Below are 57,671 nucleotides of genomic sequence, written 5' to 3'. Positions count from 1 at the left end.
GTATCACAAGCTGTAAATTCGGACGATGCATTTTTTTCTTGCTCAGTCAGGGATACTTCCCCTTCTTTTGCTTCCCCGATAATATAAACTGTCACTTTATCTAGATTTTCTACATGTTCCAGTTGATCGGTGAACGCGTCAAATGCAATAATTGCTTTTGCGTTACTGTGCTCAATTCGATATTCAATTTCGGAGGAACGAAGCATTTCAGAACTAGGGATCACAACAAGTCCTGCCTTTAGTGCAGCAATATATGTCACATACGCTTCAATCATACGCGGTACCATGACTAGCACTACATCCCCTTTTTTCAAGCCAGTCGATGTCAGCACGTTCGCTGTACGGTTAGCGGCTAGGATGAGTTCATCGTATGTTACTTCGTGTTCTTGATTTTGCGCATCTACATAAATTAATGCTTTTCTACCATCACCCGTTGCATACTTTTCGAATTCCGAAACAATATTGTAACGAGCTGGCGCAAGTAGTTCTTCTCGGTTCATTTCCATTCCCCCTTTTATGTAATACTACAAGTATACAAATAGAATGGCGAAATTTCAAAACATTATATACTTTTTTCCATTTTACTCTTTGGAAAGGTATAGTATGAGTTCTTTTAACATGGTGAAGGAATGAAGGAAGAGGAAAGGCTTAACGGGAAAACCCGAGGGTATTTATGCTCCGGAGGGGACACTTTCCTGCGTATAAATCCCTGCAATGTAAGCAGGTAATACTTTTCATTGTGCATTGAAGTTGGGATTGTGGTTACTTGAATTTGATCTTGTAACAAAAAAGTTTAAAACACAACAACCGATCACATACTAACGCCAATACGCGATCCATATCCATCCCCTCGTACTCACTTTAAACTTACAAAATCTGTCCCACTTTGACCTTGAACTTAAAGCAGTTAAAAAAGATGCCCCAAGAAGCGCTATGGCTTCTGAGGCATCCCGTGTCTTACGATTTACTTAGTATAACCGTTCATTTGTGACTGAGCCTGACGCACTAATCGCTTTGTAATTTCTCCGCCGACGGATCCGTTGGCACGCGATGTTGAGTCTGGTCCAAGTTGTACTCCAAATTCAGAAGCAATTTCTTCCTTCATCTGGTTAAGAGCTTGTTGTACTCCGGGAACTAACAATTGGTTCGAGTTGTTGTTGTTTGGCATGTCGTTCACCTCCTTGTGACATTAGAATGGTCATTTTTCAAAATATCATGCAAGGAAGGTGATAGGTAATTTTTTCTTACAACAAGTCTTCGAAATCTTCTTCTGTTTGTTTGCTCGGGATCGTCGTAACCCGTTGACTAGCTACTTCTGCTACCATGTCGTCAAACTCCTGGAAGCTTTCGTAGTACGCAACTTTTTCCACTTGCGGCTTCGTTTTATTGCTCGGTGGTGTGAATACGGTACAGCAATCGTCGTATGGACGTATGGAAATATCGTATGTACCAATTTTTTGCGCGATCTCAATGATTTCTAATTTGTCCATTGCGATCAGCGGACGCAAAATCGGTGTATTCGTCACTTCGTTAATAGTTGTTAAACTCTCGAGTGTCTGACTCGCTACTTGTCCAAGGCTGTCACCTGTGATCAAACCAAGAGTATTCGTGTCTTTACGTACTTGTTCGGCAACTTTCATCATCATTCTTCTTGTAGTCGTCATGGACAAATTGCTTGGAACTTGTTTCACAATCGTTTGCTGCAACTCGGTAAACGGAATGACGTGCAAGCGAATAACTGCCCCGAATTTTGTTAGCTGTCTGACAATGTCTTCTACTTTCTCTATCGCTAAATCACTTGTGAACGGTGGACTAGCAAAGTGAATGGCATCAAAAGACACACCGCGTTTCATCATCATATAGCCTGCAACTGGACTGTCTATTCCTCCCGATAACAACAGTAACGAGTGGCCATTAGAGCCAACTGGCATGCCACCTGCACCTTTATAGGTGTGTGAAGAGATATAAGCTGCTTCGTGCTGGATCTCTACATATAATAAAATTTCAGGCTTCTTCATTTGAACAATTAAATCAGGGAACACTCTTAATACGTGACCGCCTAATTCTTGTTGCAATTCTCCTGTATTGAGTGGGAAACGTTTGTCTGCACGTTTAACATCTACTTTAAACGTCTTGCCAGCAGTCTCCGTTTTACCAAGAACTTTTAATGAAGTTTCTTTGATGTCTTCTAATGTAGGTTCACAAATCACAATCGGACTGAATGATTGAATGCCAAAAATCGACGGTAATATTTCCACTGCACGATCCAGTTCTTCAGGTTTTTCTGTATAAATGAACATCCGGTCACGTTCTGCACGCATCGTAACTGTTCCTAAATCGGACAAAGCTGCCTTTATATTCGCTTTCAGTTTACGGATAAATTTACTCTTATTTTTCCCTTTAAGCGACATTTCACCATATCGAATTAAAATGGTATTCCAGTTCATTTCCCCACTCCTTTTCTAATCAGCTCGACTAATTGTCGAACCGCTACTTTCAATTGTTCGATTTCTTCTATTGTTTGACTCTTACCTAAGCTAATTCTGATAACACCTTTTTCGAACTCTTGAGGTACATGAATCGCTTCAATCACATGGCTTACATCCGAATTCTTTGACGAACACGCACTGGAAGTCGAGACGATCAATCCTTGTTGTTGTAGGAAATTAATCGCAATTTCTCCTGTAATATGTGCAAATGCGACGGATAGTATATACGGGGCACTTGCGTTTGGCGCCAATACTTTGCATTCATCTATTTCCGAGAAGAACTCGACCAGATCATTCCGCCATTGTTGGAACTCCTGCATATCCACTTCTTCGACGAGTAAACGAGCAGCTTTCGCAAGTGCTGCCGCATGCGGTACCGAAACGGTTCCACTGCGCAATTTATGTTCTTGCCCGCCTCCAAAGACCATTGGTTGCAGTCGAATATTTTTACGATAAGCTAAAAACCCACTATTTTTAATTCCATAAATTTTATGAGCGGATAATGAAACAAGATCAGGTCCCTCCGTGAAATCAGTAAGCGGAAATTTCCCAAAGCTCTGCACACAATCAGAATGGAACATGGCGCGTGAAGAAGAATGGATGATTTTTGCACATTCTTCAATCGGCTGAAGTGTCCCTATTTCATTGTTAACATGCATGATACTAACTAAAATCGTATCTCTTTGCAACTTTTCTTGGAGTTCGTCCAATGAAATTCTTCCTTCTTCATCTACAGCTAAATAATCCACAGTGAAGTTCTGCTTTTCCAGTTCTTGAAAAACATTCAATACAGAAGGATGTTCAATACTTGTCGTGAGTAGATGACGACCTTTATGTTGATTGGCGTATACATAACCTAGTATGGCAAGATTATTGGATTCTGTTCCGCCTGAAGTGAAAATTCCTTCTGTCAGGCCTAGTCCGATCGTTGCCAGCAGTTGAGTGCGCGCACGTTCTAATAACTTCTCTGTACGTTTTCCTTCCGCATGAAGAGATGCGGGATTGGCAAAATACGACGTAGATGCATCCATAAAGGTGCGAAGAACTCTTTCATCTGGCTTAGTTGTGGCGCTATGATCAAAATACATAAGTAATCCTCTCCTTTCTATATGAATGAGCGAAACAAAGCCACCGGAAAACCGGTGGCTTTGTCGGAATATAGTTATACTTTCACTTGAATCATGCCTTGAATTTTTTTCAAAGCTCCTGGTTCCACTTCTTCAACCGCAGTACCTGCTTCTTCCAATGCTCTCAAGTAGCGACATTGCATGAAGGACTCTTCAGCTTTCAACAATTTAGTGTGAACTTCCGGATGAGACGCACGGTAACGGTTACCGTATTGGATGATTCGTTCAACAAGCAACGCGTTTTCAATCATGTCTGCAGCTTTCGCACAAACATCTGTAACTACTGTATCTGCTTTTTGAACATATGATTCAACCAATGCCATATTAAGTGGCACTTCTTCCAAACTTTGTTTCACAATAAATATTTGTTCGTCCGCTTCTTCAAGCTGTACTTCCATATCATCCGGAATTCCCGGGATATTGGCACGGTGTAAATTACGATCCGCAATTTGAAGTTGTTGTGCAAGTGTCACAATACGGGAGCGTACCAGATTTTCGTCAATGCGAAGATTTTTGATACGGTTACTGAACTTAGCATGTGCTTCAGAAATTGAATCCAATTCTTCCACTAGCTCTTGCAACTCAATTTGTTGAGCGGAGTAAGCCAAGTTTTTGGCATCTTGACGTTCGATGAATATTTCAATTCGTTTCGCCAATGCGTTCAACTTTTGCAATGCCATTTGTGGAATAACGACTTCATTTTCATCAAGACGGTAACTTTGTTGAACGAATTTCACTTCTTCGATCGTATCTGGAATCGCATATTGAAGTTCTTCAAACAGATCCAACATTTGATCCAAATGCTCATCTACGTAATGACGGGAACTAACTTCCTCTTCCAATACGTCGTAGAACGATTCGATTTCATCATGAATTTCATTCACTTCCGCTGCTACTTCTTCCACATCCAAACGCGCTAATAACTGTCGAAGATCCGCAATTTGCTGTTCGATCTTGTCGAAACGTGAAGGCATTTTCAAGTGTCCTAAGTAATACTCTTGACCTTCCATTTCGATAATTCCTTTACGCAATTCTCGCAAAGCCGCTGGGATTTTCGTCTGCAGCTCATTAAGTAATGCAGGAATCTCATCAAGTAAAAACGAAAAGTGTTCTTCTTTTGCACCTAGTACAATGACAATTTCACGCGCTTGTAAGTAGTTACCATTTTCAATAAGAGCATCGTATTCTTCAAATCTTGGATTGAAGGATTCCCACTCTTTTTCTAAAGGCTCCACTGCTGGTCCAAATGCGTACTGATGAGCTAAGATCTTTTTGCGCGCGGCACGGTGGTGTTCTTTTACCGTTTCTATTTCGAACCGATTTCTTTCTTCACTGCCAATCAGTTCGTTTAGTTCCTGCAAGATCGTTCGCATTTCTTTTTCACATTCGTTCAAGATTTCGCGGATTTGTTTTTCTGTTTCCGTTGCTTTCTTAAAGCGGAAACGATCCACTTGCCCTTCAGCATCCAGTAAAAGCATATCTACATTATGAAGGCGATCATCTACTACTTCTGTCCAATTATTGCGCCATCTCTCGAACATTTCTTCTGTTTCGCCGGTCATGTTCAACTGCTTTACTTTCGTCATTTCTTCGAATATTGGCTCGTTTTGAATTTGTAATTTTTCTTGTTCCATTTCACTGATTTCTTGTATATGCTTTCGCCTAGACAGAAATGCCATCACTGTTAAAACAATGATGATAACTAATGGAATGATGACGTATATCATCTCACTATGATCCCCCTATCCCACACTTCGCGCATAAAGTGACTACTTTAGATATTATAGTATATCGTAACATGTTTAAAGCATTTTCGTCTTCTATTCACATCTTTTTTAAAAAACAACGAACTTTTTATCACATCCTAGGATATTTCAAGAGAAATTCTTGTATTTTCATATTCTTTTCTTACAAATTCTGCGAACAATTCATTTATAAAATGGATAAAAGACCATCCTCATTTAATTTTGCTGTGACTTGCTGACGAATCTGCAAGAATTCATGACGTTGCAAACCGATTTGAATCAATGTCCCAGGATGCGCTTTTGTAATTTGTATGATCCCTTCTTCATTCGTCTGAATGAATGTCTTCACGCCAGCACTTGAGCCGGTTTCATCCAATTCAATATTCCTACCTGCAATGACTTCGCCGCCACGACACACTCCTTTAATCGTAATATCATGGAGCGCCGTGATGGAACAATTATAGACACCTTTCGAGCGGATATGGATATCTCCATTACTATATAAAATACTATTTAATGCGAAGGCAGCTTGTAATACGGATTCTGGACGAATGTCTTCGCTATACATTTCTATTAATTGATTGGCTTCCTTAATCAATTTACGTAAATACAAAATATTCGTTTGTTCTTCTCTCAGCGGGTCGACAAATAACTGATACAAACGGTCAGCCAGATCTAGCCACTCTTGATCCAGTCGTTTCGTTTGATTTTTCACTAATTGGATAAAGTGTCGATTCATTTCTGTGAACTCCGCATACTTTTGCTCCAATAATAAATGAATGACTTGTTTCAATATAAAGGGCGCTACTTCTTCAGGTTTCTCGCCACGTAATGCAAAGATTTGAACAAGTGCTGAATCGATATTGCGTAAGTAAGCGAGAACTTCTTTCAAATCATTGACCATCATCGTAATAACCTTTTCCTCTACACCTACTGTGACAGTGGATGAAAAAATACTACCTTGAATGCATACAGACTTGGTTCCGCGAATGGAGGCCTTTGTGCAATTCCTCATAATCGTGATCAACCCTGAAGCTGCAATAGACATCGATGGATGAACACTCCCACCAACCCATACATCTCCCTCGAAATGAATATTGCCACTTTCCAAGCTCATATCTGCAGCATGCCGATATTCCCGATTCACATAAATCTTAGCCAGCTTCCCCCGCCACTCAATAACTGGCCTTCCATCAATTTTCGCATATAGCTTATGCAGTACACTATCTACAGTAGTACCAGGACGGATAATAATATCTTTGGGCGGTTTCACTTTATACGTTTTCCCTAGAACATTCATGCCGCTGACCCCTTGCACCGCTGGGATATATGTAGCAATCAGCTGACCGGCTTTCACAGTCGGAATAAAGTTATGTTCGCGGAAATCAATGGGTGCTTCATGATCATCATCTTCTTGTTTTTTGAAATTCAAATGAATGTCGAGCCGAGCATCCTGGCTTTCAATAGGAGAAACTCCTTGGGCGACAACAAACTCTGCGTACTCCTGCGTATTCACGGCTTGCAGAATACCATTCATAGACATATACGAAGTATCAACCCCTATTGCATGCAGTTCTTCTACTAATAAATCGGTTGTCAACTCATTGCTTACATCTACTTTTTCGGTTGCCTGGATTTTGAGAACTTGTTCCCAAGACGTATTCTCCAATGTACGTGTGATTCTTTTCCCAGGAGTCACTATGGCAGTCGCAATCATCTGGTCGTCATTCAGTTGTATGACGAGTTGAGCACTCACTTCTTCGGTAACTGCCTCACACTCCATGCTATCTGTCGGTAATAAGACGGTCCGATCTGTACATTGGATTCCGTTGATCAGCAGTTCGACTCCAAGTGAAGGCACAATAATCGGGTAGGTTTGTTTACCGAATCGGGCTTCTAAACGTCCATTGCGAATACGGACACCCGCAGGAATTTCTTCTGGCTCTTGCTGTTTACTATTTGATTTTTCCTTTTCACTAATTGTTACTTCTGCTAAGATTCTTTTCAGTCCAAACATCGATGTGCCCGCAGGCCGTTTTACATGGATGTGAACTTCGTCCATCGTCAATTGCAGAATTTCAAGCGCTTCATTAATCGCCTCTCCTACCGTTTCAGCTTGCGTTGTAATGGATCTGGTCATATTTCCACCTCCATCTATGTAGTTCTTTATCTTCATATATAGTATAGCATAGAATAGATTCTTTTTAACTATATTTTCTGACTTCTTAAACCTCGTATAAGTCTTCTTATAACGAAAACTCGGTTAGCTTTCTTTGCATTCATTATCTGGTAAACTATGTACGAGAAAGAGGTGGGACCAGTGGATAGCAAAGATCCGTATCAAGAAGATTTGGATGATGATGAACTACAAGATCTCGTACTCGAAGCACAGCGGGAAGCATTAGAAAAAGCAGCTGCTGAAAAAAATGTCCGACGCACCTATCGTCCTTTCCCTAAGTGGATGTTCTGGATCATGGCAACTACTTTAGCTCTTAGCACGTTCGCCATTGTCTTTCAGATATACTCCATTCCAGCATTGGAGTTTCTAAAAGCATCGTCAGAGTTATCTTCAGATCCACAAATAGCCGAATATAAAGAAGCAGTAGTTGTCGTAGCTACAGAAAATACTAAAGGTACAGGTTTTTCTATTAATGAACAAGGTACGATTATTACGAATTATCATGTAGTAGAAGGAAATGAATCCATGATCGTCTCTTTCCCTAAAGGCGAACGATTTACCGCAGATGTCACAAAAGTGTTTCCAGACATCGATCTTGCGGTACTTGAAGTGAACGGAACGAATCTTCCTCACTTAACTTTAGCGGAAGAAACGACCTTTTATGATCACGAGCCCATTACGTTTATCGGAAATCCTTTGAGCTTTTCAGGAATAGCAAATAAAGGTCACACAATTGACTACAAACAGCTAGCCGATTGGGATATTCCGGTCGTCATGATCAAGGCACCTGTTTATAGAGGTAATAGTGGGAGTCCAGTTATTAATGAAAAAGGTAAAGTGATTGGCATTGTGTTTGCTACGTTAGATGAGGAGACGCACGGGAAAGTCGGGTTGTTCATTCCTGTAGATGCTTATTACGCGGCCATTGCTACTGAAGAGAAGTAAGTGATAGAGAAACTGTTCTACTCGTTATGTATACAAAAATAAAACCGGTCAAAGGAACGGAATCCTTTGACCGGTTTGTTGACTATCTTATTTTTTTGCAACTAATAATAGTCTACCTTTGTCTAGTTCGCTTTCGCCTTCTTCAGCTTCTGCCTTTGAAAGACCTACAGCTTCCATCTGCGCGCGCAATGTATCACCGCGAGATGTGAACATGTTCTTCATTGTTTCAAGGAAGCCCATCTCCGCCATACCTACTTGCTCTGAATCTAATGCGTCTGAAATTTTGTCTTCACGATCTTCACTATGTGCGAAAACATAAATCTCATCATGCGTATAGCCTTGTGTCACCAATTCTTCAATCTTCTTTTTAGCTTGCACTGCGTTCTCTAGGAAAAACTTATCCATTTTATCATAACCTCCACATATACTTGTTTTGTTTTTTTGTTCTATTCATCTATACCTATTCTCGACACTCCTTAAACAATAATGTTGAATTTCACATCCTTAGAACCATTATTCTGTTTTAAACTGATAAGAACTACGTAATTTTTAGAAAGAAAAACAACGTAATAGTCGGAATATGCTATACTTTCTTTATATTTAAATAAAAAATAGGGGGCTATTTCATTGTCAACAGAACGTATTGAAGCAGGTTTAGTCAAAATCAGGGAATATGTGAGTGAAGAAGAAGCCGAACGCATGATGACAGCTGATGCATTAAAAGAACTGGCTCCGGATTTACGGAAGTACATAGTGGAGTTCGCGTATGGTGAGATTTATTCACGTCCAGGACTCGACAGTAAACAAAGACAATTGGTAACTCTCGCTTCACTCGTCACACAAGGAGCAACTACACAAATTCAAACGCATGTAAAGCGTGGATTGACGGTGGGTTTAACTACAACGGAAATCGTAGAAAGTATGATGCAACTCATTCCGTATGTTGGATTTCCACGTGTACAAACTGCGTTGACTGCAGCTAAAGAAATACTGGAACAAGAAAAATGACAGCAAAATCCGGCCTAGAGAATTCTCTAGGCCGGATTTTTTCTTACCATCTATAAATTGCAGCTGCACCCGTTTCAACAGGCATCCGTTCTTTCGGAAGAACTACGACTTCTCCTCCCGTTTTAAAGACGGTTTCTGCTAAGTCGTCCAGTACATCATCCACTGTGGATTCTTCCAGATTGTTCGTCTGAATTTCTCCCGTTTCTAGATTGATTTTACCTGGGTACTGAAAACCGTCTTCCAATACAAGTCGTCTAATACGGTCCTCACTAGCCGCTTTAGCAATTTCTTCGATGTTTCCAGAACCTTGATCGCTCGCTTTGGCATTTTCAAAGTTCTCTACTAAATCTTTTGTTTTCTGCAAATACGTCGGCTCTACTAATTCCCATGCTTGTTTACGTAATTGTTCTAAACTCAAAGCATCGAAATCGGACTTAATTCCCTCCGCTTGCAAGTGTGGATTATGGCTAAGCTCTTTGAACTGCGTCTGATATTCAGAAAGTGTTACTAAATATAAAGGAAGATCCATCGGTTTAGAGTAATGTTCTGCCACCGTTCGATCGACGTATCGGAAATAACGTTCAATATCGATATCGATTTCATCTTTTTTACCGCCATGTCCATGCATCATCGCAGTTCCAGAAGCTCCACCCGCGTTACCAGTACCTAAATAGGACTCCGTCACTTGATCGCCAATTGCTTCGTCCTTCGTTTTCGCCAATTCCTCAGGGATCTCTACTTCCTCTATACCATAGCGATTCCCTTCAAAAAGTTTGAACTCTTGTCTATTGACGCCAAGTAAATGATAGCGGTCTGCAGATTGGAATACGCGAATAAGCGGTTTAATATGGAAACTATCTGACACAATCGCCAATTCAGGGACAGGACGTTGCAGTCGATAGGCTATGATGCGATCTTTCGTCGCAAATAAGGCCAGTCCATCTCCTGCGTGTGCCCAGAATGGACGCTCGCCTTCTAGTTTCTCTAGCGGAGCCAATAGACTCTTCACTTCATTCGCCGAGTGTTTTTTAGATAACTCTTCATGCACTTTCTGTAATAAGTTTTTAAATCTGATCGGGTCTTGTTGATTTTCAGGTCGATACCGGTGGGTCGGCTGATAAATGGAAATACATGTCTCCGCTTGCTCCATCAAAAACTCATGGGGAAATTCGTTTACAATCTCTACGTTCATCCTAATCCCTCCAATAATAATTTCCTGTATACAACAACAGGCTCTATTTTACTTGTTCCCTCTTCACTTGTTTGTAAACTATACGATTTCGGTAGTGTAGAATGTCCTTGACAAACAATTACATTTCCTGTATAGTTATTGTTTGGGATTGATAACAGATCTGACATTAAGAAAAGGCGTTCTGCAGATGTTTATTCGGAACACTTATTCATCACTGGCGCGACTATAGGGTCGCAAGGACGCAAAAGTAGGTAGGGTTTGCGTTGCTTAAGGGAAACAACCAGTAGAACACGACCGCGGCAAAAGAGGTCCAATCAGAATCTACATGCTATATAAATCAACACATATAATCGTTGTCAAACGTAACATTAGAGATCCTATTACAAAAAGCGAGCTCCCCGATATGGGACGCTCGCTTTTTTCAATTCAAATGGCTTCAAACGCTTGATCTAAGTCTGCCATGATGTCATCCATATGCTCTAAACCTACAGATAAGCGTAATAACGTATCCGACACGCCCATCTTCTCCCGATCTTCTTTCGGCACAGCTGAGTGTGTCATCGTCGCTGGGTGCTGCATGAGCGTCTCTGCGTCCCCTAGACTAACCGCCAACTTGATGAGCGATAAATGATTCAACAACTTCTGCGCATCCTCTTTTCCACCTTTAATCGTAAAGGAAATCAATCCTCCACCCGTTTTCATCTGCTTCTTCGCAATCGCATACTGCGGATGCTGATCGTCAAACGGATAAAATACTTCTTCTACTTTCGGATGCTTCTGTAAATAGTCAAAAATAATCTTAGCATTGGCCGAATGTCGATCCATTCGAATAGGCAATGTTTTAATCCCACGCAACAACAGCCACGCATCGAATGGTGAAATGATACCACCGAAATCTTTTTGCACTGTACCACGAAGTTTGGCCATGTCGTCTGCATCTTTACCTACGAGCAGCCCTGCGATCACGTCACCGTGCCCATTAATGTATTTCGTCGCGCTATGCAACACATAATCTACGCCAAATGTTAAGGGTGTTTGGATGTAGGGCGAGCAAAATGTATTGTCCACTACCACTTTCAAATTATGACGCTTCGCTACATTGACTACAGCTTCGAGATCAACTAGCTCCATTGTCGGATTGATTGGCGTTTCTACATATATACATGTAGTCTCAGGCTTCACCGCTTTTTCAATCTCTTGTTCTGTCTTCATGGAAATTAAATCATGCGTAATATTATACTTCTCTTCTAATATTTTTAAGAATCCGAATGTGCAACCATAAATTCCGCGAGAGCAAATCACATGATCATTGGCTTTTGTTAAATGAACGAGCACTGCACTGACCGCTGCCATACCGGATGCAAATGCAAGTCCCGCAGCGCCCTCTTCCATCTTGGCAATACGTTCTTCAAGCACAGCGACCGTCGGATTTCCTAAACGAGAATAAATATTCCCCGCTTCTTCACCAGCAAAACGCCGCTCTCCTTGTTCAGCCGAATCAAATACATACGTTGAGGTTTGATACAGTGGCACAGCCAGACTTCCTTGATGATCTTTGCTGTCATATCCTTCATGAATCATGGCCGTCTCTTTATGCCAGTTGTTATTCTTTTTCATGCTGATTCCTCCTTGTTATAACGTATTCAAATTATTATGAAAGCGCTTTAGTCTAGTGTACATCGATTGTTTGAAAAACGAAAGAGCTATATCTTCTGCCTTTTTGTAAAGTGAAGTGAAATCCTCTAATTCAACTTCCAAAAATGAAATGCTTGACCAATAGTCAATAAATTGGTATGCTATGCTTTGTGTAAAATATTCGCAGCAGTTATGTGTTCTATTTTGTCCAGTCTATTCCTTTTTAAAGGTGCACCACGTAACCTCGAGGCTGCAGGGGCGAAGTTGCAAGATTATAGAATGGCAGATGGATTGAACATATCTGGTCTTATTTTACAACAAAATAAAACCAACAGAGGAGGAGTCTCTCATGGCTCGATATACAGGTCCATCTTGGAAACTGTCACGCCGTTTAGGTATCTCACTAACAGGCACTGGTAAAGAAATTGAAAAGCGTCCATACGCACCAGGACAACACGGTCCAAACCAACGTAAAAAACTTTCCGAATACGGAATGCAATTACAAGAAAAACAAAAACTACGCTTTATGTACGGAGTGAACGAACGTCAATTCCGCACACTTTTCAACAAAGCTGGTAAAATGCAAGGTATTCACGGTGAAAACTTCATGATCCTTCTTGAAGCTCGCTTGGATAACGTTGTGTACCGCATGGGTCTTGCACGCACTCGTCGTGCAGCTCGTCAGCTAGTCAACCACGGTCACATCTTGGTAGACGGCAAGCGCGTTGACATCCCTTCATTCGCAGTAAAAACTGGTTCTGAAATCTCTCTTCGTGAGAAATCTCAAAACTTGACTGCTATCGAAGAAGCACTAGAAGTGAACAACTTCGTTCCAGATTTCGTAACTTTCGATAAAGATACGAAAAAAGGTACATTCGTACGCCTTCCAGAGCGCGGCGAATTAGCTGCTGAAATCAACGAAGCATTGATCGTTGAATTCTACTCTCGTTAATAAGTTTGCATTGCAAACAGTAGTATTAAAAGCCTTAGAAACCTTGTTAATTCAGGGTTTCGGGCTTTTTTTCCATTTATTCATGTAAGTATAATAATGCACGTTAAAGTATATAGTTCCGGCTAGTTTGGGGCTAAGTTAGGACTAATAAAAAAAACAACATAGGCGGCTAATATACCGATTATTTATGGATCACTCTATTTTTTAGTGGTCTTTTTATTTACCACAATAACCAATCCTCAATTAATGGTTTAGTCTTAATAGAATGAACACAATTTCCCTCACGCTCAATCAACTAATTATAGAACGGTACTAGCTTTACTTTTGGCGCATTGTCTTCCACAGCTGAAGATTTATATGACGTCTTTTCCAGTCGCTCATTTGCCTTTTGATGCGCTCCCACAAACACGGCGCGTAACGTGCTGGATAACTGTAAGCACTCCACTGTTAATATCCTTTATGATATTAAACAAAACATCCTTAGCACGAACAAAATCTTTCACATTATTTATTTCAGTTGCCAATACAAATTTATGCAGCTGAGCCTTCAATTCATTTTTCAATGGTAGTGAATAGAATAAGTCGTACAACATTACTTGCCACTCATTCATGAATGCTTTTTTGTTTTCAGATTCTAATGCTAATTGCTCGCCACCTCTTATAATATTATTTGCTTGTTTAGAACTTAAAAGATTAAAAGAATTAAAAGATTGAGTTTCAGATTGTGGAAGTCTAACAGCGTCGTTACTAACTTCATCGTCTGTCCCTCGTTGAGACACTTCCGACGGGACAGATGGGAGTATTATATAAATGCTGGCACCTTTTATCCTGTTAAGTTTCGCGCCTGGTACCTTTTCGATGATACCTAATTCAGCCAACTTCTTAACGCCGCGGTAGACTGTCTTCGTGCTGATCTCCAATGATTCTGCAATTGTGGAAGCTTTTAAGTGTGATGCTCCTGGATACATTAAGGAACGTGTAGCGATAGCAAAAACGATGGCACGCTCTGATTCAGTTAGATAAAAATAGTGTGCAGAAATATGGTCTTCAACACTCTTGTCCATTTCTGTTACTGATACAAATGTTTTGTACTGTGCTAAATATTCGAACGCCATTGTCTTCACCTTGTTTTTTCACTTTTTATTGAAATTAATTCACTTTTTAATAAAAATATACAACTAAAAAGCGAACAAGTAAATGTAAATATACTTAAAAGTGAATAATTATTTAATTTAGGTGAATATATAAGTTATAATAGTAATAATAAATAATAAAAAGGTGGGGTTACGATTATGGGAATGGCGAAGAAAATCAAATTATTAATGGTTGAGCGGGATGTGACTGCTGCAAAACTCGCTGAAATGCTTGGTACCTCGCAGTCGAACATATCCAACAAATTAAAACGAGATAATTTTAGTGAGAATGAACTTGTGGAAATTGCGGAATCATTAGGGGCTAAATATGAAGCGCATTTTGTTTTGGTAGACGGACGTAAGTTTTAAAGTAGATGACTAATTTAAGTTATTTATGTTTTTCGTCTTAGTATAGCCAAAGTGCAAAGAATGCAGTACCATAGAACTAACATAAAGGAGGTATTTACTATGTATGTTGGGAAAGTAAAGTGGTACGAGTCATTTTGGTTAATTTTAACTTGCTTCATATTAGCGTCGTTAACAGGATATCTTTCTTTATTTCCAGCCTTGATATTTTGTATATTAAGAATACGAAAAGAAATCAAGAGAATGATTATCAATAAAAAAAATAATTTACCGCTAAACCACAAGCTTCCTTACGAGGAACAAATATCACAAAAAGAGGAACCAATATTACAAAAAAATGTGGAGATTTCTAAATCGCCTAAAATAGTTGAACAGAATTCTGTTGATATTAATTATGAGTACACAAAAGCGAGGAAACTGGTGAAAGACTACACGGTTTTAGATTTTGAGACAACAGGTCTTTCTGCTGAAAACGATAGTATTATACAAGTAGCAGCCGTGAGGTATCGAGATTTAGAGAAAACAGATGAGTTTGTTACATTTGTAAACCCATTAATTCCGATTCCTGACTTTATTACAAAAATAAACGGAATTAAAAATGTTGACGTAATCGACTCTCCAACGATAGAAAAAGTTTTGCCGAAGTTAATTAATTTTATCGGTGATGATGTAATTATTGCTCATAACGCAACGTTCGACATGAAATTTTTGTTAGCGCAAATGCAGATTAATCATATCGAATATCGTAAATTCCGAGCAATTGATACTCTTCCATTGTCGCGTAGACATATAGATTTTACTAAAAACCATAAATTGGAAACATTAAAAAGTTTTTTAAAACTGAATCATTTATCATCTCACGAAGCTTTGCATGATTGTTATGTAGCTGGGGAATTGTATAAATATTGTTACGAGGAAAGTTTGGTAGAGAATTAAGACACTTGCCATATTTGAACAACTAAAAAAGCGACTCCTTTATCAGTCAGGTTATCCGACTCAACAACAGGCTCTTTATCCTTCTTTTTCGGTTGCATCCTTTTCGACGGGGTTGCAACCTTTTTATTTATAGTTGCATCTTTCTTGGATGAACCTTTTACCCAAGCTTCACGACTTTTTCTACTTTTCAATGTTCCTAGTTTCACATCATGCTTTTCTGCTAATGCAGTCAGCGTAATCTTCGATGTTTCCCAATCTCTTTGAATCTCTTCCCAATTTGTCATTTACATCACTTCCGCCTCCTCGTAATCCATTAATTTTCAACACCCTATTATGTTAGTCACTTCGTTTGTTTGTAATAAAGAAGACACCCTCGCAAGGACGCCTGATAAGTTCAAACCTAAACTATACAACACTATTATTTCTCATGTATCGTAATTTCTAGACGCTTACCTTCCATCAACATGTCTTGTAGTTTACTGTATATCTCTGCATTGACTTCGTAATCTATAGTCATGCTAGAGTACGGATCACCTACGAATATATGCATATTAGTGATATGTGCGTTGAAAGTAACTTTTTCCATGATGTCATTCCTTTATTTTTAGGCATAGAAAAAGCACCTCCGAAGAGATGCCATTCATCGAACAACTTCAATTGTTAACTTATCAATATAATCCAAGTCATGATTATACCGCTCCAATATTGCATCAAAAACGTCAGCGTAAGTATAATTGTTTATTTCGATTTTCACTGGATGGTCTTGACCTTTGTGGTGTACCTTTACTGCAAAAGTTGAATTAGCCACTTTTTCCAATGAGTCTTCAGGATTTTTCATAATTGCTTTTCTCATCCACTCACCCCCCTATCGATATTCTTCGCCATGGAAGTTGGTAATCCTCTATTTCATTACACATTATGTACAGGGAAGGTCTTAAGGTTTATAGTTAGTGGATTGCAACCCCCACCCCACCTCAGACTATAAAAATTTTCTCTCCATATGCAAACTACTGAACTATATGCACTTTTGAACGTTTTGAACATCCTGAACCAATTGCTTCGCGATAGAAGAAAACAATCGTTTGATATGTGTATGTAATAATCCCATATGTCTAGCAATCCATGAGTACACTTTCCCCCTCTAAAAATCCAATGCAATACTTCCTTCTCTCGCACGTCTTGAATCCCGTGAATATGTTTCTGAATCAGTATGATTTTGTTTTCAAATCCCTCAATCGTTTTGAATTGTTTAGACTGTCTGACTACTTCTGTGTAAACAGTGTCACTAGATCCACCTTGAGCTTTCGGCATAGCCGCTTCAATTCCATATTGTGCAATTAATTTACCGCCTGCATCTTGTAGATTCTCAAGCATCACCTTTACCGAATTAATCATCCAGTGATAGTCCTTTAAAATCTGCTAGATTTGCTTTTCTGTCATGCCGATTCCCCCTTTTATTTTCTCCGAATTGCTCCACTTGATCCACGCCTGTATGTGTCTCGATTAACTCCCATTAAATCAGCCAGTTCCCTATCGTTAAATTTTCGTTTTCCCTCTTATTTGCACCGTTTTGTTGTTTTTTGAATTACTTTGAACAGAATTAGTATCACTTTAACTCAGCCTAGTACGACTTCGAACCATTTGAGTCCCTCTCTGTGTGCTAAAACATCATTTTTGTGTAAAATAATTGTAACGACGAGAAAAATTGATAATTATATTTGAAAAGGATGAATTCATTTGTTTACGTTTTTATTGGATGTAAAAGTTATTGCATTATTGATTTCTTGTGTATCATTATTCATTTCTTTTTTCACCCTATGGATAAACAGAAAAAGGTTAGATGTTACTATTGAAAATCTAGGGTTAATTGATAGAGTTGAAAACTTTGATAAAGAGCTCGTATTTCCGAATCAAACCACATCAGTGTTTATAGTCGTTAAGATAATAAATATGTCTCCGAAGGATATTGGTTTTTTTGATATTTCACTGTATGATGGACTCACAAAGGATCTACTTCCCGGATTTTATAAATATGCTATTCGTCCTGAATTTCAGAGTGATCAATTACTCGCAATAAACGAAATGGAAAATACAATATCTCATTTCAACCCTTTAGATTCGAATTACGGTCTTGTTCCAGCAAATAGTTTTAAGAGATTTGAAACGTTAGTTCATCCGGCCACAAAAACTTTTATTGTTGACATCAAATTTGCTATTAAGACTCTTAGAAAGAATCCATATGCTTCAACAAGGAAATACTTTAAGCATTACTCAAAAGTGATAACACTTAGCGATGAAGAGTGGATAGCAATACAAAGATCGAGGAAACAAGTGCAAGAATCGATAGAACAATAATGATGAAATCAAATTTTTTTCACCTCTTCTTTTTTAAAATAAAAAAGAGGACAACAAATGACGCAGCGCAGTGCTGCAATCAAATGTCGTCCTCGGGTTGGCCAAGGGGACTTATATTAATAGTTATCTATTCCTAATTCTCTTTTCAAATCTGTTAACCGGTTTTCCATGTCAGTTCTGGATTCATTTAATCTCTCGTAAACTTTTTCAAATGCTTCATCCGGAGATTCATCCGGTGAAACAAAGTAACTTTTAGAATCGATTTGTTTAACTAAAGAATTTAAATTATTTATACTAAACTCAAATTCCTTATAACTTTTTAAATAGGTTAACGGGATTATATTCAACTCTACAGTTTTGTAGTTACTATATACCTCCTTGAAACCCCATATAAAAAACTTTTCGTATTTGCTTTTCTTATTTACATATATACCGTTCGCTTGGCTTAAAAGCTCAGAATATATTTCTATATCGTCCATGATTATGGTTTTCTTAAACAATTCTGAACGATTGTTTTTTTCCTCGAATATTATTTTTTCTGCAGAGTCTATCGCATACTTACCAGCTACTTTGGCACCAAAGTAGGCACCGAACACTGTTCCGATTACTTGAAATATTGTTTTCACATCTAGGAAATCCGATAGACAATACCTCTTTTCGTAGAAAAAATAAACTAATATCAAAATGAATATGAGAGAAAAAATACTAAAATAAATATAAAAGTTATCTCTTTTCCTCAAAACTCCTACCCCTATTCCCTCCATATCCGCCATACTCCCCTCTGTTAGTTATAATTCGATATTCACCAATTGCATAATGGACAACAAATGACGCAGCGCAATGCTACAATCAAATGTTGTTCTTTGGTTGGTCAGTGCGAATTACTAACTATTCTTATAATATTTTTTATGGCTTGTTTTGTCATATGTTTGAAGTTGAAATTCAACATCCATCCCGTAAGGAAAGTCTATTAGCTGTGCTCCTACAGAACTAATGGGAAATATTACATCTATTTCCTTTGAATATTCGTTATCAAAGGAATCTCGGTAGGTTAATTCCAATTTAAATTTCGCATCAAAAATATTTCCTGCATCAAGAAAGTTAGCTGCGTTTAAAAATAAATGCATATTTAAAATCTCGAACATATATCTATCCAATAAAACTTCGAAATTGTTTTCTGGTCTAACATAATGATGAAATATACGTTGTTTTTCTTCGACATAATAACTTTTCATTGATACGCCTTTACGTTTGTCACCATGTTTGTACTGAAATAACATGGTTTCATTTTCCATTTCTATCATCTTCATATCAAAGACTTCGACATAATCAATTTGCATTATCCGATTAAAGTAGTCATCTTCGAAAAATAGTTTGATTTTTATATTTTTTGCTACCCCTTTACCTATATTGGATATTACTAAGCGTACTGCGTTTTTTTCATCAAATTCCAAATCATTACTTTTCCATGGTGCGTGAAATATAATATTTTGATTTTGATAATTCACCTCAAAAGATTTAGGTTCTAAAAACAGCTCAGGCTCTTGCGAATGGAATCTTTGTTTTCTCATTTCTTCTAGTTGATAAACACCTGATTCAAGACTCTTTTTAGCCAATACAATTGTTATAATTGTAAAAAACACTCCTAATATAACAACAAAGTCCGACGATACCTCTAACGTTTCTTTTAACGACAGTTTTTTAAAAGGATTGGTTATCCAAAATATTAGAAAGGTCTGTATGCCAACTAGTATAAAAATGGTTATGTAGAGCATTACTCTCTCTATATTCCATTCCTTCAAAGCTCTTCCTCCTCTTCCCTCCGCATCCCTCTGACATTCTCCTAGTGCGTCTATATTCTTATATTCACCATGCTCTCGTAATTCTCGTAACTTAGCAACCCCCTCCGAAATCACCACAACACAGGTCATTAGTAATGCCATTATATCAATTTCTAATCTTCCTTGCCCATCAATCGACAAATTTTCTATATTTACCAGGACCCCTCCACGTGATACAATAATGTCAGCCATGACGGGAGAGATCCTGTCTTTTTTTAAAAATCTCCTTTAATCTATTTTTCACGTATAAAAACACAGGGGTTTCATATAATAGTAAGACCAATCACCGACAATATGAATTGTCGGAGTGATGCAAATGAAGAAATTAGTTGAGTATATGTTAGATATATTGGTGTTAGATATGTTGGTGCTAGTTATCAGTGGCCTGCTTTCGAATTATTTAATTCGATTTTTCTGATAGTTGCAAAAAGGATATAAAGATAGGTGATTGCTGTAAGTTTGGGTGGAGTAACTTCCTCTCTCTCCTTACACCAAATTAGTAATAATAAAAAATATTAACAAGATAAAACTTGACCGATTTTTTCAGAGATGAATAACGGTCTTTTTATGCGTTTTTTTTTGGAATGTTCCTCAATCTTTCATGAAAACAAACCAGTATGTTTTGCTTCTTCTGTTTCCAAACAGCAGCTTATAATCTATCACTTTTAAATATCTCGGAGCTTTATCTGATCTTCATTCTGTTTGAAAATAAGTGTTCTGTTTGGTTTTAAAACTCTCATACATTCTTCGAAACTCTACCGAATGTAATTTGACTAAGTCTCTTCTAAAATTCCGTATTTCTTTTTCTTACCCAACCATGAATTCTCGTCCGCCTTAATCAAATGTGGAGGATCAAATATGACCATCTACCGTGATTCATCCGCAAATTTCACATCACGAAAATCTGCAATTATTTCTGGATTTACTTCTAGCTTTCTTCCATCGCATAGTTTTTTCTGAAACTACTCTTTTATCCATATCAATCGCATCGTCATTTTGATTGTCGAACCAAAACAAACGACAACCACAACTGACATCTAAAACACGTTCCAGTGCAATCTCTTCTCGATAGTTTGTGTCTACTGCTTACCTTTGATAAATCCAAATACATACGCGGTAATAAAAATCAAACCGTCAGCTACATACACTTCTGTCATCCCCTCATCCATTCCTTATGCTTGAAACATTTGAAGAAAATCACACCGCACGGATTACGTCATACATATGCCACGATTTTAATTAGTCAACGCCCCCCTTTGCAAACTATTGCAGACAGCTTAGGAAATACTCCTTAAATGGTTTTACTAGTTTATGGCCACTCATTCAAAGAACTGAAAGTCGCTTCTGATTATTGCATGTGAATTGAGCCACCTCTGCGGAGTTTTGAGCCCCCCAGTGCGGACGATTGAGCCGGTGAATGCGGACATGAGGGCCGCCCTACTAATTAAATCACCTTCTGTATAATTAAAATTGCATGCGTACAAGCATGACAATTTTATTAAACAGGAGGTTTTTTTGTGGTTAATTGTCGTAAAATACTCGAATTGTATTTTGACGGAATCAGTCAGCGCACCATTAGTTCTAGCACTGGCCATTCTCGAAATACGGTTTCTGAGGTCGTTCAGCGCGCCAAGGAACACGACTTAGCAAGCTTGAACGACACGACGACCAATCAATGGTTGGAGGAGCTTCTCTTTCCCGAGAAGCAGGCAAGTGAAAAGGGATACTTCCCTATTCAGTGGGAGAAGGTGCATAAAGAACTGCAAAAAAAGAATGTCACTCTGGCCTTATTGCATCATGAGTATGCGGTAGAGGCACGTGAGGTTGGGAAAATACCTTACGCTTATAGAACGTTTTGCGAACAGTATGGGAAATATGCGAGAAAGTATAAATTGACCATGCCTATCCGCAGAAAGCCAGGTAAAATCATGGAAGTAGATTGGGCAGGCACCACCTTGCATGTAACCGATCGTTTTACTGGGGAACGCATTCCTGCTTATGTATTTATAGCGACCTTGCCTTACAGCCAATTCAGCTACGCAGAGGCATTTCTGGATATGAAGTCGCCCAATTGGTTGTCTGCTCATATTCGAGCGTATGAATATTTTGATGGGGTGCCAGAAACTTTGGTGCCTGACAATTTAAAAACAGGAGTAATTAAAGCCCGACGAATAGAGCCTCTCCTAAATGAATCCTATCGTGAACTGGCAGATTACTATCGCACAATCATTGTGCCCAGTCGAGTTAGAAAGCCAAAAGATAAGGCTAGTGTAGAAGGAACAGTTGGATTCATTTCACGTCAAATCATTGCAATTTAGGTTCGTAAAATCTTTCATTCTTTACCTATTAATAAGCACTACCTATATGCGACAATGTCTTTAAAAAGCGAGATGAAGTCATGACTGATAAACTTACCGGACGGGAAAAGTTAGAGGTCACAGTTGAATCAGTCCTGCAGCTAATTCCTTACGTTGGTGGAGCATTAGCCACTTCTTATTTTTCCGTAAAGCAAACAAAGCGTTTTAAACGATTAGAATCATTTTATCAAGAAGTTTCCGATCAAATATCAAAATTTGACAATAAGATTCTATCTATTCAAGACCACGATGAAGACTGACTAATAGCTTTGATCGAAAGACTTAATGAGCAAGTTGAAAGAGAATCTTCTGAGAAAAAAAGAATTTATCTAAAAAACTTCTTCATAAGCCTATTGCAAAATTCCACCACGAAACAAAATTATGATAAACGACAGATACTTTTAGACACTTTATCTTCTATTACTATTCTAGAATTTCAGGTTTTACTTAGTAAATCCAAAGAGTATCCCGACTACGAAATAGATTATTCAGATACTAATTCTGCATATTCAATAGCAGCATTATCAAGATTGGAGATGCTAGGTTTATTACAGTCTTCTTATCTTGCAGAAACCAGAATTGGTAGTAGCCCTGTTAGCAAAATGATTTCAGTATCACGCTTTGGAGATGATTTTCTAAACTTTTGCCTTAATATATGAGCAGAATCCTGATTAATAAACTTACCCGGTCCCGACACAATTCAAAGTTTTTTAGAGTCTCATACTTTTACTTATGTTGAAGAACACAATAATCTCCATCGTGCTAAATGACCTTAACCATTCACATTTAACAAAGATACTAGGCTCCGAATCACTAATAGATACCTGTGTGTAAAACTCTCATATTCGTGAGAACATCCATATTTTTTCTTACACAAGTAACTTTTACGACACAAGTTCCTTATATGCTTCCGTCGTACCCCCCAACAATCGTACGTCTTTCATATTCTCTTATTCATTCAAATATAATCACTTAGGAGGTGTTTTATTTGGATGGTAATAAAAGGTTGGCAGTTGAACTTGCTAAGGCTTTAATCCAGAATAACCATGTAAAGCCGGTTTTCAATAAGAGATACGATAGCGATACAAACATCATTGTATACAACATCGAAGAAAACGAGTTTTCCTTTAACGATATCGTATTGCATTTTGAAGAGTGTCTAAAGAAATCTAAAGAATATCACTAGAGCCTTGAATGGCTCTTTTTCTTATAAAAACACATTTTACTTTGTAGATGCTTCTTTCGGTGTAGTATATGCAATTGTATCTTAATTCCCTTTTTCAGTAATATCTCCTTTGACCAAGGTGTTATCTATTTATATAGAGTACCTGCATATCAAACTTTCATAATTTGTTTAAAAAATCATGATTGCACTTCACCCTATTTTATATTTATCAATTTTCTTCAGTAATCATACTTATCCATCTCAGCCTCAAATATGTCTTTAATCGTTTGAGAAGCCACACCACCATAATGAACATAACCCGTCTCCGGCCAATAAAGCGATCGGGTCATAGTCCCGTCTACTAGCTCAATTCCAAAAAACACTCGCTTTCCTTCCGTCGCTCTTCTATCCGGTTCATACGGCATGATCAGCAACTCTTCAATCAGCTGCTCTGCATGCTCATCCGAAAATTCCCCAATGAACGATAAATCTTGCTCGCTTTGTAAAATGACTCGCTGTACCTTCCCTTCTATATCTAAAAAATCTCCAACTGTTTCAGCCGTATCCGATTCAGTGACTTCGTATACCTTACCGTCCGCTATAATTTGAAATGCCGGATCATATCCTTTCATTGCGAATAATTTCGTCCCTTTCGGCAAGTAAGCAGCATCTCCATTTTTCGACTGATGATTGGCACTTGCATGGCCATCCAACATATACTTCACTTCTCCTACTTCTTCAGCAGTTTCCCAGTCCTTTTCAAGCTCGTTCATTTCATAGTTCGCTTCATACGTCGCATCATTCCATTTCACAAAATCTACCCAGTCAATAATCGTGTTCTGCGAGGATGGGTTGATAGAGCAAGCTGTCAGCAATAATAAAACAGGAAGTAGCAGCATTCTTTTTGTCATAATTCTCCACTCCTTTTAAACGTAGACGTAGATTGTGACTTCAAGTTACAAAATACCACCAGGTTAGCTTTGCACACTATATAGAGCTGAGAAGCAAAAAGGATACTAGGTGTAAAAAGTTTTCTCAGCCGAAAAGGAATCGAGAAATACTCGACGTCGAGATGCTTCTCGACAATATCTTTATTCTTTAGTTCTTAAGTTCTTTGGTTATAGGCCGTACCAATATGATACGATGTGTCGTTTCACATTGATACGCACCTTCGTTTCAAAATGAAACATCCGTCGTACCATTTTGAAACGTGCTAAAAAGCTATATGTACATGTGGTTTTTTATTATATGATGCATGGAAGCAAATCTTCTTTATTAGGAATTAAAAAATATATAAAAAAGAACGTCCCAAGAAAGGACGCTCCGAATTACTATTTCACAAAAGTTTTATACTTCTGTTGTTTATGATCTGTCTTCTACAATTGAAACATATTTTACGTCTCTATAAAAGAAACAATATAACGTTCCTTTACTATCTGTAAAAACAATATCATTGCTTCGGGAACTTGTCGCCATCCCTAACGCATCTTCTTGATCTTCCGCTTCAACGATTCTGACAATACTTTCAGCACCTGCAAAGTGGTAATGTACTCTGTATTTTTTCAAACTTCTCACTTCCCTCTATCTACAGTATTCGACATAGAGAAGGAAAACCCTTTTAAGTTGAGGATGTGAGCGCTAAGTTTTTGTGCTTTCTTGAACGTTTAGGGTTGTCATCACTCAAATAACTCCGATAGAAATATACCAGACACGAATATACGTTCTGTACAAATTGTTTAAAACATGATATGATAGACATCAAATATACAATAAGCAAATTTAATTTAGATATCTATTAAAAAACACATACAAAAAAACTATGAGGAGGTATTATATGACGGATCGAGAACTTCTAGAACTTATGGTTAATAAAATGACGAACATGGAACAGGATTTATCCGTCTTTAAAAAAGATATTAAAGATGAGTTTTCTTCTTTAAAAACCGATTTCTCTTCTCTAAAACCTGATATTTCTTCATTAAAAACTGATGTCTCTTTACTAAAAACGGACGTCTCTTTACTCAAGTCGGATGTTGCTTCCATTAAAGAAGAACAAAGATTTATGAAACAGGCTATATTTGAACTTGATGCACGCTCCATTTCGACTGATGAGAAAATTGACGCTTTAACCGAAAACGTCTCACGGAATACAGAAAAATTAGATGAAATGCACATGACTCAACGCCTTGTTAATGATCACGATACAGACATTCGCATCATCAAAAAAATGTTAATACAATAAGCACACAATAAAGTAGAGTGCCTATGAGGTAATCAGTTATAGCTGTTTTACCACATAGGTACTTTTACTAAAATTCGTTATTTCACTTATATTCCCTTCCCTATATCAACAGAATTACTATTTCCAACATAAAAAGACACCTCCGAAGAGATGCCTTTTCATCCACTATTAATTACGTAACGTATCATAAATTCGATCCATGATACTCACTAGGAAACCTTCATGCTTATCTAAAGCGGCTGATGCAGCTTCCACGATGTTTTCAGATCGCATAGCGGTCGCTTGCTTGTTCGCTACATTCCACAGTGTAAAGGCTTCAACCAGTTCTTGATGCTCAATCGCGAAAATGTTTGGTGGCGTTTCTTCTTTAATGGTTGTCGTTACAGTAGTAAATCGCTTAGCGGCGCGTTTAACACCTTCTGGGCTATCCTCTTCCACCGCATCGATCATTTCATTAATCGCGTCGCCTATTAAACCTAACGTCATCGCGTACATCATATACTCTTTTTTCAATTTATGATCTCCCAGTTAAACAAACTTCACCATACTATATTTCTTTTTCCCACGTCTCACAATAGTGAATGCGTCTTCCAAGCGTTGCTCTGCCCCTACCGTGAATGCCGTATCTGTAATGCGCTCTCCATTGAAGGAAATGGCACCGTTAGTTACGTCTTCACGCGCTTGACGTTTCGATGGAGATACACCCGCTTGTACAATGAAATCGACGATATTTTGATCCACTTTTTCCATTTCTACAGTCGGTACGTCTTTAAACGCATCTTTCATTTCAGTAGCTGTTAATGCTTTTAAGTCACCGCTAAATAGTGCTGCAGAAATACGTAGTGCTTGATCTAGTGCGTCTTGACCGTGAACTAGGCGCGTCATTTCTTCTGCCAACGTCTTCTGTGCTTTACGTAAGTGTGGCTCTTCTTGTACGGATACTTCAAGTGCTTCAATTTCTTCACGGCTTAGGAATGTGAAGATTTTCAAATATTTCACAACGTCCGCGTCTGCTGCGTTAATCCAGAATTGGTAAAACTCATATGGAGAAGTTTTCTTCGCATCAAGCCATACTGCACCGCCAGCAGATTTACCGAATTTCGTGCCATCCGCTTTCGTTACTAACGGAATTGTAAATCCGTATGCTTGTACTTCTTCGTCATGCATTTTGCGGATGACTTCTAGACCTGTCGTAATATTCCCCCACTGATCGGATCCACCGATTTGCACACGGCAGTTGTGGTTATCAAATAAGTGATTAAAGTCTGCACCTTGCATCAACATGTACGAGAATTCCGTGAACGAAATCCCTTGATCTAGACGAGACGCCACATTATCTTTTGCTAGCATGTAATTGACGCTTAGCAATTTACCGTAGTCACGCAAGAATTCGATTAATGACATGGAACCGATCCAGTCATTATTATTTACAAGTTTCGCACCATTTTCTGTTTGGAAATCAAAGATCATTTCTAGTTGCTTTTTGATTCCGCGAACATTGTCGTCTACTTGATCTGTCGTCTGCAATTGGCGTTCTTCAGAGCGTCCAGATGGATCCCCGATCATCCCTGTAGCGCCACCGATCAATAGAATCGGTTGATGTCCGTGTAACTGGAAGCGACGCAGTGTCAGCAACGGTACGATATGACCGATGTGCATACTATCTGCTGTTGGGTCTACCCCACAGTATAGAGAAATTTTCTCGTCTGTTAGAAGCTTTTCAAGTCCTTCTTCATTCGTCTGCTGGTATAGCAAACCTCTCCAACGTAAATCATCCATTAATTCATTCGACATTTTTTATTTCCTCCTATTTTCAACATAAAAAGTCCCCACACGATCAATAAATGATCATGCAGGGACGTTAGTTGAGTAATTCATAACGCGGTACCACCCGGCTTGAGAGTAAACACTCTCCGGCTTTGAGGCGCTAGTAACGTTGCGCAAAACGTACACTCCAAAACTGTAATTCATGTATAGTGCACCGAACAGCTTCCACCAACCGCTGTCTCTCTAGGACGGAACTCACTACCACTACTTCGGTTTCTTCGACATGTAATTTCGTATGAGTTCAATTTTACCTATCTTCCAATGAAAGTCAACAATTAATGCATATTTCCTTTTGAATCTGTGATATAATGAGAAAGATTTTTGGGGGGAGAAAAACTTTGAATAACGAAAAGAATAATAGAATTAAGCAACTTGAAGATAAGTTTGAACAAGCGAAAAAAGAGCCTTGGGCCAAAAAACTTCGCATCGGTACCGGCGTACTTTGGAACTTGTTTATTTTACTCATTATCTTCGCCGTCATTGGGGCCGTATTTGCGAGTTCAGTTGGTGCAGGCTATTTCGCTTCTCTCGTTGCGAAAGAACCGTTACGTACGAAAGAAGAACTTCGAGACCAGGTGTTTAATTACGAAGAAACATCTGAAATGTTCTTTGCAGACAGTATTTATCTAGGCAAGATCAACTCGGACATCGAGCGCCGACAAATTACGCTAGATAAAGTTTCACAGTATGCACTGGACGCTGTGCTTGCTACTGAGGATGAATACTTTGAAGAACACAAAGGTGTCGTGCCAAAAGCGATATTCCGTGGCGTGTTCCAAGATGTTACAAACTCAGACAGTCAAACGGGTGGATCGACACTCACACAGCAGTTAGTCAAAAACCAGATTCTAACGAATGAAGTATCGTATGAACGTAAAGCCAAAGAAATCTTGCTAGCTATGCGTTTGGAGCACTTCATGACGAAAGATGAAATTCTCGAAGCTTACCTGAATATCATTCCTTATGGCCGTGATGTTTCGGGACAGAATATCGCAGGTATCGAAACAGCCGCACGCGGTATCTTCGGCATTAAAGCCGCTGATTTAAGTTTGCCGCAAGCTGCATATATTGCGGGTATTCCACAAGCACCTTATACATACACGCCCTTCTACAGTAAAAATCAAGGGATTAAAGAACGGGAAAAACTTATGTACGGTGTTAACCGAATGAAAACGGTATTGTTCAGAATGCGTGATGCAGGTTATATTACGGACGCAGAATGGAAGGAAGCAAAGGCTTACGATGTAACGAAAGACTTCAGACAACCTTCACGCCGTGCGACGGAACGTTATCCGTATGTCACACAAGAAATTCAAAATCGTACCATCGAAATTTTAGCTAAAGTATTAGCTGAAAAAGATGGCATCGACGCGGACCGTTTTGAAGGTGATTCCAAGATCAAAGAAAAATACGAAATCATGGCAGACCGTTCCATGCGAACAGACGGCTATCGTATCTTCTCTACGATCAACAAAGAGCTGTATGACAAAATGAATGAAGTGGCTGACAGCTTCCAGTACTACGGATATACGTATACATCCGAAACAGTAGATGACGAATCAGGCAAAACGATTACGAAACAAAATCCTGTTCAAGTGGGGGCGATGATGATCGAAAACCATACAGGTCAAATACTCTCATTCGTCGGTGGTCGTGATTACGAACTGGAAGCAATGAATCACTCTACGCAAGCTTTTCGAGAGAATGGATCCTCCATGAAACCTTTACTTGTATACGCACCTGCCATTGAATATGGTGTGATTGGTGCAGGTAGTCCGGTAGTGGATGTGAAGTTTATAGGTAGAGATGGATATTCTCCAGCCAACTACTTCGACCGAGAGCTTGGAGTATTGCCCGCACGCGAATCACTGGCTCGCTCACAAAACGTATCTACTGTACGTCTATATGATCAGATAATAGATAGAAACCCGATTGATTTTCTTAAGAAAATGAAATTCAAAAATGCTACAGATCGAGCAGGTAGTGGTCTTTCTGCAGCATTAGGTACTATGGATGTATCTGTAGAAGAAAATACAAATGCATATGCTACATTTGCCAATGGCGGACAATTTATTCAATCATATATGATTGAACGGATTGAAGATATGAAAGGCAATGTCGTATTTGAACACAAAGCTGAACCAGTGGAAGTATTCAGTCCAGAAACTTCTTATATCATCACAGATATGATGCGTGATGTATTAAAAGGAAATGGTACGGCTGCTAGATTACCTGGTTTGATGAACTTCCGACCGGATTTGGCTGCAAAAACTGGTACATCCCAGAAATATGGAGATGCCTGGCTAGTCGGCTATAATCCAAACGTTTCGTTGGGTGTTTGGATGGGCTATAAAAAGCGTACTACACCGTTATATCACGGCTACAACAGTGGTCAAATGCATCCATCAGAACGGACAGCACGATTGTACGGACAATTGATGAATACAGCCAATACCGTGATACCAGAAACGATTAAAGCAAGAGATACCTTTAAGCGCCCTAACGGTGTTGTCACACGTTCATTCTGTGGCATTTCAGGACTCGCTCCTTCTGCTGCATGTTCATCAGCAGGACTCGTTCGATCAGATTTATTTAATTCGAAAAAGATGGTTCCATCAAAAGCGGATGACAGTATCGTTTCATCAGCGGCTGTTCGAGTAAATGGAAAACTATATCAGGCGTTAGCTTCTACTCCTCGTGAATTTGTCACGTCTGGCGGCGTTGGCGTAACTTCTGAATATGGAAAGCGGATGCTTGGACGTTTAGGTGGAGATGCTTCTAAACTACTTGCAGGTCGTGGCAGTTATTCAAGCAGTGTCGCAGGCGGCACATTCCCTGCTGACAATGTACCACCTGCAGCCGTATCGGCAGGACAAAATGGTTCAGTTCTTACATGGACCGGCTCCTCTTCAAATGATGTAATTGGTTATTACATTTATCAGAACGGTGCTAGAATCGGTACGGTTCATGACGGAGCTTCTAGATCGTATAAAGTCGGATATGGTTCTTACTATGTGCGCGCAGTTGATATTACCGGCCAACTATCAGGGCCTTCAAACACGGTAACAAATGCTGCACCTGCACCAAAAGCAGAACCGAAATCAGATACGAATTCTGGAACAAAACCAGGAACTAATCCAGAAACGAAACCGGATGCAAAACCGGAAACAGATGCTGAATCAAAACCAGATTCGAAACCAGAAGCTACACCCGAATCTAAACCAGAACCAAAACCAGAAGCAAAGCCGGAAGCTACACCTGAACCAAAGCCAGATGCAGCTCCTGCAGCAAAAGAATAACGCACAAGCCGGATTACAATGTGAAATTGTAATCCGGCTTTTTTTGTCTGTAAAAAATGTGTGGAAAGTAATGAAACTCCCCCTCTTCATTACTTTCCACACTTTTTACTACTCGGTACTAATTACCGACAATTCAGTGATTTTAATGATAATAATATACTTTTCCACCCTATCAATTGTATACTTAACAAAGAGCAACACGTGCCGAACTTACAGCTAGTACTTGAGCGTACAATGGATAGAAATATTAGGAAGAGGTGAACTGTGTGGAACATAAAAAGACCTACTTTTCCAGATCATTTCCGCATGACGAAGGGGAACTGGTCATTGAAGGGCCCGTTTCACCAGAGCGATTGGCGGCGTTCGAATTTCACGAAGGACTAAAAGCATTCCGTCCATCTAAACAACAACAAGAAGCATTGGTGAAAATCGCTGCGTTTCCTGAAGGTCGAATCAATGTAGCGAGAATCGATAATATGGTCGTTGGGTACGTTACCTATCTATATCCCGATCCACTCGAACGCTGGTATGAAGCAAACATGGATAATTTAATTGAACTAGGTGCCGTTGAAGTAGTTGCTGCCTATCGTGGTGCACGCATCGGCAAATCTTTACTGGAATTATCGATGCTCGATGATGCGGTGGAAGATTATATTATTATTACAACCGAATATTATTGGCATTGGGATTTGAAAGGAACTGGGTTGACAGTATGGGAGTATCGTAAAATGATGGAGAAAATGATGCGTGCAGGTGGCATGGAATTCTTCTCAACCGATGATCCAGAAGTTAGCTCCCATCCCGCAAATGCACTAATGGCGAGAATTGGAAAACGAGTCGATCAAGAATCCATCGAGCGTTTTGATCGTGTGCGTTTCAAAAATCGTGTTAATTACTGAAAGTGAGGAATGATCATGCTAATACAGGACATTATGAAAACAGATGTGATTACGCTTAATTCTACGCATACGATTGCAGATGCGGTACAACTGATGAAGGAAAAACGAATCCGCCACATCCCTATTGTGAAAGATGGGCGGATAGAAGGACTAGTTACAGATCGTGACGTCAAAGAAGCCTCTCCTTCCAGCATTTCAGAGAGATTGGAACCTTCACTTTATGAAACAACACTTGATAAAATTATGAAAACCGACTTATTGATTGGACATCCGCGAGACTTTGCGGAAGAAGCTGCGTTAATGTTTTATACGTATGAAATCGGTTGTTTACCAATCGTTTCTAATTATCAGCTAGTCGGAATTCTTACTAAAACAGATTTACTCTATAACTATATTGAATTAACAGGTGCCAATCAGCCAAGTTCGCATATTCAAATTCGCGTTCCAAACACGCCTGGTATTTTATATGAAGCATCTAAAGTATTTCACGACCACAATACGAATGTGCTAAGTGTACTGGTTTATCCTTATCAAGATAATGAAGAGTACAAAATTCTAGCGATCCGCATCAAACGAATGAATCCTCTTCCGATCATCGAAGGATTAAAAGAGCAAGGATTCGAAGTTCTTTGGCCAAGTGAACCGGAGATGGGCGTATGAAAAAACAAGCGAGTTTTATCTTTTCTCCCGACCAACTAAACTATGAATTTTCGGATACCCACCCGTTTAATCAGAAGCGAATCATTTTGACAAAAGATTTATTAGATGACATGAATACGATCAAACCTGAAGAAATCGTGATTCCGCGCACAGCCACAGACGAAGAATTGCTTCTGGCTCATGACGCAAAGTATATCGAAATCGTGAAAAAAGCGAGTAAAGGTGATGTTAGCGAAAACATCGGTAGTATATACGGAATCGGTACGGAAGATACACCATTCTTCACTGGCATGCATGAAGCGAGTGCATTGCTCGTCGGTGGTACTCTTACAGCAATTGAAGAAGTAATGGAAGGCCGTTCCAGATACGCACTGAACCTCGGCGGCGGCTTGCATCACGGATTCCAAGGGAAAGCTTCTGGCTTTTGTATTTACAATGATAGTTCCGTAGCTATCAAATACTTACAGCAAAAATATGGCGCTCGCGTATTATACGTAGATACCGATGCGCACCATGGCGACGGCGTGCAATGGACGTTTTACGATGATCCAAATGTCTGTACATTCTCTATCCATGAAACAGGTCGCTACTTGTTCCCTGGTACAGGTAATGTAACTGAACGAGGCAATGGCGCAGGTTATGGCACGTCATTCAACTTCCCTATCGACGCATTTACGGAAGATGAATCATTCCTACATATCTATAAAACTGCCTTGCGGGAAGTAGCAGAACACTTCAAGCCAGACGTTATTCTTACCCAAAATGGAGCAGATGCGCACTACTTCGATCCATTAACGCATCTGTATAGCACCATGAAGATTTATGAAGAAATTCCGAAACTAGCAAAAGAACTCGCAGAAGAATTCTGTGATGGGAAGTGGATTGCAATAGGCGGTGGTGGATACGATATATGGCGCGTAGTACCGCGCGCATGGTCTCACTTATGGCTGACTATGAAGGACATCCCAACACCAACCGGACGCCTGCCAGAAGCCTGGCTAAACAAATGGCAACCTGAATCCCCTGTTCCTCTTATTGAGACGTGGGAAGACCCTGAGGACCTATACGAGCCAGTTCCTCGTAAACATGACATCAATGAAAAAAACGAGCAAATGCTAACGAGAGCGTTGCACGTCATTCGAAAAGCATAATAAAAAGCAACTTATCGCGAAGATAAGTTGCTTTTTTATCTTGATGTTTTTAAAAATAAGGTAGTAGTGCTCAAAGTTCTGAACACAATACCAGTTACTCTTCGTCGCAGGGAGCAACTCCTACCTTACTTCTTAACCGACTGCCGCTCTTCCAAATAATAAGGTAAAACAACTTCGGTCTCTTCTACTTCTTCCTTATTCATCAACTTCGTCAACAAACGCATCGATACGGCACCTAAGTCATACAATGGCACCACAATCGCAGTCAGCTGCGGACGAACAATACGCGCAAGAATAGAGTGCTGGAAACAAATAATCTCTAAATCCTCAGGTATTCTAAGATTCTCATCACGCACACCATTCATAATACCAATTGCAACTTCGTCACTGCTCGTCATGACAGCCGTTGGACGGTCAGACAACTTACCTAGCACATTCCAGCTTTCGTAAGCATCATCATACGTATTGTCGGTTTCCACGATCAATGACTCATCGATCATCATCCCCGCTTCTTCCAACGCACGAATATACCCAACACGCTTGCACACACGATTAATGTCACGCGTAAACGGTCCCGAAACAAATGCAATACGCTTGTGGCCATTGTCGATTAACTTCTTTGTTACTTCATATGCGGCTTGTTCATGATCAATATTGACAGAGGGTAAGTTGTTTTCAAAATCCAACGTCCCTGCCAAGACGATTGGAACGTTCGCTGTTTTCATTTCTTTACGTACTTCAGGTGAAATAGAATCACTCATGAAGATCAGTCCATCTACTTGCTTACCTAAATGATCTTCAAACAACTCAACCTCTCGAGAGGTACTTTTGTCGGAATTTGAGATGATAATATTGTACTCATACATCGTGGCCACGTCTGCAATCCCTCTGGATAGCTCTGCGTAGTAACTCTTGGACATATCCGGGACAATTACTCCGATCGTCGTAGTACGCTTACTAGCTAGTCCACGAGCGACGGCGTTTGGCCGGTATCCCAATCGTTCAATACAGTCCAATACTTTTTTGCGAGTCGCCGGCTTCACGTTTTGATTGCCGTTCACTACACGTGAAACCGTTGCCATCGATACGTTCGCTTCTCTTGCTACATCGTAAATAGTGATCGCCATTTTTGCTCCTCCTGTCTTTATTCTTTACTAGTATACCGTGTTCTACTGGACTTTTGTGTTTTTCTGTGCAGAATTCCGTCATTCTATACAGAAAAACACCGACCTTTACGAATAAAGGATCGGTGTTGGATGTTTTAGATCGTTTGGTGTGTGTTCATGAAGCGAGTAATCTCTTCGTAGAACTTGTCAAACTGCTCAATATCCATTTGCTGCGCTGAATCCGATAATGCTACGGCTGGATCCGGATGAACCTCTGCCATAACGCCGTCTGCTCCTACTGCAATTGCTGCTTTCGCTGTCGGAAGCAATAAATCTTTACGGCCAGTGGAGTGTGTAACGTCCACGAATACCGGTAAGTGCGTTTCTTGCTTCAAGATGGGAACAGCAGAGATGTCCAGCGTGTTTCGAGTTGCCGTCTCATATGTACGAATTCCTCGCTCACATAGCATAATCTCCGTATTACCTTTAGATATAATATATTCAGCTGCATTGACGAACTCAGAAATCGTTGCAGACATTCCACGCTTTAGAAGTACTGGCTTATTGACCATTCCAGCTTCTTTCAGCAATTCGAAGTTCTGCATATTACGTGCACCGATTTGGATTACATCGATATATTCGAGTGCTTCCTCCAAGTGTGACGGTGTAATGATTTCTGTGACGATAGAAAGTCCAGTTTCATCCGCAACTCGCTTTAGAATTTTTAAACCTTCCAGGCCTAAACCTTGGAAATCATATGGAGATGTACGTGGCTTGTAAGCTCCTCCACGAATCATCGTTAATCCTTTTGCTTTGATTGACTTGGCAACTGCCAAAACCTGCTCGTAAGATTCTACTGCACAAGGTCCAAATACGAAAGATGGATGTCCGTCTCCGATTTTATGGCCGTTTACATCAACAATCGTGTCTTCAGGTTTTCTAGTACGGGATACGAGCAATGCATTCTTCTGCTCATCTTGCTGTACTTCAAGTGCTGACATGAAAATAGATTTAAATACCTGTTCAAGGATACCGTCTGGTAAAGGACCAATGTTTGCCTTCTTTAAGACGTTGAGCATCTCGCGTTCGCGAACCGGATCATATCTATTAACACCTTGCTTTTCTTTTAACTTACCAATTTCTTGGATAACGCCTGTACGTTCGTTGATCAATTTAAGTATATCTAAGTTCAACTGATCAATAGTACCTCTCAACTCACCTAAATCTTGCTTGCTCATAATACCTGTCTCCTCCCCGTACATATCTTCCTTTGCTAACACCGGAATCTATGGTACATTTTTATATAATAGACCTAGTATAATGAATACTCATAGAAAAGTCACGCAATTTCATCGAATAAATAAATATTCACTATTTTCACATAGAAAAAACTTGAAAAGAGGTTGGAAATCCTGGTTACTAAGTTATTCGCTCTTGATATCGGGACTCGCTCCGTTGTGGGCATTATACTGGAAGAACATAACGATTCATTCCATATTGTAGACTTGATTTCTAAAGAACATAAAGAGCGATCGATGATTGATGGACAAATACATAATATTTTAAGCGTGGCGTCTATTATTCAAGAAATTAAAGAACAATTGGAACAAACTCATGGTCCTCTGAAACATGTCAGTGTTGCGGCAGCTGGTCGTTCATTGAAAACAGCAGAAGGAACTGTGACGGTAGATATTTCAGATCGTACTTTGGTATCAAATGAGGATATTAACCGATTGGAATTATTAGCTGTCCAACATGCACAGGAAAAATTACTAGCCGCTCATCAATCGCAAGAGGATGACCACTATTATTGCGTAGGTTATTCGGTGCTATATTATAAATTGCAAGACGAAAAGATTGGCAGTTTGATAGATCAAACCGGGAAATCAGCGACTGTAGAAGTCATTGCTACATTTTTACCACGTGTAGTGGTGGAATCCTTACTCGCCGCCTTACAGCGTGCCGATTTAGAAATGGAAGCTCTAACGCTTGAACCGATCGCAGCTATTCATGTACTCGTTCCTCCTTCTATGAGAAGATTGAACATCGCATTAGTTGATATTGGCGCTGGCACATCAGATATTGCCATTGTTAGAGAAAACACCGTGTCGGCTTATGGAATGGTACCTGTGGCGGGAGACGAAATGACCGAAGCACTAAGTTCACATTACTTGCTCGATTTTCCTTTAGCTGAACAATTGAAACGTCAAATCTATGATCAAGAGATCTTGACGGTTCAAGATATTTTAGGATTCGAACAAGAAATACCTTCACAAGAAGTGATCGATGTCATTAGACCGTCAGTGAAACATCTCGCGTTATCCATCGCCAATGAAATCAAACGCTTGAATCACAACTCCTCTCCACAAGCCGTCATGATTGTCGGAGGTGGAGGGTTAACGCCTACACTGACAAAAGAAGTGAGTATGCAACTAGATCTTCCGGAAAATCGGGTAGCCATTCGAAGTCTCGACGCACTCTCAGGGGTTACACTCGCTGATCATATCGAAGCTTCTCCTGCACTCGTTACACCAATCGGTATTGCGATCGCAGCGCAAAGAGCGCCGATTCATTATATTTCCCTAACCGTCAACGAGCAGTCCATTCGATTATTCGAATTAAAAGAGCTTACTGTAGGTGACACGCTACTCGCGGCCCGCATTACTGCCCGTCAGTTATACGGTAGACCTGGACTCGCACTAACCGTAAAAGTAAACGGACAATGGAGAACACTTCCTGGCGAGCACGGCTCACCTACGACCATCCTGTTAAACGGCGCTGAAGCAGGCACGAAGGATCGGGTAGGTAACCAAGACCATGTTGAGCTATTGTTCGGCAAAGACGGTACAGACGCCTCAGCGACAGTCAGGGACTTGGTAGAGGCGCCTGAACCTATTCATTATCAGCTAGACGGAGTGACACGGACGGTTATAGGTGAAATTTTACTCAATGGAAAGACTGTGACAATGGATACGGAGATTGCTGATCGAGAAGAACTGACAGTGAATGCAGCGAATAGAATACGAGATGCGATAACCTCTCATGTAAGTCCGGGAACAGATTCGTTCACTGTTACATGGAACGGAACCCCCCACCGTCTGAGGAAGCGTGAGACCGTCTACATTGCAAACGGACAAGAAGTATCAGACCAATATGAGATTTGCGCGAACGATATCATTGAAACGCTGCAACCTGCCTCCCTTTCCTTAAAGGAAATAGCAAGGGATTTAGATATCGTTCTAGAAGAGCGCGCCGATGTTACATTCAATGAAGAACCCGTGGTGATCAAAAAACCACGTACTGCCGCTTATGTAAACGGACAACTGGCGAACCTTGACTACCAAGTACAATGTAACGATCAGGTTGAATTCAAATCGTTATCCAATTCGCCTATACTATTCAGTGACATATTTTCATTCACTGATTTTTCATTACCCTCTCAATCTACGGCCGCCTATCGATTAATGCGTAATGGCGAATCCATTCGCTTCAATGAATTGATATTCGGCGGAGATCAACTAGAGATTATATTTGAATAAAAGCTACGCCTTGCGGAAATCGCATGGCGTAGCTTTTTCTATTACTCGTTTCATTTACTAGTACGCATAGAAAAAACCTTCCCGTGAAGGAAGGTTTTCACTATTATTTTGAATGGATTTTGTTGTTGTTGTTGTTTGAAGTTGAGTTGTTCGCTTTAGACTGATTCGTATCCTTTTTAGCTGAAGCATCTGCTTTAGGAGATTTGTTGTCATTGGTATTGGTATTGTTTTTGTTTGAAGATTTGTCAGCTTTAACTTGATCTTCATTTTTGTTTGAAGAATCTTTTACTTTTGAAAGCTCTCCAGATTTTTCATTGTTTTCTTTTGCACTTTTATAATCAGTTGCTTCTTCACCTTCAGATGATACTGTACCATCATCCATTGGAACTTTAGCTTTTGATGTAGCAGTTTTCACTTTGTCTACTAGTTGTCCTGATTGCTCTTGTAAGCTATGTGACAACTCAGAAGTTTTCTCTTTTGCAGCTGTAGTGAAAGCTGTAGTTTTTTCTTTTGCCGTATCCGTGAAGTCAGCTGTGTAATCTTTTGCTGCACTTGATAACTCGGCTGCTTTATCTTTCGCTGTGCTTGATAGCTCTACCGCTTTATCTTTTGCTGTTGAGCTTAATTCAATACTCTTGTCTTTAAATTGTGAAGCTTGTGTAGTTAAATCTTCACGCATTTCACGGCCAGTCTTCGGTGCCAAGAACAATGCAGTTGCCGCTCCGATTACCCCACCAATGATTGCGCCGGCAATGAAGCTTCCTGTACCGCTGCTATCTTCGTCATACAGATCATTTGTAGAACGGTATGAGTAGTTCGCCGGATATTGTGGCTGTCCATAAGTGTTTGAGTAGTTACCTTGATTGTCGTTGTAGTTCGGTTTGTTTTCTGTCATTTTTCTTCCTCCTGTGAATTCACTATTTTTGTATGTTTTAAAGGAAAATGCTTGTACTAGGAGCGCGATTTGTATACCGTCCAACCAGCGGACTTTTTAGGTTGCCGTTCCTTTACTTGATCATATAGACCAAATGCAACGGTTCCCCATTGTACTACTTGCGCGATTTTGTCACTGTTTTGTTCGGCTTGGGTAGTTACTGAACTCGAGATCCGATGAACGGATTGATTGAGCGTGTTCACTGAGTCGCCTACTCCCTTTACCGCATCCACCACAGTGTTCAGCTTGTCCGCTTTTCCTTGTAAATCTTCGGCCAGCTGATTGGTTTTTTGAAGAAGCTGTGTACTTTCTGTAGTCACTCCCTCTAATTGCTTTGATAAGTCATCTACTGTATGCGAGACACTTTGTAAAGATGTCTTTAACGACCCCAGTGTCATAGCTAGACTTACACAAAGAATAAGAAATGCGATTGCTGCAATTACTGCTGCAACGTAAAGTAAATTGATCACTTACGTTATCCTCCTAGAGCATATTCTTACGAAAACTTTACCCCTCTTTCAGAGTTTCTAAACTTTTCGTCCTATTACTCCTGTTCGACATAACTAGGTGATATCCTTTATTGAAACCAATAAATTCTAAAAAAAAAAAAGAGAAACAGCCTTCTCATAAAAGATTAGGCTGTTTCTTCTTTCGTAATATCTGATTTGAATTGTTTTAAATATAATTGGATATCTCCGGCTCCCATAAATAAGATTACCGCATTGTGATGTGCTTCTAAATCTGACATATCTTCTATTTTCAAATGTTGGGAGTTCGGGATTTTATCAATCAAGTCTTGAATGGTTAAACTTCCGACTTGCTCTCTTGCAGATCCGAAAATATCACATAAGTACACATGATCTGCCTCAGACAGAGCTTCTGCAAATTGATCTAACATCGCAGCAGTTCTGCTGAAGGTATGCGGTTGGAACACCGCAATCACTTCACGGTTCGGATATTTTTGACGTGCGGAATCCAATGTCGCACGGATTTCAGTTGGATGATGCGCATAGTCATCCACAATGACGCGGTCATCTAATTCCAAGACAGTAAAACGTCTTTTCACACCGGTAAACGTCGCAAAGCGTTCATTTACAATTTCAGCTGGAATATTTTCATAATGACAAAGCGTAATAACACTCAACGCATTTCGAATGGCATGGTCGCCTGTTAATGTAATTGTGAAACGATAATAGAATTCATTTCGGATGAATACATCAAATGAGCAGCCATTTTGATCTTTTTCAATATTCGCTGCGTAGAAATCATTGGATGGATCCAAGCCGTAATAAACAATCGGAACCTGACATTGGAGTTTCTGAAGATTATCATCATCACCGCAAGCGATTAATGCCTTCTTCACTTGACTCGCCATCTCTCCGAAAGCATCCAAGATATCGTCCAAACTTGTGAAATAATCCGGATGATCAAAATCAATATTCGTCATGATTGCATAGTCTGGATGGTATGCCAAAAAGTGACGTTTGTATTCACATGCTTCAAATACAAAATTCTCCGCATTCTTGACACCTTTACCTGTACCGTCTCCAATTAAATAAGATGTTGGCGCAAAGCCACCCAATACATGTGAAAGCAAACCCGTTGTAGATGTTTTACCATGCGTCCCCGTCACACCAATGGAAGTAAATTGTTCCATATAGTCACCAAGGAATTCATGATAACGAATAACCTCTACACCCAGTTCTTTTGCCCGCAGTAATTCAGGATGATCATCTTTAAATGCGTTTCCCGCAATCACTTTCATGCCCGGCTGAATATTATTCTCGTCAAATGGAAGTACTTTTATATTTCTTTCATGTAAGGGATCTTCTGTGAAAAAGTATTTTTCCACGTCAGAACCTTGAACTGTATAAGAAGAGTCATGCAGCAACTGGGCAAGGGAACTCATTCCCGATCCTTTTATACCAGTAAAATGTAACAATGTCATATTGAAACCTCCCGGGAATTCTTTCATCCCACTTTTTATCTTCAATTGTCCAATAGTAGACCAGAAGATTATTTCCTGTCATAGTATACCACGCGTTCGCACAAACCTTTGGATACGAACTTTGGATTTATTATTTCATGAAGCTTTCAAATGCTTGTTCAGTCAAAAAGACGTCGCGCGCTCTGCTTCCTCTTTGCTCAGATATAAATTGATTTGCTTCCATTCGGTCGATTAACTTTGCCGCCCGGTTGTAGCCGATGCTGAAATGGCGCTGTAATGACGAGGTAGATGCACTCCCCTGCTCGATGACAAAGTTGCAAGCTTGCTCAAATAACGGATCCGATTCCTCTTCTCGGACAGCGGCCGCCAGCAAATCATCTTGGCCGAATAAGTAATTCGGTTCTGCTTCATTACGAACATGTTCTATTATACGCTCGATTTCATCATCCGTGACAAATGTCCCCTGAAGACGGACAGGAGCCGATTGGCCATTGCCTAAATACAACATATCCCCTTTACCAAGTAAACGATCTGCACCTACTGTGTCTAAAATCGTTCTAGAATCCACTTGTGAGGATACAGCAAATGCTATGCGAGTTGGAATGTTGGCTTTGATCGTTCCCGTGATGACATCAACAGAAGGTCGCTGTGTTGCGATGATTAAATGAATACCACACGCTCTAGCTTTTTGTGTGATTCGGCTGATGGACACTTCAACATCTGCAGGTGCCATCATCATTAAATCTGCTAACTCGTCAATCACTACTACGATATAAGGCATTTTTAAAGAGAAACGACGTGATTCCATGACCATTTCGTTATAGCGTTCAATATTACGTACGCCGGAATGCGCGAACAGTTCATAGCGTCTTTCCATCTCATTAACTGCCCATTTCAACGCTGCAGTCGCCGCTTTTACATCCGTAATAACGGGACTCAACAAGTGAGGAATCCCATTATATGGTGCTAGTTCTACCATCTTCGGATCAATGAGCAATAGTTTCAGATCATGATGCGAAGCTTTATATAGCAAACTGATCAGTATAGAGTTGATGCAGACGGATTTACCGGAGCCTGTTGCACCCGCAATCATTCCGTGTGGCATCTTGCGTAGGTCAAGTGTTTGCGGCTCACCAGTCAAACTCAGTCCAAGTACAGCCTCTAAGGGCGAGTCTGAGTTCATAAAGGAATCACTATCAATAACCTCTGAAATTCGAACAGCACGTGTTTTGCGATTTGGGATTTCAATACCAATCATACTTGTACCTGGAATCGGTGCCTGGATACGAATATCTCTAGCAGCCAAAGCCAATTTTAAGTCGTCGGTAAGATTTCGAATTTTACTTACTTTCGTCCCCTGCATTACCGTTAACTCAAACATCGTAACTGCAGGTCCTTGTACAGCTTGCACGACAGTCGCCTTTACAGCAAAGTGAGAAAGAGTTTCTTCTAACGTCGCGGACTGCGACGCAAGCCACTCTTCATCAATGATTTCTTCCTCCGGTGGTGCTAAATACTGCATCGTCGGGAATCCGTAATGTGGTGGTTCTTCTTCGATTATTTCCTCTTCAGGCTCTTCTACAATCGTTTCAGAAGTCGTCGACACAGTCTCGGTTACTTCGACATAAGATTCTACCGCAATGGATTGCGGCTCTTCGATGGAGCTTGGTTCTTCCACGCTTGGTTCTATACTATTCTTCTGTAGTTCTTGCTCTACCAGTTGTATATCCCCTACCGCTTCGGATGGTTCCGCCACTTCGCGATTCATATGATCCGCTTCTATTTCAACTGGCTCTTCCACTACTACTTCTTTCTTTGCTGCATTAGCTGCAATTAACTCTTCTACTCTTGCTGCTAATTTTTCTTTATCGGATTTAAGCATCAACACATTAAATGGTACGACTTTTTCTTTTTTAACTGGTTGCGCTTGTTCTTCTATTTCATCCATTTCGGATTCTACTTCTTCTATTTCCTCTTCTATCTCTTCTTTTACCTCTTCTTCTACCTCTTCTTCTACTTCTACTTCTACTTCTACTTCTACTTCTACTTCTTTTTCAATCGTAACAGTCACTGGCGCTTCTGAATCTACTACAATTTCTTCGATTTCAGCTTCAACATCCTCATGCTTTTCTACTTCTGTTTCAACTTCCGTTACCGATAGAGGACGCTCTACATCTTCCGTTTGGGCAGAGACTTCCTGCGATTCCTCTCGTTCTACCGTTGTTACTGGTACTTCTTCTAACTCTTCACTTGTTTCTTCAGTTTCTTCAGTTTCTTCGGTTTCATCTTGCACTAAGTCGTGTTCAGCTACTTCTGGTGATTCTTCTTCTATCATCGGTATTTCTTCAGTCTGTTCTACTAGTTGCGTAGCTTCTTCAGATACTTCTGATTTAGGTGCTTCTACTTCTTGCGCTTGTTCTGGCGCTGAAAACACTTCAGACTGTCTTTTTTCTGATGAACTAGCAAATAATGGTGTTTCATTAGGTTGTTGATTGGAAATCAAGGACAATGGCAATTCATCATCATGATCTTCTAATTGATCATGCAACACTTGATCTTTCGTATCTTTCTTTTCTATGACCGACTCCATAGCCTCACTGATTGGAGAACTAGTGTTCAATCCGTAGATAGGTGAAGGAACATGAGTAGGTGTAAACGGCTTTCTAAATTTCTTCGGCTTCTCAACCTTCACGGGTTCTTCCTTCGGCTGATACGGTTCCTCTAGTTCAGGACGTCGTGATTCATAGGGTTCAATTCGTTGCGGCTCCGCGTGCAATGTACGGTCATGCTTTCTTCCGGAAAATGGAAGAGGTAGTGGACTTGATGTAGGTGGAATGATGTGAGCAAAATCTCGTTTTGCTTCTGCACGGTAGACATTTCCACCTCGCTCATAACGACCTGGCCAACGTTCATTCTGTTCCAAAGGAAGTATTTCATATGCATCTTCTTGTGTCGCTGCTTCTTCTTGTAAATAATCTTTTGTATATTCATCATGATGGATTTGTGGTTCCCATCCATAAATTTCATAGTCAGAAACTATCGGAAATCGAAAGTTTGTTTTTTTATTTTCATCAAGATCTTCGTTTAGATTTTGGTTTTTAATTTGATTTTGATTTTGGTTTTGGTTTTCATTATTTTTTTCCATGTTATTTTCAGTAGTTGATTGTTCATATAATGGGTTCTCTTTTTCAGAGCCTTCTTGCATTTGCTGAAGGCGTCTCTTCATATTCCGTAGCCAGCTCAAATATATCACTCTTTTCATATCAATCATTTCATTTTAACAGGTTACCTATAAGGAAATCAAACAGTTCTATGTTCTTTCTGTATAAAATGATGATTTGTAACCCTTTGTAACAATAATACAAAAAAGCTTTTGCTACAAGCTTAATGAGGCTTGTGCAAAAGCTTTTTTTCTATGGATATATTTACAACTTACGCTTTGAAAGCTTCCCCGACTTTTCGATCGTCTTCTAATACGAGGATTCCCTTTGCTTCAGGTGCGTCTTGTAGATCAAGTTCTGTAGCAGAACAGATCATACCTGATGAAGCTACTCCGCGAAGTTCCGCATCACGAATGATCATACCTGAAGGCATTACAGCCCCTACTTTTGCTACAACAACCTTCTGTCCAGCTTCCACATTGGCAGCGCCACAAACGATTTGCAATGTTTCTTCCCCTACGTCTACCTGGCAAACGTTCAACTTATCTGCGTTTGGATGCTTTTCTTTTTCAGCAACATAGCCGACAACGAACTTTGGCGTGAAATCCAATTCCAATTCTAAATCGATGTCATTTGTCTTTAATGCTGTTTGTAGTTGTTCGCCAAGCTCTTCTGTCAGTTCCACTTGACCAACTGCTGAAACAGGGAAATAACTGGATGCATCAAATAAATTGAACGCAACTACAGTTCCCGTTTCTTCATTTTTGATCAATGTAACATTGTTTTTTCTTTCAGCAGTAATTGCTGTAGGTCTTTCTGTTGTAAGTTGAACGAACAATACATCGCCAACACCTTCTGGATTATAAAATATGTTCATTTTTTCTTATCCCTTCTTGCTAATCTATTTTTCGCCATAATGAAAATAGGTTCTAGTTTACCATCTTCATAAATGAATGACAGAGACGTAACAGGAACAGCTCCTGTTGTGAAAAACTGCATAGCAATTTGTGCCACGACGTCATAGCCCGTTTCATTTCGGATGTCTCCGATAATTAACACATCTTGATGCGGAACGGAAACGACCATATGACCTTCAATTTTCTGTTCCATTTCTTTCATGAATGGCTGATTTAATATTCTGCTCGCATCATAGCCATCGTTGTTGCTGATAAAGTAGAAAATATTATCGGAAACGATATCTTGTTTATAAGCAGTCGGTAACGTCTTCACTTTAAACATTGCGATTTCCTGTATTTCTTGTTCTGTCATCTGCATATCGGCCAACATCCCATGATCAATCAAGCGATACGTATTCCCTAGATCTAACGCATAGAAAATCCGTGTTTCAGCTGTATGATCTTTCGTTAAGAAAGGTTGTCCCGCAGAACTTTCTGTTGGGAATGAAGTCGAACGGATGACAGGATAGATTGTATTTTCTCCTGCGAAGCCTTTTTCTTGTTCTTGCTCCATAGCGCGAAATGTTTCTTGAATGGTATACACCACTTCATCAATTGCACGATCTTTTTTCTGCTCATACTTGGATAAAATTTCAGGTAATGAAATATCCATACCTTTATGAAGAGTATGGTGGACAATCCGCAACTTGTCCGCCTGTCGGTCAAATTGCCAATCAAAGTTCTCTTTAGGTAAGCGTTTCTTTAGTTCTTCTACCAAATCTGCAGCTTCCATTCGTTAACCCTCTCCTTCACTACTCTAAGTTACTTACTGATCGTTATGCTGAGCCGAACGAGCAATTTCCATCATCTTTTCTAAATAAGCGTCCGTGTTTTCTTCATTCGTGACAGTTTCTACTTTCGCTCCACCTACGTTTGCAATTAACTCTACTTGCTTCTCACCTTTTTGAATAACCGCAACGAAGCCAAATGCATCATCTTTAGAAAATGTTTGTGCACCTACTAAATGATCCGGTTCATCCGTCAATAGAACATCATAATACACTTGACTGTTTTTCTTTTCATTCGGATTAACGGTTAGATAAAATGAATCATTTCGTTTAGTTAAAACAATCTTTTGTGAAACTGATTCTTTATCTATTCGTAGAGTTGGCGGTTTATAGAATTCAATATCGCCCACCGTTTGATTCGCTTTTTTACTATTAAGTTCGAATACTTTTTTCGCTGAAACAAATGCATCGTCAGTACGGACTTCCACCTTCTGATTACAGCCTACCAATACGACAGCTAGTAGCAACAGCAAGAAAACCTTTCCACTTCGCAACATTCAGGTTCCCCCCTTCTCTACTTTCGTTCAATTTTCTATCAGTCCTATTCTAATCGCACCCCGACGCTATTGCAATCGTCAGCTCTGTAGTGACGTGCTATACAAGAGCTGGCCGATCAATAATTGCATGATATGTTCAAATAACGCATCCCTTGGAACGAGTTGTGCCGTTAACATACCCATAGCCCCTTCAGACATTCGGATATTTTGCTTTGTAAAATAGGCATCGACCGCATCACCTAGCTCTTTGCCGCGAAGAACTTCATTGGCCAAGTCCTCAGGTAAAGGGATTTGTGCGCCCGCAGCAGTAAACGTTTTGCCTTCCGGTGTAGTGAGGGCGCCCCAATTACAGAGGTACATCGTGTCACCAATCATATGGACACCACCTTCCAAACCGATACCAAAAGCATGGTGTGCTGCAGCGATTGAACGATTGATAGCCCCTTGCCGAGTTTCCTCTTCACTCATCGGTTGCGCGCGGACGCCCGACGGAACGGGCGCTGAAGAAATGATACTGTTCTCCATATAGCGCTCAACGACTCGAACTACCGCACGTTTTTTCGCCTGATTTTCAGAGCCAAGAACAAATTTCATTCAGCACCCTCATTTCATTTCTAGTCGTTTAGCAGTTTTGTTTAATCGTTTCCACAGTCGTTTTATCACATGCTTTTACTAATTTTGTAATTAATTCTTTCGCTGCTGCATAATCATCTGTGTGGATAATGGAAGCCGCAGTATGGATGTAGCGAGAACAAATTCCGATGACAGCACTTGGCACGCCGTCATTCGCGATATGGACTTGCCCTGCATCCGTACCGCCTTGGGAGACAAAGTATTGATACGGTATATTGTGAGTTTCAGCAGTGTCTAGAATGAATTCGCGCATACCACGGTGTGTGACCATCGAGCGGTCCATAATGCGCAACAACGTTCCTTGACCTAACTGACCGAATTCATTTTTATTGCCACTTGCATCATTTGCAGGACTCGCATCGAGTGCGAAGAATAAATCTGGATCTATCATACGTGCTGCCGTTTGCGCACCACGCAACCCAACTTCTTCCATAACCGTTGCACCTGAATACAATGTATTCGGCAACGTGTCATTCTTCACTTCTTGCAATAGCTCCACTGCGAGTCCGCAACCATAGCGATTATCCCATGCTTTGGCCATAATTTTTTTCGGATTAGCCATCGGTGTGAATGGACATATCGGCAAGATTTGCTGACCAGGACGAATGCCGAAACTTTCAGCGTCCGCTTTATCGTCAGCACCGACGTCAATCAGCATGTTTTTGATATCCATTGGTTTGCTGCGCTCTGCGTCACTCAATAAATGCGGCGGAATAGAGCCAATGACGCCTGGGATATCTGCATCTTCTGTGATGATCTGGACTCGTTGTGCAAGTAGCACTTGGTTCCACCAGCCACCTAAAGGCTGAAAACGAAGCATCCCGTTATCCGTAATACCTGTTACCATGAAGCCGACTTCATCCATATGTCCCGCAACCATAATTTTCGGCTGGTCTTCTTTTCCGTGCCGAACACCAAACACGCCACCCAGACCATCTTGAATAATCTCATCCGAGTTCTGTGCTAACTGCTCACGCATAAAAGCCCGGACACGGTATTCATTACCAGGTGCGCCCGGAAGTTCAGTCAATGTACGAAATAGTTCTAACGTTTCTTTTTTCATCTAAATCCCTCACTTCTTTTATTGTCTATATGTATTATATCCACATACCAAACAGATGAATACTAATTAGGTTAAGCATTTGCTTTACACAAAAGTGCCATATTCTACCGATTTACAAAGTCGAAAACACTTTTGAATCGCCATGCACTTTTAAACTATGTTACACTATAAGAAAAGATTTGCGAAGGAGGCTGCAATTAGCCATGAGAGTAAAAGACTTTTTAGCTGGAATTTTAACCGGAGTTGCTGCAGGCGTAGTAGTGAATGAGGCATTTAATCGTTACAATGAAGAAGTACCTGCTGACAACGTATTGAAAAAAGTAAAAGACGCATTTAAAGAAGAAGGACCAATCGATGGTTCTTGGATCGTTATGAAACCAGAACCTTTCACAAACCACGTAATTTCTATGGATGTTTACCGTGGTGGCGTTTCACGCATGAAAGACGGCAAGCTCGAGCAATTCGAATTCGCAGCAGATGCGAAAACAGGCACTGTCGTAGAGCTAGTTCGTCAGTAATCAATAATCAAATATACGTAAAGAGGCTATCCGAGAAGTATCTACTTCTTGCGATAGCCTCTTTTTTTGTTTGAGTCAATTTTAAGTGCGAGTTGTATTGCGTTTCATTCTTTGTAAGTAAGAAGTGGCAGTATATGGTGGTCTATTGAGAGCATTTTCGATTCGAGCACTACATGCAGTTTGTAGTTTGACTAGCAATGGGAGTGGAGAGTACATTGAACGCCACTTCGGAGCTAGCGGAAGTGGCGTTCAATGGATAATGGGAAAGCGTCGGCCTGGAACATCGATCAACTGCGCACTCCCCTTACTAAATCACTTGAACTTGCACTTAAACTTAACCCTCACCGAGTACGTGGCAAGCTATCCACAATCGTCTTGCCATCTTCACTAAACTTCGCCATGCGATACACCGCATCATGATAGAAAATAAAACCATAGTTATTTGGAAGCGCTTCCTTCATCAAGCGCTCTTTTGCAAAAATCGAGTCCATCGGATAATCATCATACGCAAGTACCCATAAAGGATTCGTATGCGCATGCGTCGGCATAATATCCGCCATATGAATCAGCGTCTCGCCTTCTTGCTCCAGCTTAATCACACAATGACCGTCACTATGACCGCCCGTATGAATCATCTTAATGCCTGGCACCACTTCAATCTCTTCTTCAAACGTCGTAACCTGATCTTGAATCGGTTCCCAGTTTTCTTTCCAATACGTATTTCGTGAGCGGATATTTGGCTCTCTCATTTCATCCCACTCGACTTGCGATGTGTAGATCTTGGCATTCTTAAATACCGACACAAGCTCATCGTTTTCCCACTGCGTCAAACCTGCCGCGTGATCATTATGAAGATGAGACATTAACACAACATCGATATCATCCGGTGTCATACCGAGTTCTTCTAAACTTTCCTCTACGCGTGTTTCGGCCCGTACACCTAAGTTACGCTTTTTCTTGTCGTCCAACTTACCTTTACCGATACCTGAATCAATTAAATAGTTTGTCCCTTGGTATTGAATGAGGATTGGGTCTGTTCGTAATTCAATCACATTATTTTCATCTGCTTCATAGCGCCTTGACCATAGAGCCTTCGGAACGACACCGAACATCGCACCACCGTCTAAATAGTTCACGCCACCGTCTAGCCATGTTAGTTTCATATCATGAAAAGTTAGTTGATCCAAAAAAATTCCTCCCTACATCCTTTAGTAACTGTTGTATTGACGTTGTACTTTTCCACGGAACTCTAAAGATCCAGCAGAAAAGTACAACGTCCAACAGCTTTCTATCTCACCAGAATCAGCTCTGATATTGTGCTTCCAAACGATAAATTGGTTGACCTTTACTTGAGAACTTTTCTTCATATTCGGTTAACACATTATCCTCTGGCATATTTGCATGTAAATCGAGTGAAACGGATTGTAATTTCATTCCATAGTCCGTCATGGAGACAAGAGAATATTCAAACAGCGAACGATTATCTGTCTTAAAGTGCACTTCTCCATTGGCCTTCAAAACACCTTCATATTTCGCCAAAAAGTTTGGATGTGTCAAACGACGCTTTTCATGGCGATCTTTTGGCCATGGATCAGAAAAGTTTAAATAGACACGATCAATTTCTGATTCCGCGAAAATGGAAGCTAACTCTTCTCCATTGACACGCATCAAACGAAGATTTGAAGGCTTTTTCGCTTCAATTGTTTTCTCTAACGCGGACACAATCACATTATCAAAGTGTTCGATGCCAATATAGTTAATCTCTGGATTAGCCAATGCCATTCCAATAACAAATTGCCCTTTACCCGTACCTACTTCAATATGAATTGGCGCATCGTTTCCAAACTCTTCAGTCCAACGATTTTTCTTACCTTCCGGATCCAAAATCAATACATCCGGATGCTCTGCCATGAAATCTTTAGCCCATGGCTTATTTCGTAAACGCATAATCAGTACACTCTCACTTTTTCTGTAATTTCTATTCTATTGCTCATCCACAATTTCTTCTGCATCAAACAATCGACTCATCGCTGTAGTTTGTGCATGATCCAAAATCGCTTGTGCCGCTTTAAATTGCGTATGCTTCATCGGACTCGGATTACTGCATAACTTGGTCAGCCATTGTTCATATGTTTTGCGATCAATCGTTGTCACTTCAAATGGAGTTCCGGGATAATCAATATAGCCGTTTCTAGAAACTATCAGCTTCTTGATCGGGATCTCCACTTTCGCCGCTCTGAAAAATGATGAAACCACTTTCTCCATCCTACTAAGCGCGATAGTAGGATTCAGTACTTTCACTTCTTCCTCACCGAACTTCTTCAGCCAAAACCTTTCGCCACTACCTATGTACGCGGCCATTCTTTCATCTTCGAGCACCGTGATGCAATAGCATGTAGTAGGTGCCAATAAAATGATATCCAACTCAACAGGTGCCTTACTGACTTTGACGATTGGATAATATAACAACAAAAAGCTATCAGGTAAACGCAGTAGTAGCTGCTTCAATAAGGGGTCAGAGAAATACTTTGGATCTACACGAGACCGGTCATACAATGTAGAACTCGCCCACTTTAATTGGAATTGAAACAATTGATCACGATAAGCTTTCTTTAACTGTTCAATATTCGAAGGTTGACCCGAAATCGAAGCCGAAAAACTCCTATCATTCTCACGATCTTCTACTGCTTCCTCGGAAACAGCCGCCTCATCTGTCAATTCCACATCTGCTTGCTTACGCCATTTCTTGAATAATAACGTATACCATTTCGAAGGCACTTGTACATCCTCAGGAAAAGTAGCCGCTTGTTCCGCATATAAATCAACACCATGCTCCCATTGGTTTTTGATACGTTTCCACTGATAGCGTTTCAGACGGATGAATTGTGTCGGATAGCGAGTTAAGTCATTCTCGTACCGGGAAATATAATCCGCGAGTTTAACTAGCTGGGCCATTTAATTCTCTTTCCTCATTATGACCAGCAGCCACCAACTTCGGAATTTGCGCCTCAAATGCTGTTTGCAACTTTCTCGTCAACGGCCCAGGAACTCCTTGTCCAATAGGTTGCTGATCTATTGTTACAACCGGTGTAATTTCAGCATTCGTCGACGTATAGAAAAACTCATCCATATCTAGCGCTTGCAACAATGTGAATTCTTCCTCTTTAACCGGAATCGCTAAATTCTCTGCAATCTGTAAAACAACACGACGAGTAATTCCGTTCAAAATAAAATTATTGGCAGGATGTGTATAAAGGATTCCGTCTTTAATACCAAATGCATTAGAAGATGAACCTTCACGTACTAAGCCGTCTCGAACAAACAATGCTTCTTGACATCCGTGATCAAATGCCTCTTGTTTCGCCATTACATTGCCAAGTAAATTTAAACTTTTTATATCGCAACGAAGCCAACGCATATCTTCAACAGACTTCATAGCCGCACCTTGTTGAAGGATTTCTAACGGACGTGCATTTTCTACAGCATAGCCAATCATGACAGGAACACTGTCTTCCGGGAAATGATGTGCACGTGGCGCCACACCGCGTGTGACTTGTATGTAAATATGTCCAACAGATATTTGATTATCGGACTGAAGCTTTTGTACGATTTCCAGTAACTCATCAAGTGTATATGACATGCTTACGCGGATTTTTTCAGCACTCTCAAGTAATCTCTCCAAATGTTCTTTCGCCGTGTACAAAGCACCGTCATACACTTTAATTACTTCATAGACTCCATCGCCAAATACATAGCCACGATCATTCACGGACACATTCAGTTTATCTTCTGTTAGGAATTCCCCATCTTTGAAAAAGATCACACAACCGCCACCCTTCTATTATGAAACCTCAAGCCAAACTACTGCCAGTTTCCTCTTTTTCTATTTTCACATGTTTATGGAATAAAATCAATTAGACCTTAATAGAGTGAAGACCATTTTTTTAATCATTTCAAAACTAATGCTAACTAGGTAACTAGTAATCTATTTATTCTAATTAATTCAAAAGTATAAGCGAAAACATGTGCGCTTTTACATAAAATACGTTATACTACTATTGTCAGAATCATTCACATACTATTCTGGCATAACTTAGATATAAGGAGCGATTCAGGAAAGGTAATGTCAGAGAATACCCCAACAGTCTTCTTTTGCAATGTTGGCGTGAAAATATGAAGATGAAGGAGTGGTTTCTTAGATGAACCCAGCTACCGATCGCATGTTAATTCGTATCAAAGATGTCTATCTGTTCATTCGGGATAACGGAAAAGTAACAACGGAGGACGTGGCAGATGAATTCAACATTTCATCACGCACGGCACAACGTGACTTAAACGTTCTGGAGTACAATGAATTGATTAAGAGCTCAGTCCGCGGCGAATGGACGACGACGTCCAAGAAAGTGAAATTACCTTCCTGATTTAGCCTCCTATATACAAGTGTACAAAGCAAAAAGGCTGACGCTTTTGCATCAGCCTTTTTGCTTGGAACGATCTACTTCTTTTAATTGCAGCAATTCTTCTTCTGTTAACTCGCGGTATTCCCCTAATTCCAAATCTGGGTCCAAAACAAGCGGCCCCATCGTTAAACGTTTCAAATATACCACTTTTTTTCCTACCGCTTCAAACATCCGTTTCACTTGATGAAACTTTCCTTCTGTAATCGTCAGTTCAATCTCCGACTCTTCGGCAGAATGTATTATGTGTAAAATGCCCGGCTTTGTTTCGTAGGCATCATCTAAAATTACACCGCGCGCAAAAGCTTCAGTATCTTCTTCCGTTACAACTCCCGCCACTTTCGCATAATACGTTTTCGGCACTTCTTTCTTCGGTGACAACAGATTATGTGCAAGCTTCCCATCGTTCGTCAGCAACAATAACCCTTCTGTGTCTTTATCCAAACGACCTACCGGAAACGGTTCGAAATGACGTTCTTCACTTCCAAGTAAATCCACGACTGTTTGATCCCGGTTATCTTCTGTCGCAGATAACACGCCAGGCGGTTTATGCATCATCAAGTAGATGAATTCCCTATAGATGACTTCTTCACCTAGCAATGAAATCGCGTCTGCATCCGGATCCACGTGCTGTGCAGGATCTTTTTCCACTGCCCCATTCACCCGGATCATTCCTTTTTTCAACAACTGCCGAACTTCTTTACGTGAACCATAACCTGTATTCGATAATAATTTATCTAACCTCATCTATTAGCCTCCAAACCCGATACGTCTCATTATACGTGTCAGACGATCTCCAAATAATTGTTGTGCAAGTCCTGATTTGAAAGCCAGGAATCCATAAATCACCATTCCCACACCTGATCCAATCATGACATACAATAATGCTTGCCAACGTCCTACTGGAATGTGCGCCATGTTCAAGCCTTTATTCGTCAGCCAAACACCTGCAAACATCACTGCGTTGAAAGCCAAAATCAAGAACAAGCGTCTAATGACCATTTCAGATTTATAATTCAATGCTCTTTTGATAACGAACAAGTTGATACATACTGCTACCGAGTAGCCAATTGCGGTGGCTATGATTGCGCCGTTCACTTCAAACAGTTTAATCAGTGGAATATTGATCAGCATTTTCACTAACAACCCGAGCAATGAAGTGAAGACGATCCATTTATGATGATCGATTCCTTGTAAGATTGCAGCCGTTACCGTGAACATCGCAAATAAAATCGCAACCGGTGCGTAGGCAGCTAAGACGCTTGCTCCCGCCACATCATACTCATACAAGAATTGATAGACTTCATTGTTTAAGACAATCAATCCAATAACCATTGGAATCGTCAAGAACAACATAATTTGATACGTCTGATCGAGTGAACGTGTGATGCCCTTTTGATTGTTAGATGTGTAATCCTTCGTGATAATAGAGATCAGCGCCATCGAAAATCCTGTCGCGACCATCACAGGTATCATCACAATCTTATGTGTTAAAAAGTTCAGTTTTGTTAAATATAAATCAGAGACACTGGAAAGTCCGATTGATTTCATAGCGCCGTTAAATGTAATCATATCGACGAATTGATAGATTGGATTAATCGTTCCGACCAATACAAACGGCAATACGTACGCAAGGACTTCCGTATAAATTTGTTTCAAGGAAACCGAACTCGCCGGTGGACTATTCGATAACAAATAATCGAATTCATCCTGATACTTTTTCCAGTAATAGTAGAGACTCCATAAACCAGCAAGCGCTCCAATAAACGCAGCAAACACTGCAAACTGTACAGCGATTCGTGGGGATAGATCCAGTACATTGACGACCACGAACGCTCCAACGAGCACAACGATGATCCGTACGATCTGTTCAATTAATTGAGAGACAGATGTAGGTTCGAATTTTTGATAACCTTGCAAAAACCCTCGAGCGATACTAAGTAACGGTACCGCAAGCAAGGCAAAACTGACCCAGCGAATAACAGTCGCAATATCTTGAACTGTGAAAATCTGTTCCTCGTCCTTGATGACAAGTTCCGCGATCGGAGTCGCAAGGAAAAACAACGCAAGAAACGACAGCAAGCCTGTTACAGACATGACGACCATACCCGATTTCATCAACTTCCGTCCGGTCGCATAATCGCCTAACGCATTGTATTTAGAAACAAACTTCGATATGGCGAGCGGTGCCCCGGATACCGCGACCGCCAGCGCTAGATTATACGGTATGTATGCGTATTGATAGAGACCGACACTCTTTTCTCCAACGATTGCGTAAAACGGAATTACATAAAGCAAACCGAGTGCCTTCGATAAAAATAAGCCAATCGTTAAAATGGCTGTGCCTTTCAATAAATTCGATGCCATAATTGATTCCTTCCATTCCTAAAGAGATTCTTGTATAGTTTACCCCTCGACACGCTTTTGCACAATCTTTATCTAAAGTCCAAATCAAAAAGCAACCATGCCCATATGGTGTATAATGAGAGACAAAATGAAATGAAAGAGTGGTTCTACAATGTATGATGTAATCGTAATTGGTGGCGGTCCTTCAGGTTTAATGGCCTCCATTGCAGCAGCCGAACAAAAAAAGCGCGTTCTATTAATTGAAAAAGGACGGAAGCTCGGCAATAAACTAGCCATTTCAGGCGGCGGTCGCTGTAACGTAACAAATCGACTTTCTCAAGAAGAAATTATTAAACATATACCAGGAAACGGAAAGTTTTTATATGGCCCGTTCTCTGTCTTTAACAACCAGGATATCATTCACTACTTCGAAGGCCTTGGCGTGCCTTTAAAAGAAGAAGATCACGGACGGATGTTCCCTGTTTCCAATAAGTCAAAAGATGTCGTAAACGCGCTCTTGAATCAGATGGATGAACTAGGCGTGGAAATACGCTTGGAAAGCCGAGTACAAAAATTATTAATGGATGACGAAAAGATCCTAGGCGTTCGGTTAGAAGACGGTGAAGAAGTACGCGCACACGCAGTCGTCGTTGCCGTCGGAGGCAAAGCCGTTCCACAAACAGGTAGCACAGGAGATGGATACCCTTGGGCTGAACGAGCGGGTCATACCGTAACGACATTGTATCCGACAGAAGTGCCGTTACTGTCACGCGAGCCATTTATCGTCTCAAAAGATTTACAAGGCCTTGCGTTACGCGACGTCAAAGTATCCGTATTAAATAAAAAAGGAAAAACACTTGTGACACATCACATGGACATGCTCTTCACCCATTTCGGATTAAGTGGTCCTGCGATTTTACGTTGTAGTCAATATGTTGTCAAAGAGCAGATGAAGAACGGCAAGCAGCCTGTCTTACTACAAATTGATTCAATACCTGATCAACATGAAGAACAATTAACGCAGACGATTGCGAAGATTTTAAAGGATGAACCGAAAAAACAAGTGAAAACTTCATTGAAAGGTCTCGTGCCTGAACGGTGGTTGCTGTTTTTATTGAAGAAAGCAGAAATCGAAGAAACTGAAATCGGCATAGATATTAAACGTGAAGCTATACGAACACTCGCCAAACTTCTGAAGACGTTCCCCGTCCATATTACAGGGACACAACCGATCGAGAAGGCGTTCGTTACAGGTGGCGGTGTTTCAGTAAAAGAAGTGGAGCCAAAGACGATGGCTTCACGTAAGAAAATCGGTTTGTTTTTCTGTGGAGAGATATTGGATATTCATGGATACACGGGCGGCTATAATATTACCGCAGCGCTTGTAACAGGACGTCTGGCCGGGATGAATGCTGGATTATTGGAGTAACTTTGAATTGTCTTATGAGCGGTTGGATCGTTTTATAGAGCGGATAGCGTGATACATTGAGCGCTTAACCCCGCCGATAGAGCGGATAGCGTGACACATTGAGCGAGCAGCCCGGTTGATAGAGAGGATAGCACGTCACATTGAGCGAGCAGCCCGGTCGATAGAGCGGACAGCACGACACATTGAGCGCTTAGCCCAGCCGATAGAGCGGACAGCACGACACATTGAGCGCTTAGCCCGGCCGATAGAGCGGATAGCACGACACATTGAGCGCTTAGCCCCGCCGATAGAGCGGATAGCGTGACACATTGAGCGAGCAGCCCAGCCGATAGAGCGGATAGCACGACACTTTGAGCGCTTAGCCCCGCCGATAGAGCGGATAGCACGACACTTTGAGCGAGCAGCCCAGCCGATAGAGCGGATAGCATGACACATTGAGCGCTTAGCCCAGCCGATAGAGCGGATAGCACGACACTTTGAGCGAGCAGCCCAGCCGATAGAGCGGACAGCACGACACTTTGAGCGCTTAGCCCAGCCGATAGAGCGGATAGCACGACACTTTGAGCGAGCAGCCCAGCCGATAGAGCGGATAGCGTGACACTTTGAGCGAGCAGCCCCGCCGATAGAGCGGATAGCACGACACTTTGAGCGAGCAGCCCGGCCGATAGAGCGGACAGCACGACACATTGAGCGAGCAGCCCAGCTGATAGAGCGGATAGCACGACACTTTGAGCGAGCAGCCCAGCCGATAGAGCGGATAGCGTGACACTTTGAGCGAGCAGCCCAGCCGATA

Annotated in this window: 55 protein-coding genes (1 of these 55 running past the window's edge); 18 read left to right on the top strand and 37 right to left on the bottom strand. The window is 40.4% G+C overall.

The window, feature by feature from the left end:
• The 6 genes from mbcS to CSV64_RS03380 form a co-directional block, all read right to left on the bottom strand.
• Positions 1-500 carry the start of an acyl-CoA synthetase MbcS gene (gene mbcS, locus CSV64_RS03405; RefSeq protein ID WP_099632798.1) on the bottom strand. It extends 1,078 nt beyond the left edge of the window, so the window shows 500 of its 1,578 coding nt (coding positions 1-500); it begins with the start codon at positions 498-500; the stop codon falls past the left edge of the window.
• A 464-nt stretch (positions 501-964) separates the two neighbouring features.
• Positions 965-1,168 carry an alpha/beta-type small acid-soluble spore protein gene (locus CSV64_RS03400; protein ID WP_085426568.1) on the bottom strand — a complete coding sequence of 68 codons (204 nt, stop codon included), beginning with the start codon at positions 1,166-1,168 and terminating at the stop codon, positions 965-967.
• A 76-nt stretch (positions 1,169-1,244) separates the two neighbouring features.
• The gene (gene thiI / locus CSV64_RS03395) at positions 1,245-2,447 is read right to left on the bottom strand and encodes a tRNA uracil 4-sulfurtransferase ThiI (protein WP_099632797.1); all 1,203 of its coding nucleotides are present in this window, start codon (positions 2,445-2,447) and stop codon (positions 1,245-1,247) included.
• Positions 2,444-3,577: a cysteine desulfurase family protein gene (locus CSV64_RS03390; protein WP_099632796.1), complete on the bottom strand. Its 1,134-nt coding sequence runs from the start codon at positions 3,575-3,577 to the stop codon at positions 2,444-2,446. The genes thiI and CSV64_RS03390 overlap by 4 nt, the downstream gene beginning before the upstream one ends.
• A 74-nt stretch (positions 3,578-3,651) precedes the next feature.
• Positions 3,652-5,343: a septation ring formation regulator EzrA gene (gene ezrA / locus CSV64_RS03385; protein ID WP_099632795.1), complete on the bottom strand. Its 1,692-nt coding sequence runs from the start codon at positions 5,341-5,343 to the stop codon at positions 3,652-3,654.
• Between the two features lie 205 nt (positions 5,344-5,548).
• A complete protein-coding gene (locus CSV64_RS03380; RefSeq protein WP_158232973.1) occupies positions 5,549-7,501 on the bottom strand; it encodes a flagellar assembly protein A in 1,953 nt (650 codons plus the stop codon).
• A gap of 180 nt (positions 7,502-7,681) precedes the next feature.
• On the opposite strand from CSV64_RS03380, the gene CSV64_RS03375 reads away from it, so the two are divergent.
• A complete protein-coding gene (locus tag CSV64_RS03375) occupies positions 7,682-8,485 on the top strand; it encodes a S1C family serine protease (protein ID WP_099632793.1) in 804 nt (267 codons plus the stop codon).
• Positions 8,486-8,572: 87 nt separating this feature from the next.
• Here CSV64_RS03375 and CSV64_RS03370 read toward each other — a convergent pair whose 3' ends face one another.
• Positions 8,573-8,890: a YflT domain-containing protein gene (locus tag CSV64_RS03370; protein ID WP_099632792.1), complete on the bottom strand. Its 318-nt coding sequence runs from the start codon at positions 8,888-8,890 to the stop codon at positions 8,573-8,575.
• Positions 8,891-9,112: 222 nt separating this feature from the next.
• Between CSV64_RS03370 and CSV64_RS03365 the strand changes: the two genes are divergently transcribed.
• Positions 9,113-9,493, top strand: coding sequence for a carboxymuconolactone decarboxylase family protein (locus CSV64_RS03365; RefSeq protein ID WP_369823454.1), 381 nt, complete (start codon positions 9,113-9,115; stop codon positions 9,491-9,493).
• A gap of 43 nt (positions 9,494-9,536) precedes the next feature.
• Here CSV64_RS03365 and CSV64_RS03360 read toward each other — a convergent pair whose 3' ends face one another.
• Both CSV64_RS03360 and megL read right to left on the bottom strand, forming a co-directional pair.
• Positions 9,537-10,685, bottom strand: coding sequence for a baeRF3 domain-containing protein (locus tag CSV64_RS03360; protein WP_099632791.1), 1,149 nt, complete (start codon positions 10,683-10,685; stop codon positions 9,537-9,539).
• Between the two features lie 426 nt (positions 10,686-11,111).
• Positions 11,112-12,302 (bottom strand): methionine gamma-lyase, encoded by a 1,191-nt coding sequence (gene megL / locus CSV64_RS03355; RefSeq protein ID WP_099632790.1) that lies wholly within the window; start codon positions 12,300-12,302, stop codon positions 11,112-11,114.
• Between the two features lie 367 nt (positions 12,303-12,669).
• Between megL and rpsD the strand changes: the two genes are divergently transcribed.
• Positions 12,670-13,272: a 30S ribosomal protein S4 gene (rpsD, locus tag CSV64_RS03350; RefSeq protein WP_099632789.1), complete on the top strand. Its 603-nt coding sequence runs from the start codon at positions 12,670-12,672 to the stop codon at positions 13,270-13,272.
• Positions 13,273-13,649: 377 nt separating this feature from the next.
• On the opposite strand, the gene CSV64_RS03345 is transcribed toward rpsD, so the two are convergent.
• Positions 13,650-14,387: a helix-turn-helix domain-containing protein gene (locus tag CSV64_RS03345; protein WP_233190363.1), complete on the bottom strand. Its 738-nt coding sequence runs from the start codon at positions 14,385-14,387 to the stop codon at positions 13,650-13,652.
• A gap of 177 nt (positions 14,388-14,564) precedes the next feature.
• Between CSV64_RS03345 and CSV64_RS03340 the strand changes: the two genes are divergently transcribed.
• Positions 14,565-14,774 carry a helix-turn-helix domain-containing protein gene (locus tag CSV64_RS03340; RefSeq protein WP_099632788.1) on the top strand — a complete coding sequence of 70 codons (210 nt, stop codon included), beginning with the start codon at positions 14,565-14,567 and terminating at the stop codon, positions 14,772-14,774.
• Positions 14,775-14,873: 99 nt separating this feature from the next.
• Complete coding sequence (locus CSV64_RS03335) at positions 14,874-15,707, top strand: 3'-5' exonuclease (protein WP_158232972.1); 834 nt, start codon at positions 14,874-14,876, stop codon at positions 15,705-15,707.
• Here the strand turns inward: CSV64_RS03335 and CSV64_RS03330 are convergent.
• The 3 genes from CSV64_RS03330 to CSV64_RS03325 form a co-directional block, all read right to left on the bottom strand.
• Complete coding sequence (locus CSV64_RS03330) at positions 15,704-15,991, bottom strand: hypothetical protein (protein WP_369823453.1); 288 nt, start codon at positions 15,989-15,991, stop codon at positions 15,704-15,706. The genes CSV64_RS03335 and CSV64_RS03330 overlap by 4 nt on opposite strands.
• 134 nt (positions 15,992-16,125) lie before the next feature.
• Positions 16,126-16,293 (bottom strand): hypothetical protein, encoded by a 168-nt coding sequence (locus tag CSV64_RS16595; RefSeq protein WP_158232971.1) that lies wholly within the window; start codon positions 16,291-16,293, stop codon positions 16,126-16,128.
• Between the two features lie 54 nt (positions 16,294-16,347).
• On the bottom strand, positions 16,348-16,560 hold the full coding sequence (locus CSV64_RS03325) for a hypothetical protein (RefSeq protein ID WP_099632786.1): 213 nt from the start codon (positions 16,558-16,560) through the stop codon (positions 16,348-16,350).
• 884 nt (positions 16,561-17,444) lie between these two features.
• On the opposite strand from CSV64_RS03325, the gene CSV64_RS03315 reads away from it, so the two are divergent.
• Entirely contained in the window at positions 17,445-18,062 is a 618-nt protein-coding gene (locus tag CSV64_RS03315) for a hypothetical protein (protein WP_099632785.1), read from the top strand.
• Between the two features lie 116 nt (positions 18,063-18,178).
• On the opposite strand, the gene CSV64_RS03310 is transcribed toward CSV64_RS03315, so the two are convergent.
• Together CSV64_RS03310 and CSV64_RS03305 are read right to left on the bottom strand one after the other, a co-directional pair.
• Entirely contained in the window at positions 18,179-18,835 is a 657-nt protein-coding gene (locus tag CSV64_RS03310; RefSeq protein ID WP_143565185.1) for a hypothetical protein, read from the bottom strand.
• Between the two features lie 111 nt (positions 18,836-18,946).
• Entirely contained in the window at positions 18,947-20,095 is a 1,149-nt protein-coding gene (locus tag CSV64_RS03305) for a hypothetical protein (protein WP_233190362.1), read from the bottom strand.
• A gap of 1,325 nt (positions 20,096-21,420) precedes the next feature.
• Between CSV64_RS03305 and istA the strand changes: the two genes are divergently transcribed.
• The 3 genes from istA (at position 21,421) to CSV64_RS03275 (ending at position 23,446) form a co-directional block, all read left to right on the top strand.
• Positions 21,421-22,221: an IS21 family transposase gene (gene istA, locus CSV64_RS03285; RefSeq protein ID WP_099632782.1), complete on the top strand. Its 801-nt coding sequence runs from the start codon at positions 21,421-21,423 to the stop codon at positions 22,219-22,221.
• Between the two features lie 80 nt (positions 22,222-22,301).
• On the top strand, positions 22,302-22,520 hold the full coding sequence (locus tag CSV64_RS03280; protein WP_099632781.1) for a hypothetical protein: 219 nt from the start codon (positions 22,302-22,304) through the stop codon (positions 22,518-22,520).
• Between the two features lie 728 nt (positions 22,521-23,248).
• Entirely contained in the window at positions 23,249-23,446 is a 198-nt protein-coding gene (locus tag CSV64_RS03275; RefSeq protein ID WP_099632779.1) for a hypothetical protein, read from the top strand.
• 218 nt (positions 23,447-23,664) lie between these two features.
• On the opposite strand, the gene CSV64_RS03270 is transcribed toward CSV64_RS03275, so the two are convergent.
• Positions 23,665-24,336: a hypothetical protein gene (locus tag CSV64_RS03270; protein WP_099632778.1), complete on the bottom strand. Its 672-nt coding sequence runs from the start codon at positions 24,334-24,336 to the stop codon at positions 23,665-23,667.
• Between the two features lie 451 nt (positions 24,337-24,787).
• Positions 24,788-24,991, bottom strand: coding sequence for a hypothetical protein (locus tag CSV64_RS03265; RefSeq protein ID WP_099632777.1), 204 nt, complete (start codon positions 24,989-24,991; stop codon positions 24,788-24,790).
• A gap of 268 nt (positions 24,992-25,259) precedes the next feature.
• Between CSV64_RS03265 and CSV64_RS03260 the strand changes: the two genes are divergently transcribed.
• A complete protein-coding gene (locus CSV64_RS03260; protein WP_099632776.1) occupies positions 25,260-25,667 on the top strand; it encodes a hypothetical protein in 408 nt (135 codons plus the stop codon).
• 168 nt (positions 25,668-25,835) lie between these two features.
• Here CSV64_RS03260 and CSV64_RS03255 read toward each other — a convergent pair whose 3' ends face one another.
• Both CSV64_RS03255 and tyrS read right to left on the bottom strand, forming a co-directional pair.
• Positions 25,836-26,180 (bottom strand): hypothetical protein, encoded by a 345-nt coding sequence (locus CSV64_RS03255; protein ID WP_099632775.1) that lies wholly within the window; start codon positions 26,178-26,180, stop codon positions 25,836-25,838.
• 15 nt (positions 26,181-26,195) lie between these two features.
• Positions 26,196-27,461, bottom strand: coding sequence for a tyrosine--tRNA ligase (gene tyrS / locus CSV64_RS03250; protein WP_099632774.1), 1,266 nt, complete (start codon positions 27,459-27,461; stop codon positions 26,196-26,198).
• A 371-nt stretch (positions 27,462-27,832) separates the two neighbouring features.
• Between tyrS and CSV64_RS03245 the strand changes: the two genes are divergently transcribed.
• From CSV64_RS03245 to CSV64_RS03230, 4 genes are all read left to right on the top strand, one after another.
• Positions 27,833-30,793 (top strand): transglycosylase domain-containing protein, encoded by a 2,961-nt coding sequence (locus tag CSV64_RS03245; protein WP_099632773.1) that lies wholly within the window; start codon positions 27,833-27,835, stop codon positions 30,791-30,793.
• Positions 30,794-31,059: 266 nt separating this feature from the next.
• Complete coding sequence (locus CSV64_RS03240; protein ID WP_099632772.1) at positions 31,060-31,692, top strand: GNAT family N-acetyltransferase; 633 nt, start codon at positions 31,060-31,062, stop codon at positions 31,690-31,692.
• Positions 31,693-31,707: 15 nt separating this feature from the next.
• Positions 31,708-32,352, top strand: a complete 645-nt coding sequence (locus tag CSV64_RS03235; RefSeq protein WP_099632771.1) for an acetoin utilization AcuB family protein — start codon at positions 31,708-31,710, stop codon at positions 32,350-32,352.
• Positions 32,349-33,503, top strand: coding sequence for an acetoin utilization protein AcuC (locus CSV64_RS03230; protein WP_099632770.1), 1,155 nt, complete (start codon positions 32,349-32,351; stop codon positions 33,501-33,503). Before CSV64_RS03235 ends, CSV64_RS03230 begins: the two co-directional genes overlap by 4 nt.
• A gap of 125 nt (positions 33,504-33,628) precedes the next feature.
• Here CSV64_RS03230 and ccpA read toward each other — a convergent pair whose 3' ends face one another.
• Positions 33,629-34,630, bottom strand: coding sequence for a catabolite control protein A (ccpA, locus tag CSV64_RS03225; protein ID WP_099632769.1), 1,002 nt, complete (start codon positions 34,628-34,630; stop codon positions 33,629-33,631).
• A 134-nt stretch (positions 34,631-34,764) separates the two neighbouring features.
• Positions 34,765-35,847, bottom strand: coding sequence for a bifunctional 3-deoxy-7-phosphoheptulonate synthase/chorismate mutase (locus CSV64_RS03220; RefSeq protein WP_099632768.1), 1,083 nt, complete (start codon positions 35,845-35,847; stop codon positions 34,765-34,767).
• A gap of 165 nt (positions 35,848-36,012) precedes the next feature.
• Here CSV64_RS03220 and CSV64_RS03215 point away from each other — a divergent pair, with 165 nt between their 5' ends.
• Positions 36,013-38,148: a cell division protein FtsA gene (locus CSV64_RS03215; protein WP_483315625.1), complete on the top strand. Its 2,136-nt coding sequence runs from the start codon at positions 36,013-36,015 to the stop codon at positions 38,146-38,148.
• 103 nt (positions 38,149-38,251) lie between these two features.
• Here CSV64_RS03215 and CSV64_RS03210 read toward each other — a convergent pair whose 3' ends face one another.
• From CSV64_RS03210 to CSV64_RS03170, 9 genes are all read right to left on the bottom strand, one after another.
• Positions 38,252-39,043 (bottom strand): YtxH domain-containing protein, encoded by a 792-nt coding sequence (locus tag CSV64_RS03210; protein ID WP_099632767.1) that lies wholly within the window; start codon positions 39,041-39,043, stop codon positions 38,252-38,254.
• 56 nt (positions 39,044-39,099) lie between these two features.
• Positions 39,100-39,552, bottom strand: coding sequence for a DUF948 domain-containing protein (locus CSV64_RS03205; protein WP_099632766.1), 453 nt, complete (start codon positions 39,550-39,552; stop codon positions 39,100-39,102).
• A gap of 164 nt (positions 39,553-39,716) precedes the next feature.
• Positions 39,717-41,030: a UDP-N-acetylmuramate--L-alanine ligase gene (gene murC / locus CSV64_RS03200; RefSeq protein WP_099632765.1), complete on the bottom strand. Its 1,314-nt coding sequence runs from the start codon at positions 41,028-41,030 to the stop codon at positions 39,717-39,719.
• A 130-nt stretch (positions 41,031-41,160) separates the two neighbouring features.
• Positions 41,161-44,256, bottom strand: a complete 3,096-nt coding sequence (locus tag CSV64_RS03195; protein WP_233190361.1) for a DNA translocase FtsK — start codon at positions 44,254-44,256, stop codon at positions 41,161-41,163.
• A gap of 206 nt (positions 44,257-44,462) precedes the next feature.
• Entirely contained in the window at positions 44,463-45,068 is a 606-nt protein-coding gene (gene ytpR / locus CSV64_RS03190) for a YtpR family tRNA-binding protein (RefSeq protein WP_099632764.1), read from the bottom strand.
• Positions 45,065-45,880: a DUF1444 domain-containing protein gene (locus CSV64_RS03185; protein ID WP_099632763.1), complete on the bottom strand. Its 816-nt coding sequence runs from the start codon at positions 45,878-45,880 to the stop codon at positions 45,065-45,067. Before CSV64_RS03185 ends, ytpR begins: the two co-directional genes overlap by 4 nt.
• A 33-nt stretch (positions 45,881-45,913) precedes the next feature.
• On the bottom strand, positions 45,914-46,432 hold the full coding sequence (locus CSV64_RS03180; protein ID WP_099632762.1) for a hypothetical protein: 519 nt from the start codon (positions 46,430-46,432) through the stop codon (positions 45,914-45,916).
• Positions 46,433-46,510: 78 nt separating this feature from the next.
• A complete protein-coding gene (locus CSV64_RS03175; protein WP_099632761.1) occupies positions 46,511-47,026 on the bottom strand; it encodes a DUF84 family protein in 516 nt (171 codons plus the stop codon).
• Positions 47,027-47,054: 28 nt separating this feature from the next.
• Entirely contained in the window at positions 47,055-48,128 is a 1,074-nt protein-coding gene (locus CSV64_RS03170; protein WP_099632760.1) for a M42 family metallopeptidase, read from the bottom strand.
• 203 nt (positions 48,129-48,331) lie between these two features.
• Here CSV64_RS03170 and CSV64_RS03165 point away from each other — a divergent pair, with 203 nt between their 5' ends.
• The gene (locus CSV64_RS03165; RefSeq protein ID WP_099632759.1) at positions 48,332-48,646 is read left to right on the top strand and encodes a hypothetical protein; all 315 of its coding nucleotides are present in this window, start codon (positions 48,332-48,334) and stop codon (positions 48,644-48,646) included.
• A 341-nt stretch (positions 48,647-48,987) separates the two neighbouring features.
• Here the strand turns inward: CSV64_RS03165 and CSV64_RS03160 are convergent, their stop codons facing one another.
• The 4 genes from CSV64_RS03160 to dat form a co-directional block, all read right to left on the bottom strand.
• On the bottom strand, positions 48,988-49,833 hold the full coding sequence (locus CSV64_RS03160; RefSeq protein WP_099632758.1) for a YtnP family quorum-quenching lactonase: 846 nt from the start codon (positions 49,831-49,833) through the stop codon (positions 48,988-48,990).
• A gap of 115 nt (positions 49,834-49,948) precedes the next feature.
• Positions 49,949-50,593 (bottom strand): tRNA (guanosine(46)-N7)-methyltransferase TrmB, encoded by a 645-nt coding sequence (trmB, locus tag CSV64_RS03155; protein ID WP_099632757.1) that lies wholly within the window; start codon positions 50,591-50,593, stop codon positions 49,949-49,951.
• Positions 50,594-50,629: 36 nt separating this feature from the next.
• Positions 50,630-51,601, bottom strand: a complete 972-nt coding sequence (locus tag CSV64_RS03150) for an NERD domain-containing protein (protein WP_099632756.1) — start codon at positions 51,599-51,601, stop codon at positions 50,630-50,632.
• Positions 51,585-52,469 (bottom strand): D-amino-acid transaminase, encoded by an 885-nt coding sequence (gene dat, locus CSV64_RS03145; RefSeq protein ID WP_099632755.1) that lies wholly within the window; start codon positions 52,467-52,469, stop codon positions 51,585-51,587. The genes CSV64_RS03150 and dat overlap by 17 nt, the downstream gene beginning before the upstream one ends.
• Positions 52,470-52,845: 376 nt before the next feature.
• Here dat and CSV64_RS03140 point away from each other — a divergent pair, with 376 nt between their 5' ends.
• A complete protein-coding gene (locus CSV64_RS03140; protein ID WP_099632754.1) occupies positions 52,846-53,067 on the top strand; it encodes a DeoR family transcriptional regulator in 222 nt (73 codons plus the stop codon).
• A gap of 51 nt (positions 53,068-53,118) precedes the next feature.
• On the opposite strand, the gene CSV64_RS03135 is transcribed toward CSV64_RS03140, so the two are convergent.
• Complete coding sequence (locus CSV64_RS03135) at positions 53,119-53,850, bottom strand: pseudouridine synthase (protein WP_099632753.1); 732 nt, start codon at positions 53,848-53,850, stop codon at positions 53,119-53,121.
• Between the two features lie 3 nt (positions 53,851-53,853).
• On the bottom strand, positions 53,854-55,470 hold the full coding sequence (locus CSV64_RS03130) for a putative polysaccharide biosynthesis protein (protein WP_099632752.1): 1,617 nt from the start codon (positions 55,468-55,470) through the stop codon (positions 53,854-53,856).
• Positions 55,471-55,621: 151 nt separating this feature from the next.
• Here CSV64_RS03130 and CSV64_RS03125 point away from each other — a divergent pair, with 151 nt between their 5' ends.
• A complete protein-coding gene (locus CSV64_RS03125) occupies positions 55,622-56,878 on the top strand; it encodes a BaiN/RdsA family NAD(P)/FAD-dependent oxidoreductase (protein WP_099632751.1) in 1,257 nt (418 codons plus the stop codon).
• A 526-nt stretch (positions 56,879-57,404) separates the two neighbouring features.
• Here the strand turns inward: CSV64_RS03125 and CSV64_RS16590 are convergent.
• Positions 57,405-57,671, bottom strand: a 267-nt coding sequence (locus tag CSV64_RS16590; RefSeq protein WP_158233677.1) for a hypothetical protein, incomplete at its 5' end; no start/stop codon positions are given.

It is taken from the genome of Sporosarcina sp. P32b, assembly GCF_002743335.1.
Lineage (GTDB): Bacteria > Bacillota > Bacilli > Bacillales_A > Planococcaceae > Sporosarcina.
The sequence above is the reverse complement of the archived record's forward strand: the minus strand, read 5'-3'. Positions and strand labels throughout refer to the sequence as shown.

What these genes read in the sequence shown, in the direction of transcription:
- CSV64_RS03400 (WP_085426568.1), bottom strand. Translation starts at nt 1,168, where the DNA reads ATGCCAAACAACAACAACTCGAACCAATTGTTAGTTCCCGGAGTACAA.
- thiI (WP_099632797.1), bottom strand. Translation starts at nt 2,447, where the DNA reads ATGAACTGGAATACCATTTTAATTCGATATGGTGAAATGTCGCTTAAA.
- CSV64_RS03390 (WP_099632796.1), bottom strand. Translation starts at nt 3,577, where the DNA reads ATGTATTTTGATCATAGCGCCACAACTAAGCCAGATGAAAGAGTTCTT.
- ezrA (WP_099632795.1), bottom strand. Translation starts at nt 5,343, where the DNA reads ATGATATACGTCATCATTCCATTAGTTATCATCATTGTTTTAACAGTG.
- CSV64_RS03380 (WP_158232973.1), bottom strand. Translation starts at nt 7,501, where the DNA reads ATGACCAGATCCATTACAACGCAAGCTGAAACGGTAGGAGAGGCGATT.
- CSV64_RS03370 (WP_099632792.1), bottom strand. Translation starts at nt 8,890, where the DNA reads ATGGATAAGTTTTTCCTAGAGAACGCAGTGCAAGCTAAAAAGAAGATT.
- CSV64_RS03360 (WP_099632791.1), bottom strand. Translation starts at nt 10,685, where the DNA reads ATGAACGTAGAGATTGTAAACGAATTTCCCCATGAGTTTTTGATGGAG.
- megL (WP_099632790.1), bottom strand. Translation starts at nt 12,302, where the DNA reads ATGAAAAAGAATAACAACTGGCATAAAGAGACGGCCATGATTCATGAA.
- rpsD (WP_099632789.1), top strand. Translation starts at nt 12,670, where the DNA reads ATGGCTCGATATACAGGTCCATCTTGGAAACTGTCACGCCGTTTAGGT.
- CSV64_RS03345 (WP_233190363.1), bottom strand. Translation starts at nt 14,387, where the DNA reads ATGGCGTTCGAATATTTAGCACAGTACAAAACATTTGTATCAGTAACA.
- CSV64_RS03340 (WP_099632788.1), top strand. Translation starts at nt 14,565, where the DNA reads ATGGGAATGGCGAAGAAAATCAAATTATTAATGGTTGAGCGGGATGTG.
- CSV64_RS03335 (WP_158232972.1), top strand. Translation starts at nt 14,874, where the DNA reads ATGTATGTTGGGAAAGTAAAGTGGTACGAGTCATTTTGGTTAATTTTA.
- CSV64_RS03330 (WP_369823453.1), bottom strand. Translation starts at nt 15,991, where the DNA reads ATGACAAATTGGGAAGAGATTCAAAGAGATTGGGAAACATCGAAGATT.
- CSV64_RS16595 (WP_158232971.1), bottom strand. Translation starts at nt 16,293, where the DNA reads ATGGAAAAAGTTACTTTCAACGCACATATCACTAATATGCATATATTC.
- CSV64_RS03325 (WP_099632786.1), bottom strand. Translation starts at nt 16,560, where the DNA reads ATGAGAAAAGCAATTATGAAAAATCCTGAAGACTCATTGGAAAAAGTG.
- CSV64_RS03310 (WP_143565185.1), bottom strand. Translation starts at nt 18,835, where the DNA reads ATGGCGGATATGGAGGGAATAGGGGTAGGAGTTTTGAGGAAAAGAGAT.
- CSV64_RS03305 (WP_233190362.1), bottom strand. Translation starts at nt 20,095, where the DNA reads ATGGCTGACATTATTGTATCACGTGGAGGGGTCCTGGTAAATATAGAA.
- CSV64_RS03280 (WP_099632781.1), top strand. Translation starts at nt 22,302, where the DNA reads ATGACTGATAAACTTACCGGACGGGAAAAGTTAGAGGTCACAGTTGAA.
- CSV64_RS03270 (WP_099632778.1), bottom strand. Translation starts at nt 24,336, where the DNA reads ATGACAAAAAGAATGCTGCTACTTCCTGTTTTATTATTGCTGACAGCT.
- CSV64_RS03260 (WP_099632776.1), top strand. Translation starts at nt 25,260, where the DNA reads ATGACGGATCGAGAACTTCTAGAACTTATGGTTAATAAAATGACGAAC.
- tyrS (WP_099632774.1), bottom strand. Translation starts at nt 27,461, where the DNA reads ATGTCGAATGAATTAATGGATGATTTACGTTGGAGAGGTTTGCTATAC.
- CSV64_RS03235 (WP_099632771.1), top strand. Translation starts at nt 31,708, where the DNA reads ATGCTAATACAGGACATTATGAAAACAGATGTGATTACGCTTAATTCT.
- CSV64_RS03230 (WP_099632770.1), top strand. Translation starts at nt 32,349, where the DNA reads ATGAAAAAACAAGCGAGTTTTATCTTTTCTCCCGACCAACTAAACTAT.
- ccpA (WP_099632769.1), bottom strand. Translation starts at nt 34,630, where the DNA reads ATGGCGATCACTATTTACGATGTAGCAAGAGAAGCGAACGTATCGATG.
- CSV64_RS03220 (WP_099632768.1), bottom strand. Translation starts at nt 35,847, where the DNA reads ATGAGCAAGCAAGATTTAGGTGAGTTGAGAGGTACTATTGATCAGTTG.
- CSV64_RS03210 (WP_099632767.1), bottom strand. Translation starts at nt 39,043, where the DNA reads ATGACAGAAAACAAACCGAACTACAACGACAATCAAGGTAACTACTCA.
- murC (WP_099632765.1), bottom strand. Translation starts at nt 41,030, where the DNA reads ATGACATTGTTACATTTTACTGGTATAAAAGGATCGGGAATGAGTTCC.
- CSV64_RS03195 (WP_233190361.1), bottom strand. Translation starts at nt 44,256, where the DNA reads ATGAAGAGACGCCTTCAGCAAATGCAAGAAGGCTCTGAAAAAGAGAAC.
- ytpR (WP_099632764.1), bottom strand. Translation starts at nt 45,068, where the DNA reads ATGAACATATTTTATAATCCAGAAGGTGTTGGCGATGTATTGTTCGTT.
- CSV64_RS03185 (WP_099632763.1), bottom strand. Translation starts at nt 45,880, where the DNA reads ATGGAAGCTGCAGATTTGGTAGAAGAACTAAAGAAACGCTTACCTAAA.
- CSV64_RS03180 (WP_099632762.1), bottom strand. Translation starts at nt 46,432, where the DNA reads ATGTTGCGAAGTGGAAAGGTTTTCTTGCTGTTGCTACTAGCTGTCGTA.
- CSV64_RS03175 (WP_099632761.1), bottom strand. Translation starts at nt 47,026, where the DNA reads ATGAAATTTGTTCTTGGCTCTGAAAATCAGGCGAAAAAACGTGCGGTA.
- CSV64_RS03170 (WP_099632760.1), bottom strand. Translation starts at nt 48,128, where the DNA reads ATGAAAAAAGAAACGTTAGAACTATTTCGTACATTGACTGAACTTCCG.
- CSV64_RS03165 (WP_099632759.1), top strand. Translation starts at nt 48,332, where the DNA reads ATGAGAGTAAAAGACTTTTTAGCTGGAATTTTAACCGGAGTTGCTGCA.
- trmB (WP_099632757.1), bottom strand. Translation starts at nt 50,593, where the DNA reads ATGCGTTTACGAAATAAGCCATGGGCTAAAGATTTCATGGCAGAGCAT.
- CSV64_RS03150 (WP_099632756.1), bottom strand. Translation starts at nt 51,601, where the DNA reads ATGGCCCAGCTAGTTAAACTCGCGGATTATATTTCCCGGTACGAGAAT.
- CSV64_RS03140 (WP_099632754.1), top strand. Translation starts at nt 52,846, where the DNA reads ATGAACCCAGCTACCGATCGCATGTTAATTCGTATCAAAGATGTCTAT.
- CSV64_RS03135 (WP_099632753.1), bottom strand. Translation starts at nt 53,850, where the DNA reads ATGAGGTTAGATAAATTATTATCGAATACAGGTTATGGTTCACGTAAA.
- CSV64_RS03130 (WP_099632752.1), bottom strand. Translation starts at nt 55,470, where the DNA reads ATGGCATCGAATTTATTGAAAGGCACAGCCATTTTAACGATTGGCTTA.
- CSV64_RS03125 (WP_099632751.1), top strand. Translation starts at nt 55,622, where the DNA reads ATGTATGATGTAATCGTAATTGGTGGCGGTCCTTCAGGTTTAATGGCC.